This window comes from Allobosea sp. P2_B12 (assembly GCF_056404835.1).
This window is the reverse complement of record NZ_JBFUDG010000016.1, coordinates 1-54,514: the sequence shown is the minus strand read 5'-3', so window position 1 is coordinate 54,514 and position 54,514 is coordinate 1. Positions and strand designations below refer to the sequence as shown.

Annotated in this window: 57 protein-coding genes and 1 riboswitch (1 of these 58 cut by a window edge); of the genes, 24 read left to right on the top strand and 33 right to left on the bottom strand. The window is 68.3% G+C overall.

From position 1 onward, the window contains the following. The 3 genes in view from AC1DYU_RS24665 to AC1DYU_RS24655 are tightly spaced (at most 35 nt apart) and all read right to left on the bottom strand, a layout consistent with a single transcriptional unit that may run on beyond the window. Positions 1–172, bottom strand: the 5' end (the start) of a protein-coding gene (locus AC1DYU_RS24665; protein ID WP_476793928.1) for a hypothetical protein. It extends 275 nt beyond the left edge of the window; the window shows 172 of its 447 coding nt (coding positions 1–172); its start codon is at positions 170–172; the stop codon falls past the left edge of the window. A 35-nt stretch (positions 173–207) separates the two neighbouring features. Continuing rightward, positions 208–663, bottom strand: a complete 456-nt coding sequence (locus tag AC1DYU_RS24660; protein ID WP_158485164.1) for a hypothetical protein — start codon at positions 661–663, stop codon at positions 208–210. Continuing rightward, complete coding sequence (locus AC1DYU_RS24655; protein WP_476793927.1) at positions 647–1,417, bottom strand: hypothetical protein; 771 nt, start codon at positions 1,415–1,417, stop codon at positions 647–649. The genes AC1DYU_RS24660 and AC1DYU_RS24655 overlap by 17 nt, the downstream gene beginning before the upstream one ends. Positions 1,418–1,718: 301 nt before the next feature. On the opposite strand from AC1DYU_RS24655, the gene AC1DYU_RS24650 reads away from it, so the two are divergent. From AC1DYU_RS24650 to AC1DYU_RS24635, 4 genes are all read left to right on the top strand, one after another. Beyond that, the gene (locus AC1DYU_RS24650) at positions 1,719–2,705 is read left to right on the top strand and encodes a TRAP transporter substrate-binding protein (RefSeq protein WP_476793926.1); all 987 of its coding nucleotides are present in this window, start codon (positions 1,719–1,721) and stop codon (positions 2,703–2,705) included. Positions 2,706–2,749: 44 nt separating this feature from the next. Then, the gene (locus AC1DYU_RS24645) at positions 2,750–3,532 is read left to right on the top strand and encodes a VOC family protein (RefSeq protein ID WP_476793925.1); all 783 of its coding nucleotides are present in this window, start codon (positions 2,750–2,752) and stop codon (positions 3,530–3,532) included. Between the two features lie 98 nt (positions 3,533–3,630). Then, positions 3,631–4,386, top strand: a complete 756-nt coding sequence (cobF, locus tag AC1DYU_RS24640; protein ID WP_476793924.1) for a precorrin-6A synthase (deacetylating) — start codon at positions 3,631–3,633, stop codon at positions 4,384–4,386. Between the two features lie 204 nt (positions 4,387–4,590). Then, positions 4,591–5,109, top strand: a complete 519-nt coding sequence (locus AC1DYU_RS24635) for a MarR family winged helix-turn-helix transcriptional regulator (protein ID WP_476793923.1) — start codon at positions 4,591–4,593, stop codon at positions 5,107–5,109. 6 nt (positions 5,110–5,115) lie between these two features. On the opposite strand, the gene AC1DYU_RS24630 is transcribed toward AC1DYU_RS24635, so the two are convergent. The 3 genes from AC1DYU_RS24630 to AC1DYU_RS24620 form a co-directional block, all read right to left on the bottom strand. Beyond that, positions 5,116–5,367, bottom strand: a complete 252-nt coding sequence (locus AC1DYU_RS24630; protein WP_476793922.1) for a hypothetical protein — start codon at positions 5,365–5,367, stop codon at positions 5,116–5,118. A 73-nt stretch (positions 5,368–5,440) separates the two neighbouring features. Then, positions 5,441–6,775, bottom strand: coding sequence for an 8-oxoguanine deaminase (locus tag AC1DYU_RS24625; protein ID WP_476793921.1), 1,335 nt, complete (start codon positions 6,773–6,775; stop codon positions 5,441–5,443). Positions 6,776–6,820: 45 nt separating this feature from the next. Continuing rightward, a complete protein-coding gene (locus AC1DYU_RS24620; protein WP_476793920.1) occupies positions 6,821–7,105 on the bottom strand; it encodes a hypothetical protein in 285 nt (94 codons plus the stop codon). A 263-nt stretch (positions 7,106–7,368) separates the two neighbouring features. On the opposite strand from AC1DYU_RS24620, the gene dapD reads away from it, so the two are divergent. Then, a complete protein-coding gene (gene dapD, locus AC1DYU_RS24615) occupies positions 7,369–8,214 on the top strand; it encodes a 2,3,4,5-tetrahydropyridine-2,6-dicarboxylate N-succinyltransferase (RefSeq protein WP_158487578.1) in 846 nt (281 codons plus the stop codon). Positions 8,215–8,373: 159 nt separating this feature from the next. On the opposite strand, the gene AC1DYU_RS24610 is transcribed toward dapD, so the two are convergent. From AC1DYU_RS24610 to AC1DYU_RS24595, 4 genes are all read right to left on the bottom strand, one after another. Continuing rightward, positions 8,374–8,901 (bottom strand): DUF1269 domain-containing protein, encoded by a 528-nt coding sequence (locus AC1DYU_RS24610; protein ID WP_476793919.1) that lies wholly within the window; start codon positions 8,899–8,901, stop codon positions 8,374–8,376. Between the two features lie 112 nt (positions 8,902–9,013). Continuing rightward, positions 9,014–10,522 carry an MDR family MFS transporter gene (locus tag AC1DYU_RS24605; RefSeq protein WP_476793918.1) on the bottom strand — a complete coding sequence of 503 codons (1,509 nt, stop codon included), beginning with the start codon at positions 10,520–10,522 and terminating at the stop codon, positions 9,014–9,016. Positions 10,523–10,657: 135 nt separating this feature from the next. After that, positions 10,658–11,017 (bottom strand): Atu4866 domain-containing protein, encoded by a 360-nt coding sequence (locus AC1DYU_RS24600; RefSeq protein WP_476793917.1) that lies wholly within the window; start codon positions 11,015–11,017, stop codon positions 10,658–10,660. Continuing rightward, entirely contained in the window at positions 11,014–11,490 is a 477-nt protein-coding gene (locus tag AC1DYU_RS24595; RefSeq protein WP_476793916.1) for a carboxymuconolactone decarboxylase family protein, read from the bottom strand. Before AC1DYU_RS24595 ends, AC1DYU_RS24600 begins: the two co-directional genes overlap by 4 nt. 317 nt (positions 11,491–11,807) lie before the next feature. Between AC1DYU_RS24595 and AC1DYU_RS24590 the strand changes: the two genes are divergently transcribed. Further along, positions 11,808–12,083 carry a DUF1488 family protein gene (locus AC1DYU_RS24590; RefSeq protein WP_158487574.1) on the top strand — a complete coding sequence of 92 codons (276 nt, stop codon included), beginning with the start codon at positions 11,808–11,810 and terminating at the stop codon, positions 12,081–12,083. Positions 12,084–12,087: 4 nt separating this feature from the next. Next, positions 12,088–12,306: a hypothetical protein gene (locus tag AC1DYU_RS24585; protein ID WP_158487573.1), complete on the top strand. Its 219-nt coding sequence runs from the start codon at positions 12,088–12,090 to the stop codon at positions 12,304–12,306. Between the two features lie 653 nt (positions 12,307–12,959). Here AC1DYU_RS24585 and AC1DYU_RS24580 read toward each other — a convergent pair. From AC1DYU_RS24580 to AC1DYU_RS24560, 5 genes are all read right to left on the bottom strand, one after another. After that, positions 12,960–13,952 (bottom strand): branched-chain amino acid ABC transporter permease, encoded by a 993-nt coding sequence (locus tag AC1DYU_RS24580; protein WP_476793915.1) that lies wholly within the window; start codon positions 13,950–13,952, stop codon positions 12,960–12,962. 34 nt (positions 13,953–13,986) lie between these two features. Beyond that, a complete protein-coding gene (locus tag AC1DYU_RS24575; protein ID WP_476793914.1) occupies positions 13,987–14,874 on the bottom strand; it encodes a branched-chain amino acid ABC transporter permease in 888 nt (295 codons plus the stop codon). Between the two features lie 200 nt (positions 14,875–15,074). Then, a complete protein-coding gene (locus tag AC1DYU_RS24570) occupies positions 15,075–16,280 on the bottom strand; it encodes an ABC transporter substrate-binding protein (protein ID WP_158485337.1) in 1,206 nt (401 codons plus the stop codon). Positions 16,281–16,365: 85 nt separating this feature from the next. Next, positions 16,366–17,109, bottom strand: a complete 744-nt coding sequence (locus AC1DYU_RS24565) for an ABC transporter ATP-binding protein (protein WP_476793913.1) — start codon at positions 17,107–17,109, stop codon at positions 16,366–16,368. Continuing rightward, complete coding sequence (locus tag AC1DYU_RS24560; RefSeq protein WP_476793912.1) at positions 17,099–17,863, bottom strand: ABC transporter ATP-binding protein; 765 nt, start codon at positions 17,861–17,863, stop codon at positions 17,099–17,101. Before AC1DYU_RS24560 ends, AC1DYU_RS24565 begins: the two co-directional genes overlap by 11 nt. A 479-nt stretch (positions 17,864–18,342) precedes the next feature. Between AC1DYU_RS24560 and AC1DYU_RS24555 the strand changes: the two genes are divergently transcribed. The 3 genes from AC1DYU_RS24555 (at position 18,343) to AC1DYU_RS24545 (ending at position 21,528) form a co-directional block, all read left to right on the top strand. Continuing rightward, positions 18,343–20,001, top strand: a complete 1,659-nt coding sequence (locus AC1DYU_RS24555) for a caspase family protein (protein WP_476793911.1) — start codon at positions 18,343–18,345, stop codon at positions 19,999–20,001. A gap of 157 nt (positions 20,002–20,158) precedes the next feature. Next, entirely contained in the window at positions 20,159–20,863 is a 705-nt protein-coding gene (locus AC1DYU_RS24550; RefSeq protein WP_476793910.1) for a CoA transferase subunit A, read from the top strand. A gap of 11 nt (positions 20,864–20,874) precedes the next feature. Then, positions 20,875–21,528 (top strand): 3-oxoacid CoA-transferase subunit B, encoded by a 654-nt coding sequence (locus tag AC1DYU_RS24545; RefSeq protein WP_158485332.1) that lies wholly within the window; start codon positions 20,875–20,877, stop codon positions 21,526–21,528. A 192-nt stretch (positions 21,529–21,720) separates the two neighbouring features. Here the strand turns inward: AC1DYU_RS24545 and bluB are convergent, their stop codons facing one another. From bluB to cbiE, 5 genes are read right to left on the bottom strand one after another with little or no spacing between them, the layout of a single operon-like run. Then, positions 21,721–22,341: a 5,6-dimethylbenzimidazole synthase gene (bluB, locus tag AC1DYU_RS24540; RefSeq protein ID WP_476793909.1), complete on the bottom strand. Its 621-nt coding sequence runs from the start codon at positions 22,339–22,341 to the stop codon at positions 21,721–21,723. After that, the gene (locus AC1DYU_RS24535) at positions 22,338–23,657 is read right to left on the bottom strand and encodes a cobyrinate a,c-diamide synthase (RefSeq protein ID WP_476793908.1); all 1,320 of its coding nucleotides are present in this window, start codon (positions 23,655–23,657) and stop codon (positions 22,338–22,340) included. The genes bluB and AC1DYU_RS24535 overlap by 4 nt, the downstream gene beginning before the upstream one ends. Beyond that, positions 23,654–24,418, bottom strand: coding sequence for a precorrin-4 C(11)-methyltransferase (cobM, locus tag AC1DYU_RS24530; RefSeq protein ID WP_476793907.1), 765 nt, complete (start codon positions 24,416–24,418; stop codon positions 23,654–23,656). Before cobM ends, AC1DYU_RS24535 begins: the two co-directional genes overlap by 4 nt. Continuing rightward, positions 24,415–24,804: a cobalamin biosynthesis protein gene (locus AC1DYU_RS24525; protein ID WP_476793906.1), complete on the bottom strand. Its 390-nt coding sequence runs from the start codon at positions 24,802–24,804 to the stop codon at positions 24,415–24,417. Before AC1DYU_RS24525 ends, cobM begins: the two co-directional genes overlap by 4 nt. After that, complete coding sequence (cbiE, locus tag AC1DYU_RS24520) at positions 24,801–26,057, bottom strand: precorrin-6y C5,15-methyltransferase (decarboxylating) subunit CbiE (RefSeq protein ID WP_476793905.1); 1,257 nt, start codon at positions 26,055–26,057, stop codon at positions 24,801–24,803. The genes AC1DYU_RS24525 and cbiE overlap by 4 nt, the downstream gene beginning before the upstream one ends. Between cbiE and AC1DYU_RS24515 the strand changes: the two genes are divergently transcribed. After that, positions 26,056–26,820 (top strand): cobalt-precorrin-6A reductase, encoded by a 765-nt coding sequence (locus AC1DYU_RS24515; protein WP_476793904.1) that lies wholly within the window; start codon positions 26,056–26,058, stop codon positions 26,818–26,820. The two genes, cbiE and AC1DYU_RS24515, sit on opposite strands and share 2 nt — an antisense overlap. Here AC1DYU_RS24515 and cobJ read toward each other — a convergent pair. From cobJ to AC1DYU_RS24470, 9 genes are all read right to left on the bottom strand, one after another. After that, positions 26,763–27,542 (bottom strand): precorrin-3B C(17)-methyltransferase, encoded by a 780-nt coding sequence (gene cobJ / locus AC1DYU_RS24510; RefSeq protein WP_476793958.1) that lies wholly within the window; start codon positions 27,540–27,542, stop codon positions 26,763–26,765. The genes AC1DYU_RS24515 and cobJ overlap by 58 nt on opposite strands. Positions 27,543–27,736: 194 nt before the next feature. Continuing rightward, positions 27,737–28,456, bottom strand: a complete 720-nt coding sequence (locus AC1DYU_RS24505) for a precorrin-2 C(20)-methyltransferase (RefSeq protein ID WP_158485358.1) — start codon at positions 28,454–28,456, stop codon at positions 27,737–27,739. A gap of 28 nt (positions 28,457–28,484) precedes the next feature. Further along, a complete protein-coding gene (locus tag AC1DYU_RS24500) occupies positions 28,485–29,117 on the bottom strand; it encodes a precorrin-8X methylmutase (protein ID WP_158485324.1) in 633 nt (210 codons plus the stop codon). After that, positions 29,114–30,403, bottom strand: a complete 1,290-nt coding sequence (cobG, locus tag AC1DYU_RS24495) for a precorrin-3B synthase (protein WP_476793903.1) — start codon at positions 30,401–30,403, stop codon at positions 29,114–29,116. Before cobG ends, AC1DYU_RS24500 begins: the two co-directional genes overlap by 4 nt. After that, on the bottom strand, positions 30,400–34,263 hold the full coding sequence (locus tag AC1DYU_RS24490; RefSeq protein ID WP_476793902.1) for a cobaltochelatase subunit CobN: 3,864 nt from the start codon (positions 34,261–34,263) through the stop codon (positions 30,400–30,402). The genes cobG and AC1DYU_RS24490 overlap by 4 nt, the downstream gene beginning before the upstream one ends. Before the next feature lie 35 nt (positions 34,264–34,298). After that, a complete protein-coding gene (gene cobW / locus AC1DYU_RS24485; RefSeq protein WP_476793901.1) occupies positions 34,299–35,351 on the bottom strand; it encodes a cobalamin biosynthesis protein CobW in 1,053 nt (350 codons plus the stop codon). Between the two features lie 4 nt (positions 35,352–35,355). Continuing rightward, positions 35,356–35,745 carry a DUF1636 family protein gene (locus AC1DYU_RS24480; protein WP_476793900.1) on the bottom strand — a complete coding sequence of 130 codons (390 nt, stop codon included), beginning with the start codon at positions 35,743–35,745 and terminating at the stop codon, positions 35,356–35,358. Between the two features lie 2 nt (positions 35,746–35,747). Then, on the bottom strand, positions 35,748–36,497 hold the full coding sequence (locus AC1DYU_RS24475) for a CbtA family protein (protein ID WP_476793899.1): 750 nt from the start codon (positions 36,495–36,497) through the stop codon (positions 35,748–35,750). A gap of 12 nt (positions 36,498–36,509) precedes the next feature. Beyond that, positions 36,510–36,686, bottom strand: a complete 177-nt coding sequence (locus AC1DYU_RS24470) for a CbtB domain-containing protein (RefSeq protein WP_158485318.1) — start codon at positions 36,684–36,686, stop codon at positions 36,510–36,512. A gap of 38 nt (positions 36,687–36,724) precedes the next feature. Then, positions 36,725–36,910: riboswitch (cobalamin riboswitch) on the bottom strand. A gap of 171 nt (positions 36,911–37,081) precedes the next feature. Between AC1DYU_RS24470 and cobU the strand changes: the two genes are divergently transcribed. Beyond that, entirely contained in the window at positions 37,082–37,600 is a 519-nt protein-coding gene (cobU, locus tag AC1DYU_RS24465) for a bifunctional adenosylcobinamide kinase/adenosylcobinamide-phosphate guanylyltransferase (protein ID WP_476793898.1), read from the top strand. A 10-nt stretch (positions 37,601–37,610) separates the two neighbouring features. Beyond that, positions 37,611–38,222, top strand: a complete 612-nt coding sequence (gene cobO, locus AC1DYU_RS24460) for a cob(I)yrinic acid a,c-diamide adenosyltransferase (protein ID WP_476793897.1) — start codon at positions 37,611–37,613, stop codon at positions 38,220–38,222. Between the two features lie 103 nt (positions 38,223–38,325). Here cobO and cbiB read toward each other — a convergent pair whose 3' ends face one another. Then, a complete protein-coding gene (gene cbiB / locus AC1DYU_RS24455; RefSeq protein WP_476793896.1) occupies positions 38,326–39,303 on the bottom strand; it encodes an adenosylcobinamide-phosphate synthase CbiB in 978 nt (325 codons plus the stop codon). 34 nt (positions 39,304–39,337) lie between these two features. Between cbiB and cobD the strand changes: the two genes are divergently transcribed. Next, on the top strand, positions 39,338–40,363 hold the full coding sequence (gene cobD / locus AC1DYU_RS24450; protein ID WP_476793895.1) for a threonine-phosphate decarboxylase CobD: 1,026 nt from the start codon (positions 39,338–39,340) through the stop codon (positions 40,361–40,363). Between the two features lie 96 nt (positions 40,364–40,459). Continuing rightward, a complete protein-coding gene (locus tag AC1DYU_RS24445) occupies positions 40,460–41,431 on the top strand; it encodes a D-2-hydroxyacid dehydrogenase (protein ID WP_476793894.1) in 972 nt (323 codons plus the stop codon). 166 nt (positions 41,432–41,597) lie between these two features. On the opposite strand, the gene AC1DYU_RS24440 is transcribed toward AC1DYU_RS24445, so the two are convergent. Together AC1DYU_RS24440 and AC1DYU_RS24435 are read right to left on the bottom strand one after the other, a co-directional pair. Then, positions 41,598–42,119: a hypothetical protein gene (locus tag AC1DYU_RS24440; RefSeq protein ID WP_476793893.1), complete on the bottom strand. Its 522-nt coding sequence runs from the start codon at positions 42,117–42,119 to the stop codon at positions 41,598–41,600. A gap of 251 nt (positions 42,120–42,370) precedes the next feature. Continuing rightward, the gene (locus AC1DYU_RS24435) at positions 42,371–44,020 is read right to left on the bottom strand and encodes a GMC family oxidoreductase (protein ID WP_476793892.1); all 1,650 of its coding nucleotides are present in this window, start codon (positions 44,018–44,020) and stop codon (positions 42,371–42,373) included. Positions 44,021–44,219: 199 nt separating this feature from the next. Here AC1DYU_RS24435 and AC1DYU_RS24430 point away from each other — a divergent pair, with 199 nt between their 5' ends. Further along, on the top strand, positions 44,220–45,608 hold the full coding sequence (locus AC1DYU_RS24430; RefSeq protein ID WP_476793891.1) for an ethanolamine ammonia-lyase subunit EutB: 1,389 nt from the start codon (positions 44,220–44,222) through the stop codon (positions 45,606–45,608). 184 nt (positions 45,609–45,792) lie between these two features. Continuing rightward, entirely contained in the window at positions 45,793–46,587 is a 795-nt protein-coding gene (gene eutC, locus AC1DYU_RS24425) for an ethanolamine ammonia-lyase subunit EutC (protein WP_476793890.1), read from the top strand. A 3-nt stretch (positions 46,588–46,590) separates the two neighbouring features. On the opposite strand, the gene AC1DYU_RS24420 is transcribed toward eutC, so the two are convergent. Beyond that, positions 46,591–47,163: a DUF924 family protein gene (locus AC1DYU_RS24420; RefSeq protein WP_476793889.1), complete on the bottom strand. Its 573-nt coding sequence runs from the start codon at positions 47,161–47,163 to the stop codon at positions 46,591–46,593. 200 nt (positions 47,164–47,363) lie between these two features. Here AC1DYU_RS24420 and hemC point away from each other — a divergent pair, with 200 nt between their 5' ends. From hemC to AC1DYU_RS24385, 7 genes are all read left to right on the top strand, one after another. Then, entirely contained in the window at positions 47,364–48,308 is a 945-nt protein-coding gene (gene hemC / locus AC1DYU_RS24415; RefSeq protein ID WP_476793888.1) for a hydroxymethylbilane synthase, read from the top strand. A 56-nt stretch (positions 48,309–48,364) separates the two neighbouring features. Continuing rightward, a complete protein-coding gene (locus tag AC1DYU_RS24410) occupies positions 48,365–49,387 on the top strand; it encodes an AraC family transcriptional regulator (RefSeq protein WP_476793887.1) in 1,023 nt (340 codons plus the stop codon). A 244-nt stretch (positions 49,388–49,631) separates the two neighbouring features. Beyond that, positions 49,632–49,943: an STAS domain-containing protein gene (locus AC1DYU_RS24405; protein WP_476793886.1), complete on the top strand. Its 312-nt coding sequence runs from the start codon at positions 49,632–49,634 to the stop codon at positions 49,941–49,943. A 2-nt stretch (positions 49,944–49,945) separates the two neighbouring features. Continuing rightward, positions 49,946–50,311, top strand: a complete 366-nt coding sequence (locus AC1DYU_RS24400) for a response regulator (RefSeq protein ID WP_476793885.1) — start codon at positions 49,946–49,948, stop codon at positions 50,309–50,311. After that, entirely contained in the window at positions 50,308–52,368 is a 2,061-nt protein-coding gene (locus AC1DYU_RS24395) for a chemotaxis protein CheA (RefSeq protein WP_476793957.1), read from the top strand. Before AC1DYU_RS24400 ends, AC1DYU_RS24395 begins: the two co-directional genes overlap by 4 nt. Then, positions 52,368–52,850, top strand: a complete 483-nt coding sequence (locus AC1DYU_RS24390; protein ID WP_476793884.1) for a chemotaxis protein CheW — start codon at positions 52,368–52,370, stop codon at positions 52,848–52,850. The genes AC1DYU_RS24395 and AC1DYU_RS24390 overlap by 1 nt, the downstream gene beginning before the upstream one ends. Before the next feature lie 29 nt (positions 52,851–52,879). Then, a partial coding sequence (locus tag AC1DYU_RS24385) for a HAMP domain-containing methyl-accepting chemotaxis protein (RefSeq protein WP_476793883.1) occupies positions 52,880–54,514 on the top strand: 1,635 nt, incomplete at its 3' end.

The window sequence follows — 54,514 nt, the reverse complement described above, 5'->3', positions numbered from 1 at the left end:
GCAATTGCAGTTGCAGCGTCTCGTAGGCTTCGCCGGCCCCCTCGACCAGGGCCAGCGTCTCCTGCGGGTTCGGCCGATTGGCCGCGCGGCCCGCGAACGGGCGCTTTGGCGCCGGTGCGGGTGTCGTCCCACTCCTGTCCGGCGCGCCGTTCCGGCCCGGAGACCGAAGCATGGCGCGGCTCAGGCTGGGCATCTCCTGTGTCACGGTCAGCCGCGCGACTGCGGGCGATTGGCCGGCGAGAACGAGGTGGTGACGGCGTCGTGGAGGCGGGCGAGCCAGGCTTCGGCCTCGACGGCGCGAGCCTCGGCCTGGCGGGCCCGCTCCTCGGAGCGCCAGAGCAATTCATTGGCGGTCGCGACCTGGGCTTCCAATTCGCGCATGTTGACGGCGGCCTGCGCGATCGTCTGCTGCAGGCGCTCTTCGAGCTGGGCGTAGCGAAGGTCGCTGATCCGGATGGCTTCGCTGGTTTCCTCGATCAGCGCCAGCGCGGACGGCCAGTCGCGCTGCGGGCCTGCCGTCGCGGCGGGGCCGGGCGCGGCAGCGAGGGAGGCCGAGGGAAACGCCGCGATCTTGTCCGAGGCGTTCAGAAACTGCTCCGAGGTCGATGCGCTCTGGCGCGGCAGGGTCGTGATGGTCGCGAGATCGCTAATTGCAGGCTGCATGACGTTCTCCGTTCGAGCTGAGCAAGATCGCCGTATCGGCCGAGGCTTGTCCGAGGGATTGAGAGGCTGGCGGGATGGTTGGAGCCGAGGGAGTCGCAGCGAGCTCGGCCGATGGCCGCATGTGCTGCTGGAGCATGTGCTGCTCGATATGCTCCTGCAGCGCGCGCCGGTTGACCCGTGCGAGATCGAGTGCGCGTTGCAGGAGAGCCTTGTCACGGCGCTCGCTCTGCACGGCCTCTTCGAGGCGCTGGCACTCCCGGTGCAGCACATCCGTCGCCGAGTTCTGCCTGGCCCTGACCGCCCGCAGATCGGCCTCGACGGCAGCGCTCGCATCTCTGAGGCGTTCGATCTCGGCGGTCCTGCTGGCCAGCGCCGCCGTCAGCCCGGCGATCTGATGGTCCTGCCTGATCTTGTCGAGGGTCGCCTCGTGCAGGCTCTGCTTCAGCCGCTCGACCTCGGTGGCGACCGCCCGATGGCGCTGGTCGGAGGAGGCCGTCGCCTCGCGCTGCTGTTGGAGAGCCCGCTCGCTCAGGCTGAGCGTGGCCTGCGCCTCGCGCCCGTGCAGCCGCTCCGCCGCGAGCAGGGTTTCGGTCGCGGCCAAGCGGCCGAGCGCGGCTTCGAGCCGCAAGGCGAGGAAGCCGTCCTGTGCCAGCGAAAGCCTATGGATAGCGCCGGGGTCAGCCGCAAATTCGCCCGCTTCCGGGGGCGCAGCGCCAAACGCCGCCGACCCGCCGGGCCGTCCCTCTTGTTGCAAGGACGCTCCCAGCCAGTCATTGGGGCAGGCAACCGGAAGGGCGTTCAAGTGATGGCCTCGAAGATAGCGCCTGTGGAGCTTTGGGAACGCCAACACGAATCAATCACTCATCTTATCTACTCTTAAGGAATCGTATCAATCTGGATTTCGCGCTGTTGTCGTTACGGCGCCTCGCCGGCCGCTTTTTCTGGGGATGGCGGCGTCAAGCCGCCCCCTCAGACATCCCCCCATGCACGCCCACATCTTGCGGAGGACATCGTTCCAGCCGAGTCATGAGATCGTCGCCCATGGAGGTCCGCCGATGATCTTGAGCCGCCGCAAGATTGCTGCCGGCCTGCTGGCCGCGCCCGCGCTGCTGACGGCCTGCCCCGGCCTCGCCGCCGGCCGGCCGGTGACGGTCGCCTCGCTCTTCGGCGAGGACAAGCCGGAGACGATGGTCTGGCGCCGCATCGCGCAGACGCTGGAGCGAACCGCGCCCGGCCGCTTCGATCTCCGCATCGTCGGCAATGCCGCGCTCGGCGGCGAGAAGGAGGTCGCCGAGGGCCTGCGGCTCGGCTCGGTGCAGGCCTCGCTCTCCACCATCTCGGCGCTGTCGGGCTGGGTGCCGGAGGGCCAGATCCTCGACCTGCCTTTCCTGTTCCGCGACCGCGGCCATCTGCGGCGCGTGCTCGACGGGCCGCTCGGTGCCGAACTCAAGGGCAAATACGAGGCGCAGGGCTTCGTCGTACTCGGCTTCATCAATTACGGCGCGCGCCACCTCCTGGCGAAGGAGCCGATCACGACGCCCGCCGCGATCAGGGGCAAGCGCATCCGGGTCATCCAGAGCCCGCTCCACACCGAGCTCTGGTCCGGCCTTGGCGCCTATCCGACGCCGATCCCGATCCCCGAGACCTATAACGCCCTGAAGACCGGCGTGGTCGATTGCATGGACCTGACCAAATCGGCCTATGTCGGCTTCCGCCTGCATGAGGTCGTGCCCTGGCTGATCGAGACCGGCCATATCTGGGCGAGCGGCGTCATCATGGTCTCGGCCGCCTTCTGGAAGAGCCTGTCGGCCGACGACAGGACGGCGCTTGCCGCCGCCGCCGCCGAGGGCACGGCCTATTTCGACGAGTTGATCGTCGCCGACGAGGCGGCCTCGATGGCAAAGGCGGCAGCCGAGGGCGGCAAGGTCGCGGCAGCAGAGGACCGGCCCGCCTGGGAGGCGGGCGCGCGCAAGGTCTGGACCGCCTTTGCGCCCAGACTCGGCGGGCTAGATCGGATCGAGGCCATCGCCAGAACGGCGTGATCGAGCGCGCCCCTCCCATTCGCCCAATCTTTCAAGGAGCCCTCATGCCGCAGTCCATCGACCACATCGTCATCGCCGTCGCTGATCTCGACCAGGCGGTGCGCGACTACGAGACGCTGGGCTTCACCGTGCTTGAGGGCGGCGAGCATCCGCGTGGCTCGCGCAATGCGCTCGTGGTGCTGGCCGATGGCGCCTATCTCGAGATCATCGCCTTCTCGCGGCCGGTGCCGGGCTTCCGCTGGTGGCAGGTGCTGGAGGGGGCCGGCAGCGGGCTGGTCGACTACGCCCTGCTTCCCGCCGATACGCTTGATGTCGATCTGGCGCGGACCCGCGCTGCCGGTATCGAGATCGACGGGCCGATCGATGGCGAGCGCCTGCAGCCGGACGGCACGCGGATCGCCTGGCGCTCGGCCCGCCCGCCCGAGCCCGACATCCCCTTCATCTGCGAGGACGTCACGCCGCGTGCGCTGCGCGTGCCCGAGGGCAAGCCGCGCAAGCACGCCAATGGCGTCACCGGCGTCGCCGGCGTCACCGTCGCGGTGAGCGATCTCGCAGCCTCCGTGGCGCGCTACCGCGCCCTGACCGGGCTGGAGCCGCTCGCCAGCGGCGGCGTGCCGGGCCTCGGCTTCGGGCTGGTCCAGTTCAGGATCGGGCGCCAGATGCTCTCGCTGACGCAGCCCCGCGGCGATTCCTGCGAGGGCCTGACACGCCATCTCGGCCGGCGCGGGCAGGGCGCCTATGCGATCTCCTTCTACGGCCCAGCCGATCGCTGCCTCGACCGCGCGCTCGCCCATGGTGCGAGGCTGGAGATCGTGAAGGCGTTGTGAGAGGCAACGTCGACACGGCCCCTCGCACAGCTGAGCGCTATCCCTTCGCGCGGGCCGGCATGCTATGGCGCCCGCACCAAGGGGATCGCGAGGCGGGGATGCGCAAACTTCTGATCATCGGCATCGGCGCCGGCGACCCGGACCATATGACGGTGCAGGCGATCAAGGCGCTGAACCGGGCCGATGTCGTCTTCCTGCCGGACAAGGGCCAGGAGAAGGCGGCTCTGCGCCATCTGCGCGAGCAGATCTGCGCCCGCTTCATCGAGAAGCCCTATCGGACGGTGACGGTCGAGACGCCGCAACGCGCTGAGGCCGGCACCGATTATCGCGGCGTCGTCGACGACTGGCATGCGCGCATCGCCGCGAATTACGAGCGCCTGTTCCGCGAGGAGTTGAGCGAAGGTCAGTCCGGCGCGCTCCTCGTCTGGGGCGATCCGGCGCTCTATGACAGCACGCTGCGCATCGTCGAGCGCGTCCGCGCCGGTGGTCTCGCGCTCGACTGGGAGGTCGTTCCCGGCATCAGCAGCGTTCAAGTGCTCGCCGCTCGCCACAGGATCGCGCTCAACCGCATCGGTGAGCCGATCCTGATCACCACGGGCCGCAAGCTCGCGGCCGGCTTTCCGGCCGGGCAGGACAGCGTCGTCGTCATGCTCGACGGCGAACAGGCTTTTGCGCAGATCGCGCCCGAGGATCTCGAGATCTACTGGGGCGCCTATCTCGGCACGGCCGACGAGATCCTGATCGCGGGTCGTCTTGCGGATGTCGCCGACGAGATCGAACGCGTCCGCGCCGAAGCCCGCGAAAAGCATGGCTGGATCATGGACACCTATCTGCTGCGGTGCACGCAACAGTAACGGGGTTCGTGGGGGACCACGCCGTCATCCCGGACAAGCGGCGCAGCCGCGCCGATCCGGGATCCATGCCTGAACCGTTCCGGAATGGATCCCGGATATCCGCTTCGCTGCGTCCGGGATGACGGCGAGGCGTTGGATATCCCCACCGCTTGCCCCCCGCCACGACCGCATGTGAGATGCGCGTCACGGAACGCAGGACGAGCCATGCCTTCGACCAAGCGCCACAGGATCGCCGAAGAAGGCGGCGTCGAGCGGGATGTCCTCGATCTCGGCGGATATGTCCCGTATTTCCTGACCGCGATCTCCAACACCTGGTCGCGCAGCTCCTCGCGGTTGTATCTGGAGCGCTTCGGCGTCGGCGTCACCGAATGGCGCGTGATCTCGCAGCTTGCCATCGAGCCCCGCATCGCGGCGCAGCGCATCTGCGAGGTCATCGGCCTCGACAAGGGCGCTGTCAGCCGCAGCGTCGCGGCGCTGGTGGCGGCCGGCCATGTCGCTGAGAGCGCCGACGGCCGCGACGCCCGCCGCCAGTTGCTTGAGCTGACGCCGAGTGGCTATGCCCTGCATGATAGCCTGATCGCACTGGCCACAGCCCGCGAGCAGATGATGCTGGAGGGCTTCACGCCGGAGGAGCGCGCCCAGTTTACCGGATTCCTGCGCCGGCTCCATGCCAGGCTGCCGGAGCTGCGCGAGTTCAGGCCGAACGGAGAGGGCGAGAGATAGCGCCCGTCACCAGCGCCGGTAGCTGTAGCCGAACCCGTAGCCGCCATAGGGGCCGCCGAAGTCGTGATAGGCATAGGCCCGGCGGCTGTCGGCGCGGTCGCGGTCGATCTCCTGCAGGCATTGTGCGAAGGCGTCGGTTCCGGTGCGGAAGCCATAGCCGCGGCATTGCTCGACATCGAGCGCGCGACGCTCGTCCAGGGTCATGCAGCCGCCGGCCGTGAGTGTCAGGGCCAGCGCTGCCAACAGCGCGATCTTCATCTCCGTCATCCCTTGGCTTGCAGTCGCGATGCCTGAATCAAGGCCGTAAATGCGTCGAGATTGCGGGCGCGTCTCAGGCATAGCGCCTCGCCGCCTCACCATGCGCCCGCCTCAACGCCGCGAGATCGAGCCCTGGTACCGCCCCGTCGATGACGCGCCAGCGCCCTGCGACCATCACCCGGTCGGCGCGGCTGGCGCCGCAAAGAACCAGCGCCGCGACCGGATCATGCGCGCCCGAGAAGCGCAATTCGTCGAGCCGGTAGAGCGCGAGATCGGCCTGCATGCCGACGGCGATCGCGCCGATATCGGAGCGTCCGAGGCAGCGCGCCGAGCCTTGCGTCGCCCAGCGGATCACGTCGCGCGCCGTCACCGCCGTCGCGCTCTCATAGCGCAGCCGGTTGATCAGAAGCGCGTGGCGCAGTTCCTCCATCAGGTTGGAGCCGTCATTGCTGGCCGAGCCATCGACGCCCAGACCCAGCGGTGCGCCGGCGGCTTCCAGCTCGCGCGTTCGGCAGAAGCCCGAGGCCAGCACGCCGTTTGAGGTCGGGCAATGGCACACGCCGACGCCGGCCTTGCCCAGCCTGTCGCATTCCTCGCAGGAGAAATGCACGCCATGCGCCAGCCAGGTTTTCGGCCGCATCCAGCCGGTCTCCTCCAGCAGATCGAGCGGGCGCTTGCCATAGACGTCAAGGCAATAGGCGTCCTCATCCCGGGTCTCGGCGAGATGGGTGTGCAGCGGCGCATCGAACTTCGCCGCGAGCTCCGCACTTTTCGCCATCAGTGACGGCGTCACCGAGAAGGGCGAGCAGGGTGCGAGCGCGATCTGGATCATGCTGCCCGGTGCGGGATCATGGAACAGCTTGAGCACGCGCTCGCTGTCCTCAAGGATCGTGTCCTCGTCCTGCACGACGGAGTCGGGCGGCAACCCGCCGTCCTTCTGCGACAGGTTCATCGAACCGCGCGAGATTGTCGCGCGGATGCCGAGCGCCTGCGCCTCATCCACCGCAATGTCGACCGCGTTCTCCAGCCCCTTGGGATAGAGATAATGATGGTCGGCCGCCGTGGTGCAGCCCGACAGCAAAAGCTCCGTCAGCGCGACCCGCACCGCCAGCCGCAGATCATCCGGCGTCAGCCGCGCCCAGAGCGGATAGAGCGCGGTGAGCCAGGGAAACAGCTCGCGGTCGATCGCCGCCGGATGGGCCCGCGTCAGCGTCTGGTAGAAATGATGATGCGTGTTGATCAGGCCGGGCAGCACGACATGGTTCGAGGCGTCGAAGACCTCGTCGACCGGCAGGGCAGGGGCGCCTCCGGCCGCGACCAGCTCGACGATACCGGCGCCATCGACGACGACCCCGCCGCCGGCCTTGTCCGCGACGATCCCGAGCGGGTTCCTGATCCAGAGGCGCATGAAGTATTCCGATGATCGTCGCGAATGGTCAGGGCGAAGCGCGCCTCAATCCCAGGGCAGGTCGATCTTGCAGCGGAAGCCGACGAAGCACTGCGGCACATCGCGGCTCGGCACGAAGGCGGGCTCCAGGAATTCGCCATGCGCGCAGAAGCCGGGGTCGCGCACGAAGCGGTCATAGGTGAAGCCGCCGGTGCCGAGCACGATCGCGCCGTTGGCATCGACGCTCTGCTTGTTGGCGGCGCAGGTCCGGGTGACCGTCGAGGGACGCGACTGGGCCAGCGCGGACCCGGCCGCCAGCACCAGCATCAGGAACAGGGTGAAACGCTTCATGACGGCCTCCAAGATGCTCCGGCTGCGATAAGACGCTCAGGCTGTGATGCCATCCTAACACGGCGGCAGGCGCTGTCGTTCCCCCGGGAAGCATGGCGCGCATCAGCTCGTCCCGCCTGCCATGCTTGACGAGGCGCCGCTCATCCGCCATCGCTCCGCCCGTCATGCTCGGGCTTGTCCCGAGCATCCACGTCTATCCACCTGTCCACGTCGCAAGACGTGGATGGTCGGCACAGGGCCGACCATGACGAGAGAGCCCCGCCATGACGAACCTCACCGATCTCGCCGCCACCATCGATGCCGCCTGGGAGGCCCGCTCCGAGATCGGCATCACCACCAAGGGCGCGGTGCGCGAAGCGGTCGAGCAGGCGATCGAGATGCTCGATGCAGGCACCGCCCGCGTCGCCGAGAAAATCGGCACGGACTGGGTTGTGCATCAGTGGCTGAAGAAGGCGGTGCTGCTCTCCTTCCGCCTGACCGACAACATGATCATCGCCAATGGCCCCGGCGAAGGCGTGTTCTGGGATAAGGTGCCCTCCAAGTTCGAAGGCTGGGGCGAGAACCGCTTCCGCGCCGCGGGCTTCCGCGTCGTGCCCCCGGCCGCCGCGCGCAAGGGCTCGTTCCTGGCGCCCAACGTCGTGCTGATGCCGTCCTTCGTCAACATCGGCGCCTATGTCGACAGCGGCACGATGGTCGACACCTGGGCGACGGTCGGCTCCTGCGCCCAGATCGGCAAGAACGTCCATCTCTCGGGCGGCGTCGGCATCGGCGGCGTGCTTGAGCCGCTGCAGGCCAACCCGACCATCATCGAGGACAACTGCTTCATCGGCGCGCGCTCCGAGGTCGTCGAGGGCGTTATCGTCGGCGAGGGCTCGGTGCTCTCGATGGGCGTCTTTATCTCGGCCTCGACCAAGATCGTCGATCGGGCCACCGGCGTCGTCCATGTCGGCAAGGTGCCGCCCTATTCGGTGGTCGTGCCGGGCGCCCTGCCGGGCAAGCCCTTCCCGGATGGCACGCCCGGCCCCTCGCTCTCCTGCGCCGTCATCGTCAAGACGGTCGATGCCCAGACCCGCTCCAAGACCGGCATCAACGAGTTGCTGCGCGATTGATCGCGCGTCGTTCCCGGTAGGCACGTCGTCCCCTTAAGGCACGTCATTCTCGGGCGGAGCGCAGCGCAGACCCGAGAATCTTCGGCCGAATGAGGCGCCGGAGTTCTCTGGTCACGAGATGCTCGGGTCAAGCCCGAGCATGACGTTCTAGGTCGATCCTCACCCCACCGGCGTCGACGCGCCCGCCTCCGGCGCGGTGCTGCTCGTGCCCGCCAGCGCATCGCGCAGGGCCTGTTCCCGCGTGTGGTCGAGCGAGGTCTTCAGCACCGTGCCGCCGGTTCCCTTGAGGGCTTCGAGAACCTTGTCGCCGGTCATCTTGCTGACCAGCACGAACAGCGCGGCATGGCCCGGCTGGAGGCTTCCCGCCAGCTCCTTCATGAAGCCGTCATTGACGCCGTAGTCGGTCAGCGCTCCGCCGAGCGCGCCCGATGCGGCGCCGAGCGCCGCGCCGAAGACCGGCATCAGGAAGATCGCCCCGATCAGCAGGCCCCAGAACGAGCCCGAGGCCGCGCCCAGCGCCGTGGTGTTGAGGAGCTGGTTCAGCTTCACCTTGCCGTCCTCGTGCATCACCGCGATGGTGGCGTCGCCGATCTCGATCAGATACTCCTTCTGCAGCGAGATGATCTTTTGCCGCATCTCCTCGGCCCGGGCTTCGGTCGGATAGACGATGACGATGAGATCGGACATGGGGCTCTCCTGCCACAGCGAGGGATCGAGACTTGGACCTGATATTTGACGGCCCTGTGGCAATGGTAAGCAACTGGAGGACAGAGATTTAGATCTGCATCAATCCAGGAGATCAATCGCCCGACGCCGCCTTCGCCGCCTCCACCGCGCGGCCCCGCAGCGGCAGCTCCTCCATGCGCAGCAGGAAGAACAGCGCGCAGGCGAAGCCGATGAAGGTCGCCGCGAAGACGTAACTGAACAGCCGCACCATCGTCTCGCGGTCGACGGCGCCGAGCTTGAGCGTCTCATGCGAGCCGCCAGTTCCCGCGACACCGATGCCGCCGAGCACGATCGCCCCGAACACGGCGACGATCAGCGCCCCGCCGATCTGCCGGAAGAAATTCGCCGTCCCCGTCGCCGTGCCGAGCTGATGCGGCAGGACGGCGTTCTGGATCGAGACGGTGGCGACGGGCAGCATCGTGCCCAGACCCAGGCTGACCACGCCGAGCAGCAGGCAAAACGGCGCCAGCGGCATCGTGCCCGCATAGACCGTCAGCAGCGCCATGCCGACAAGCGCGACGCTCAGGCCCGTGACCGGCACGCGGCGATAATGCGTCAGCCGCGTCATCGCCCAGCCCGACGAGGTGGCGCCCAGCACCGTGCCGCAGGTCAGCGGCAGCAGGCCGAGGCCCGAATAGGTCGCGCTCAGGCCCGCCACGGTCTCGAAATAAACCGGCAGGTAGATCGTCAGCCCGATGAAGGTGCCCATGCCGAAGCCGGCCGCGATCGTGCCCATCCGCACCACCGGATTGGCCAGCACGTCGAGCGGGATCAGCGGCTCGCCTGCCGTCCGCAGCCGCCAGGCGAAGCCTAGCCAGAGCACGAGCGACAGGCCGACCAGCCCTCCGATCGGCGCCGACATCCAGGGATAGTGCGTGCCGCCCCAGGACAAGGCCAGCAGCAGCGTCATCGTCGCGGCGGTGATCAGGCTGGCGCCGAGCACGTCGAGCTTGTGCGGCCGCTCGTGGCGCGGCAGCCGCTTCAGCGCCGAACTCGTCATCCAGTAGGCGGCAAGACCGAGCGGCAGGTTGATCCAGAAGATCACCGACCAGTGCAGCGCCTCGGCAATCACGCCGCCGAGCACCGGCCCGAGCAGGGAGGAGGCCATGAAGACGCTGGCGATATAGACCTGATAGCGCCCGCGCTCCTTGGGTGGCACCATGTCGGCGATGATGGTCTGGGCCAGCGCGATCAGCCCGCCGCCGCCGAGCCCCTGAACGAAGCGCGCCACCACCAGAAACCACAGCGAGGGCGCCAGCGCGCAGGCGGCGGAGCCGATCACGAAGACGACGATGCCCGAGAGCAGCACCACCCGCCGGCCATGGATGTCGGCGAGCTTGCCGTAGAGCGGCGTCACGGCGGTCGAAGCCAGGAGATAGGAGGTCACGACCCAGGAGAGATGCGTGACGTCGCCGAGTTCGCGCCCGATCGTTGGCATCGCGGTGGCGACGATGGTCTGATCCAGCGCCGCCAGGAACATCGCCAGCATGATGCCGAACAGGATGCTGCGGATGTCCTCATGGCTCAGCGGCGCAGCCGCGGTCGGCGCCTGATGCGCGTGCGTCTCGACCGGCTTGTCCATGGATTCAGTGCTGTCCGTGCGTCTTTGTATGTCCTCAGTCTAGAAGCCCCCCAAGCCATGCGCCAGAGGCAGGGCGAGCCATCACGGTCTGGCGGCTATGCTTTGCCCGATGGAACCTGCGGGCCGGGACGCCGTTCAGCGCTCCCGCCGCAGCACCATGCCGCCATGGTGGAGCACGTCGTCGATGAAATCGCCATCGGCGGTGAAGCCGGTGTCATCGACATAGTCGATGTGGGTGCCGGTGACCGTGTAGCGCCCCTGATAGGCGCTTTTGCGGTTGCCCCTGGCCTCGTCATAGCGGCCATTCGGCAGCAATTCATGCCGGACATGACCGTCGGCCGTGACCCACATCCCGACATAAGGGTGGGCCGGGGCGCGCTGGTTCTGTGCTGTCATGGTGCGTTCCTGTGAAAGGGCGTGTCGTGTCGCCAGCGCGCCGGCCGCGACCGCCAGCAGGCGGCCGAGGCTGCGCCGGGTCGGTGAGGTCGGCATCATGGCTTTCGCCCCGCTGCGCCGCGCCGCTCGTTGAACAGCTCGATCAGCGTCTGCGCCGCTGCGATGGCACGCGGAAACCCCGCGGGGACCGTCGTCAGATAGACGATCTCCTTCAGATCGGCCTCGCTGACGCCGAGATTGAGCGCGTAGCCGGCATGGATCTTCAGGAAGGGCTGATTGCCGAGCGCGGCGAAGGCCGCGACGGCGACAAGCTGACGCGTCCGGTGGTCGAGTTCGCTGCGGCTCCAGACATCGCCGAGCGCATAGTCGGTCAGCGCGTCTGCGAGGAACGGGAATTCGCGGCGCAGTCCTTCGAGCGTCGGCTGGGTACCGCCGGAATTCAGCGTCCGGATCGTGTCCTCGCCGCGCTTGCGCCGTTCTGCGGCGCTCTGTTCGGCGAAGGCCGGCCTGGCATCGGCGGCGAATATCGTGGCCGCGATCACCGCCGTCGCCATCATGGCTGTGCTGCTCATCGTGCTCTCCCTGCATCGTTTCGACGAGGGCGATGGTGCGGCGGCCGGGTCCGCGATCGGTAGACCTATCCTCCCTGAAGCTTGCCCGATCCTCCAGACGCGGAGGTTTCCCGGGCGGCACCGGTTGCGGCCACGGACTTATTCCGGCAGGGGCCTTATAATCGGGGGTGGTCTTCCCCATGTCCAAATCAGGGTCGTCGAGAGCAAGCCGCCATTGCGGTTGATCTGCTCCGGGACGATCAACCTCGAGACAATATCGGTACTGCTGACGCTCCTCCCGGAGCGATGGCGCGTGCGCGCAGGACCGGCAGGACATCATGGCACTCAACTTCCCAAATCCGGTCCGCAGCTTCGATGCCGGCCGCTCCTGCGTCAGCTTCTGGGGCTCGGACGCTTCGCTGGAGATCGCCTTCCAGATCGAGATCGACGCGCTGCGCAAGCTCGGGGCGAATATCGGCGATGGCGAGGCGCAGATGCTCGCGACCTTCGACAGCCATCGCGATGCCATCCTGAACGCGGCCGCGACGGCTTATAACCGTCGCAAGGCGAGCTATCACCGCATCACGGCGGCCGACATGCCCGGGAAGGGATGAAGAGATGGCACGCCCACCCTATAAGATCGGCGACATGGTCAACCTGACCGCCGGCTTCCACAATCAGGTCCGGCCCGGCCCCTTCGAGATCACGCGGCTGATGCCGCCGCGCGACAACAAGGAAGAACAGTACCGCGTGCGTGGCCCCGACGGCCTCGAACGCGCCGTCGGCCATCACGAGATCGAGGAAGAGATCCCGCTTCCGGGCGGGGCGCCGGGCTGAACGGAGGAGGCGTTCCTCAGCCTTCATCCTGAGGAGGCCCGCAGTTTCGGCGAAGGGCGCAGGGAACCCTTCTCCTGTAAGGAGAAGGGCAGGGATGAGGTGTCGCCCCTCGCCAGCGAAACGCCGAGCCAACCGCAGCGTGCGGTGAGGGCTCGGCCTCATGCGGATGACGGCCGACCCCTCACCCTACCCTCTCCCTCCGGGAGAGGGTTCCCCGCGCTTGATGCCGTCTGGCGTGGCTTCTTCTGAAAACTTATCCCCGCCCCACAAACCCAACCCTATCCTACACTCGCTCCGCCCGACCAAGGGGGCTGTCGCGAGGCGTCGTGCGGCCGGGTGGAGTGCGGTGTTCATGGAGGAGGGCCGTCGCGCGCTTTCGACCATGGAGGTGCCGTCGATCGTCAGGGCCGAAACTGGGCAGGCTCGAGCCCGTGCCGGGACGTAGGGACGACGAGGGACCCCCAGACAACCGCGTGCGGGACGGGGCGGCGGCTGTTGGCGCTGCTTCGACACGACATTCGACATCGACACGCAGCCGTCGACTGCGGCGCCGCCTCGTCCCGCGCATCCCCTTGGATACGCATTCGCAGAACCCGAGAACCCCGCGGCGATCAGCCGGCCGGGGCGCTCAGTGCGGCGCGGGCCGTCAGCCGCTACAGCGGTTTCCTGATCCACTTGGCGATGACACCGACGATGCCCTCGCGGAAGGTCATCACGCAGATCACGAAGATCACGCCTTGCACCACCGTGACCCAGGCGCCAAGCGAGGCGAGATAGTTCTGCATCGAGACGATGACAAGCGCGCCGGCAATCGGGCCGAACACGGTGCCGAGACCCCCGACCAGCGTCATCAGCACGACCTCGCCCGACATCGACCAGTGCACATCGGTGAGCGACGCCAACTGGAACACGATCGCCTTGGTCGAGCCGGCCAGCCCCGCCAGCATCGCAGACAGCACGAAGACCGCGAGCTTGTACTGGTTGGCGCGGTAGCCGAGCGAGATCGCCCGGGGCTCGTTGTCGCGGATCGCCTTGCAGACCTGGCCGAAGGGCGAGTGGATGATGCGGTAGATCGCGAGCAACCCGCCCATGAAGATCGCCGCCACCAGCCAGTACAGCGCCCGGTCGTCGGAAAGGTCGATCAGGCCCAAGAGCTTGCCGCGCGGCACCGCCTGGATGCCATCCTCGCCGCCGGTGAAGCGCGGCGTCTGCAGCGAGAAGAAGAACACCATCTGCGCCAGCGCCAGCGTGATCATGGCGAAATAGATGCCCTGCCGCCGGATCGCGAGCGCGCCGAAGACGAAGCCGAGCGCCGCCGAGACGGCCGTGCCGAGCAGGATCGCCAGTTCCGGGGTCAGGCCCCAGTTCTTGGCGGTGAAGGCACAGACATAGCTCGCCATGCCGAAATAGGCGGCATGGCCGAAGGAGAGCAGCCCGCCATAGCCAAGCAGCAGGTTGAAGGCGAGCGCGAACAGCGCAAAGCACAGAACCTTCATGACGAAGACCGGATAGGCGACGAAAGGCGCGATCACGAGCGCGACCGCGATCCCGATCATGATGGCGCGATGCAGGCGCTGCGTGCCCTTGTCGATCTCGCCCGGGATCAGCGCGGCGGCGGGAGTATCGATGGTGGCGATATCGGCCATGGTCAGATCCTTATCTCGTCGCGACGCATGGCCATCACGCCGCCCGTCCGAACAGGCCGGCAGGCCGCACGAGCAGCACCAGCACCATGATGATGAAGATCACCGTCGCCGAGCCCTCCGGGTAGAACACCTTGGTCAGGCCCTCGATCAGTCCCAGCGAGAAGCCGGTGACGATGGCGCCCAGGATCGAGCCCATGCCGCCGATCACCACGACGGCGAAGACGACGATGATCAGGTCCGCGCCCATGTTCGGGTTGACCGAGTAGATCGGCGCGGCCAGCACGCCGGCAAAGCCCGCCAGCGCGACACCGAAGCCGTAGGTCAGCGTCACCAGCAGGGGCACGTTGATGCCGAAGGCCTGGGTCAGGGTCGGGTTCTCGGTCGCGGCCCGCAGATAGGCGCCGAGCCTGGTCTTCTCGATCAGGAACCAGGTCGCAAGGCAGACCACCAGCGAGGCGACGACGACCCAGCCGCGGTACCAGGGCAGGAACATGAAGCCGAGATTCACGCCCCCGCGCAGTTCCGCCGGGATCTGGTAGGGCAGGCCCGAGGAGCCGTAACTGTTGCGGAACAGCCCCTGGATGATCAGCGCCAGGCCGAAGGTCAGGAGCAGCCCGTAGAGATGGTCGACATGCGCGATGCGCTTGAGCAGCAATCGCTCGATCGCGACGCCGGTCACGCCCACGATCAGCGGCGCCAGCAGCAACGCCGCCCAATAGTTGATGCCGAGATAGTTCAGGCACATCCAGGCGACGAAGGCGCCCATCATGTACTGCGCGCCATGGCTGAAATTGATGATGTTGAGCAGCCCGAAGATCACCGCCAGCCCGAGGCTGAGGATGGCATAAAACGAGCCATTGATCAGGCCGAGCAGGACCTGGCCGAACAGGGCTTGCGGGGGAATGCCGAGGAGTTCGAACATGCGGGGCTCAGATCATCTGGATTGGATCAGTAGTCAGTCTTGCCGGCATCCTAGCCGCGTCATGGTCGGGCTTGACCCGACCATCTCGAAAACCAGAAATCTCTGGTCATGAGATTCTCAGGGGGCAAGCCCGAGAATGACGCGCCTTGGACGGTCGCAAGACACGCCGCGCGAAACCCATCGCGCGGCGTGTCGATGGCTCACTTCTTGACGAGCGGGCATTCGCTTTCGGCGAGCGGGCGGAAGGCCTGCTCGGCCGGCAGCACCGAGATCTGCTTGTAGTAGTCCCACGGGCCCTTCGACTCGGCCGGCTTCTTGACCTCGAACAGATACATGTCGTGCATCTTGCGGCCGTCGGCGCGCAGCGAGCCCTTGCCGAACAGCGGGTCGTCGGTCGGCAGTTCCTTCATCTTGGCCATCACGACGGCCGAGTCCTTGCTCTTGGCCGCCTCGACCGCCTTGAGGTAATGCAGCATTCCGGAATAGACGCCCGCCTGCACCATGGTCGGCTTGTTGCCCTTGTTGAGCTTGGCGAAACGGTCCGACCAGGCCCGGGTCTGGTCGTTGGTGTCCCAGTAGAAGGCCTCCGTCAGCACCAGCCCCTGCGCGGTCGCGAGCCCGAGCGCATGCACGTCGGAGGCGAAGACGAGCAGGCCCGCGAGCTTCTGCCCGCCCGCGACGATGCCGAACTCTCCGGCCTGCTTGATCGCGTTGATCGTGTCGCCGCCGGCATTCGCCAGCCCGATGACCTTGGCCTTGGAGGCCTGCGCCTGCAGCAGGAAGGAGGAGAAGTCCGTACCCGGGAAAGGCGTGCGCACGGCGCCAAGCACCTTGCCGCCGTTCTTGGTCACGATCGCCGCGGTGTCGCGCTCCAGCGCATGGCCGAAGGCGTAGTCGGCGGTCATGAAGAACCAGGTGTCGCCGCCGGCCTTCACCATGGCGCCGCCGGTGCCCTGCGCCAGTGCATAGGTGTCGTAGGTCCAGTGTGCCGTGTTGGGCGAGCAGGCCTTGCCGGTCAGGTCGGACGAGGCGGCGCCCGAATTGATCAGGATCTTGTTCTTCTCCCGAGTGATCTGGTTGACCGCGAGCGCGACCGAGGAGGTCGGAACGTCGAGGATCAGGTCGACGCCGTCCTGGTCGTACCAGGTGCGGGCGATGGTCGAGCCGACATCGGGCTTGTTCTGGTGGTCGGCCGAGACGATCTCGACCTTGATGCCCTTCTCGGCGGCCTTGAAGTCCTCGACCGCCAGGCGCGCGGCAATCACCGAGCCCTCGCCGGAGAGGTCGGCATAGAGGCCGGAGCGGTCGTTGAGGACGCCGGCCTTGACGCTGATCTGCTGGGCGAGCGCGGGGCCTGTCATCAGCGCGCAGAGCGCTGTCGTCGTCAGAAACGTCTTGATCGTCATGTCGTCTCTCCCTGGAATGGCGTCGTTTTCGACGTGTTGTCCGATATGGATCGGATTGCGGGGCTTATTCAGTCAGATTTCTGGTTCAGACCCCGAGATAGCCGTGCAGCTTGCCGATATTGGCGTCGAGCTGGTCGTTCTCGATCATGTCGATGACCCGGCCCTGCTCGACGACATAGTGCCGGTCGGCGACGGTCGCAGCGAAGCGGAAGTTCTGCTCGACGAGGATGATCGTGTAGCCGTCCTGCTTCAACTTGCGGATCGTCGCGCCGATCTGGTCGATGATCACCGGAGCGAGCCCTTCGGTCGGCTCGTCGAGCAGCAGGAAATGCGCGCCGGTGCGCAGGATGCGGCCGATCGCCAGCATCTGCTGTTCGCCGCCCGAGAGCTTGGTGCCCTGGCTCTTCAGCCGCTCCTTGATGTTGGGAAACAGCGTGAAGATCTCGTCAAGCGAAAGCCCGCCCGGCCGCACCCGCGGCGGCAGCATCAGGTTCTCTTCGACGCTGAGCGAGGCATAGATGCCGCGCTCCTCGGGGACATAGCCGATGCCGAGCCGGGCGATGGCGCGCGAGGGCAGCCCGATCGTCTCCGCGCCCTCCAGCACCACCGAGCCCTTGCGCTTGGCCATGACGCCCATGATCGATTTGAGCGTCGTGGTCTTGCCGGCGCCGTTGCGGCCGAGCAGCGTCACGACCTCGCCCGGCGCGACATCGAAATCGATGCCGTGCAGCACATGCGATTCGCCGTACCAGGCTTCCAGCCCGCGCACCTTGAGCATGGGCGCGGCGGTGGTGGCTTTCGCCGGAGACGGCGCGGCCTCAGTGAGCATGGCCCACTCCCGAACCGATATAGGCTTCGATCACGCGCGGGTCCTTCGAGACATGGGCATAGTCGCCCTCGGCCAGCACCTGCCCGCGCGCCAGCACGGTAATGTGGTCGCAGAGCGAGGCGACGACGGAGAGGTTGTGCTCGACCATCAGGATGGTGCGGTTCTGCGAGACCTTGCGGATCAGCGCCTCGATGCGCTCGACATCCTCGCGCCCCATGCCGGCCATCGGCTCGTCGAGCAGCATCATCTCGGGATCGAGCGCCAGCGTCGTGGCGATCTCGAGCGCGCGCTTGCGGCCGTAGGAGAGCTCGACCGCCGGCAGTTCGGCGAAGGCGGAGAGGCCGACGGCCTCGACCAGCCGCAGCGCCTCCTCGTCGAGCGGCTTCAGGACCTCTTCCGAGCGCCAGAAATCGAAGGAGTCGCCGCGTTTGCGCTGCAGCGCGATCCGGACATTGGTCTTGACGCTGAGCTGCGGGAACACCGCCGAGATCTGGAACGAACGCACCAGCCCGAGCCTGGCGATCTCGGCCGGCTTCTGGCGGGTGATGTCCCGGCCATTATAGATGATCGCGCCCTTCGTGGGTGCAAGGAACTTGGTCAGGAGGTTGAAGCAGGTCGTCTTCCCCGCGCCGTTGGGGCCGATCAGCGCATGAATCGTCCCGCGCCTCACCTTCAGGTCAACGCCGTTGACGGCCGTGAAGCCGCCGAAGTCCTTGGTTAATCCCGAGGTCGATAAAATAACGTCCTCAGCCATGCGTATCGCTTGCGATCGTCATCTTGTTCTTTCTTGGTTTTGCTCGTCTCCCTTGTATGGCATGCTGCACCGCGCTCACGGCATGAGTCAACGCTGCAACAGCGCCAAACGGCCTTGTGAAGACGCGCTTATCCCTTTGTCGTAGGGACGGCCCACGAAGGGTTCAGACAACCGAACTGTTCTATGCGCCTGCCGCCGCGGCCGGCCGATCGGAGCGGACAACTCCTCCAAATAGAGGATGCGCGACGGGCGGTAAGGAATAAATCGGTATGCGGGAGTGAACCAGGATCGCGCGGGGAGCGACAACAGGTCGATGATCCGAGAAAACCGGCTTTGCTCATATGGCATTTGCGAGTAATGTTTCGGTCTGTTTCCTGGCGATCCTGCGGCCGTCCTGTGGCGGCGTCTTCTGGTTCCGTGCTCCCGCCGGCACGCGATCGGGTTCATTTTGGACTGGCGGACCGATCAGGGAGGGTGCCTTGAGCTTCGCTTTGGGTTTGAACATTCGCGCCGGCTTCGCAAGCGTCCGCACGCTCACGCGACGCGCTGTCGTTGTAGGCCTGCTGGGGATCGCCGCAGTCTCGCTGGGACTGCCCGCGCAGGCGGCCCCAGATCGCCGCGTCGCTCTGGTGATCGGCAACAGCGCCTATACCTCCGTTCCGCCGCTGGCGAATCCGCAGCGCGATGCGGCGGCGATCTCAGCCTCGCTGAAGCGCCTCGGCTTCGAGGTCGTCGAGGGCTACGACCTGAAGATGGATCAGATGACCGGCATCGTCCGGGAATTCGCCCAGAAGCTCGACGGTTCCAAGGCCGGCGTCGTCTATTACGCCGGCCATGGCATCGCGGTCGGCGACGAGAACTATCTCATCCCGGTCGACGCCTCGCTCAAGTCGGAGGCCGATCTCGACTTCCGCGCTGTCAACGTCCAGCTCATCCTGCGCCAGATGCAGCGCGACGAGCGCGTCAACATCCTCATCCTCGACGCCTGCCGCGACAATCCCTTCACGACGCAGCTCGCCGCCAAGTCCCGCTCCGTGGCGCGCGGCCTGACCGCGATCGAGACCCAGTCCGCCTCGGGCATCCTGATCGCGTTTGCGACCGACCCGCGCTCGACCGCGCTCGACGGCGAGAAGGACGGCAACAGCCCCTTCACCTCGGCGTTGCTGAAGCATATCGAGACCCCCGAGGTGTCGATCACCACCGTGATGGACCGGGTCCGCGCCGACGTTTGGGAATCGACCGGCAAGAAGCAGAAGCCCTGGACCAACTCCTCGATCATCGGCGAGTTCAAGCTGAACCCGACGCTGAAGCTCGCCGCCGTCGATCCGTCGATGACGATCAAGGCGATCGACGGAGCCGTTCAGGTTCCGGCCACCCCCACCCCGGTCAATCTCGACCGCGCCCAGATGGACGTGCGGATGTGGGAGACGGCCGAGCGCGGCAATTCGCCGGGCGACTACAAGGCCTATCTCGAAGCCTTCCCGACCGGCCAGTTCGCCTCCTTCGCCAAGAACCGCCTGGCGCGGCTTGAGCCCGTCGCTGTCGCTGCCCTGCCTGCCGCCGCAGGCGCGGCCGCTGTGGCCGGTGGCGCCGCCATGGCCGCTCTGCCGTCGTCGCGCGACACCGGCCAGGCGATCGCCGACGAGGCGATGAAGACCGAGATCGGCAGTGCCGAGACCGAGAACGCCCTCAAGCTCTCGGCCCAGCAGCGCCGCGAACTGCAGAGGCGGCTCAGCCTCACCGGCTTCAAGCCGGGCAAGCCAAGCGCCAATTTCGGGCCGAGCCAGCGCGCCGCCATCAAGGAGTGGCAGACCACGCGCGGCGTTGCCTCGACCGGCTTCCTGGCGCCGATGCAGGTCAAGGCGCTGCGCGCCCAGAGCGAGCCCGCCTATCAGCGCGCGCTCGCCGAGGAGGCCAGGCCCGCTCCCGCGACCCGCACCCGCACGGTCCGCGAGCCTGTCGAGCCCCGCACGCGCGGCGGTGTCGCCTATGAGCGTGATCCGGTGATCCGTCGCGATCTGGAGCGCGAGCGTGCCGGCAGGGGCAACAGCTCCCAGGATGCGGCCGGCGCGGCCGTGTTCGGCGGCGTCGTCGGCGGCGTCCTTGGCGGCGTCCTCGGCGGTCGCTTCCGCCGCTGACGCCAGCCTCGAAACGCCTCTCGTCACATCATGAGCCGGCCCCGATCGGGGCCGGCTTTTTCGTTTGCCGCAACTGGCTGTTGCCACCGCGCCGCTCGCTCGGCTAGTGCTGTAGCGAGCCGTCCGGCGACATCACTCAGCGGCAAAAGGCGATGCGATGAAGAAGGTTTTTCCTGACGCCAGCGCGGCTCTTGCCGGCGCCATCAAGGACGGCATGACGATCATGGCCGGCGGCTTCGGCCTCTGCGGCATCCCCGATGTGCTGATCGAGGCGGTGCGCGAGAGCGGCGCCAAGGACCTGACCTTCGTTTCCAACAATGCCGGCATCGACGGCGCCGGCCTCGGCATCCTGCTCGAGACCCGCCAGATCAAGAAGATGATCTCGTCTTATGTCGGCGAGAACAAGCTCTTCGCCGAACTCTATCTCAGCGGCCAGCTCGAGCTCGAATTCACCCCGCAGGGCACGCTGGCCGAGCGCATCCGCGCCGGCGGTGCCGGCATCCCGGCCTTCTTCACCAAGACCGGCGTCGGCACGCTGGTCGCCGAGGGCAAGGAGGAGCGCGAGTTCGACGGCGAGCGCTACATCATGGAGCGCGGCATCTTCGCCGACATCTCGCTGGTCCATGCCTGGAAGGGCGATACCGAAGGCAACCTCGTCTACCGGAAGACGGCGCGCAACTTCAATCCGATGATGGCCTCGGCCTCGCGCATGACCATCGCCCAGGTCGAGAACCTGGTCGACGCCGGCGAGATCGACCCCGACCAGATGCACACGCCGGGCATCTTCGTGAAGCGCCTCGTGCACACGCCCCAGAGCGTCAAGCGCATCGAGCAGCGCACCGTCCGCAAGCGCGCGGCTTAAGGAGACATTAGATGCCCTGGACCCGTGAACAGATGGCGGCCCGCGCCGCCAAGGAACTCAAGGACGGCTTCTACGTCAATCTCGGCATCGGCATCCCGACGCTGGTCTCGAACTACATCCCCGACGGCATCTCGGTGCAGCTCCAGTCGGAGAACGGCATGCTCGGCATGGGCCCGTTCCCCTATGAGGGCGACGAGGACCCGGACCTGATCAACGCCGGCAAGCAGACCATCACCGCTTTGCCGACGACGAGCTATTTCTCCTCGGCCGATTCCTTCGGCATGATCCGCGGCGGCCATATCGACCTCTCCATCCTCGGCGCCATGCAGGTCGCCCAGAACGGCGACCTCGCCAACTGGATGATCCCCGGCAAGATGGTGAAAGGCATGGGCGGCGCGATGGATCTCGTCGCCGGCGTCAAGAAGGTCGTCGTGGTGATGGAGCATGTCGCCAAGAACAAGGACGGCACCGAATCGGCCAAGCTGCTCAAGGCCTGCGATCTGCCGCTGACCGGCGCCGCCGTGGTCGACATGGTGATCACCGATCTCGGCGTCTTCTCGATCGACGAGAACGGCGGCGGCATGACCCTGATCGAGCTCGCCGACGGCGTCACCCTCGACGAGATCAGGGGCAAGACGGAAGCCGAGTTCAAGGTCGCGGTCTGACGACAGGGGCGCGGGGAACCCCTCTCCTGTAAGGAGAGGGGCAGTGGTGAGGTGTAGGCCCTTTGACGTCGTGGCCGTGACCTGACCGCTGCAATCCCTCGCCGGACTGGTATTCTGGCCGACCCCTCACCCTGCCCTCTCCCCACGGGAGAGGGTTCCCCGCGCTTCGCTGGTTGAGAATGACGGCAGGCGTCAGCGACCGCTCTCCCAACCCGCGCGCACCAGATCCGGCACCTCGCTCTCGGCTTCAGGCCAGCCGACGCAGAGCCAGGCGATCAGCTTCCACTTCGCCGGCACGCCCAGCGCCTCGCTGACGATCTCCGGCTCGACGATCGAGACCCAGCCGACGCCGACGCCCCTGGTGCGCGCCGCGAGCCAGAACTGCGTGATCGCCGCGACAACCGAATAGTCGAGCATCTCCGGCATCGTCCGGCGGCCCAGCCCATGCCCCTGTGCCGTGCCATGATCGCAGAACACCGCGATCTGCTCGGGCGCCTCGCGCATCCCTTCCAGCTTCAGGCTGGCATAGAGCCGCGCCCGCTCGCCCTCATAGTCCCCCAGCGCATCCGCATTGCAGCGCGCGAAGCTCGCCCGGACCGCCTCGCGTTGAGCCGCATCGGTCACCCGCACCCAGCGCCAGGGCTGCGAATGCCCGACCGAGGGCGAGAGCTCCGCCTGCGCCAGCAGCGCCTCGACCAGCCCATCCGGCAGCGCCGTGCGACGGAAGCGCCGGACATCGCGACGCCAGGCCAGCAGCTCCGCGAACTGCGTGGCGAAGGCCTGATCGAAGATGGGAGGAGGGGACTCGCTCACCCCGCCACCGCGATCGCGTGGAAGAACGAACCTGTGACATGCCCCCGTTGGCTGCCGGCAGGCGCCGGGGCCGAGCCATGCGGATCGGTCACCATGGCGAGCGGCGGGTCCTCGCCCTGCGCGACGATCGTGGCGTAGTGGAATTCATGGCCGGTCAGCCCCGCGCCGGCAGGCCCAAGCGGGCCATCGGCCTGCAGGATCGCCCGGCGATAGCCGAGGTTCATCTTCCGCTTGGCGAAGGAGGTCTCGACCGAGAGCAGGCCCGCCATCGCATGCGAAACGCCATCCGCATCAGTCAGCGCCCGGCCCAGAACCATGTAGCCGCCGCACTCGCCATGCACCGGCCGGCTTTCGGCGAAGGCGCGCAGGCCGCCCATGAAGTGCGCCGCCGCCGCCAGCGTCCCGGCATGGAGTTCGGGATAGCCGCCGGGCAGCCAGCAGGCGTCGCAATCGACAGGCGGCGCCTCATCGGCCAATGGCGAGAACGGCACGAGTTCGGCGCCTGCCGACAGCCAGCCGGCCTCGACATGCGGATAGACGAAGCTGAACGCGGGATCACGGGCGATCGCGATCCGCCGTCCCGGCGCGGGCAGGGGGGCCGCAAGCTCGCCCGCACCCGGCAGATGCGTGGCGCCCGCCGCCGCGACCAGCGCATCGAGATCGACGGCCGCTGCCACGGCATCGGCCAGCGCATCGAGCCTTGCCTGCAGATCGGCGGTCTCGCCGGCCTGCACGAGGCCGAGATGGCGCTCGGGCAGGATCAGGCCGGCCTCGCGCGGCAGGGCGCCGAGCACAGGCAGGCCGATGCGCTCCATGCCCTGCCCGACCAGCCGCCGATGCCGCTCGCTCGCGACCTTGTTGAGGATGGCGCCGGCGATGCGGATGCGCGGGTCGTAGAGCTTGCAGCCGAGCGCGATCGCCGCCGCCGACTGCGCCTGCCCGGAAACATCGATCACCAGCACGACCGGCCAGCCCAGCAGGGCCGCGATGTCGGCGCTCGCCCCCGTATGCCCCTCCGGACCCGGCACGGCATCGAACAGCCCCATCGAGCCCTCGGCGATGACGAGATCGGCGTCGCGCGCGGCCTCCCGCGCGATCTGCCCGAGCAGGGCATCGGGCATGGCGAAGGAATCGAGATTGGCGCTGGGCGCGCCGGTCGCCGCGGCATGGAAAGCGGGGTCGATATAGTCCGGCCCGCATTTCAGCCCGCGCACGACAAGCCCGCGCCGGCTCAGCGCGCGCTGCAGACCCAGCGTGATCGTGGTCTTGCCCGAACCGGAACGCGGCGCGGCGATCAGCAACCCGCGCGCCGTCATACCCCGCCCCCCGGCCGGAAGCGGCGGTCATACCCCGTCGAGTAAAGCGCGCTCTCGCCGAAATCCCCGGTCGCGAGCGCCGGCCCTACCAAAATCAGCGCCGTGCGCTCCAGCCCGGACTCCCGCACCTGCGCGGCGATCGTGGGCAACGTCCCGCGCAGCACCCGCTCGTCGGGCCAGGAGGCGCGGAAGACGATCGCGACCGGGCACTCCGCGCCATAAAACGGCGTCAACTCGGCCACGACCTGGTCGATCACATGGATCGAGAGATGCACAGCCAGCGTCGCCCCCGAGGCGGCGAAGGTCGCCAGCGTCTCCTTCGGTGGCATCGCCGAGGCTCGCCCCGAGGTCCGCGTCAGCACCAGCGATTGCGCGATGCCCGGCAGGGTCAATTCGCGCTTCAACGTAGCAGAGGCGGCCGCGAAGGCCGGCACGCCCGGCGTCACGCTATAGGGAATGCCGAGCGCATCGAGCCGGCGCATCTGCTCGCCGGTCGCGCTCCAGATCGAGAGATCGCCGGAATGCAGCCGGGCGACGTCCTCTCCGGATTCATGGGCCGCCCTCATTTCGGCGATGATCGCGTCGAGATCGAGCGGGGCGGTATCGATGATGCGCGCACCCGCCGGGCACCAGTCGAGCATCGTCTTCGGGATCAGCGAACCGGCATAGAGGCAGACCGGACAGGCGCCGATCAGGTCGCGCCCGCGCAAAGTGATCAGATCGGGCGCCCCCGGCCCGGCGCCGATGAAATGGACGGTCACGATACGCTCCGCGCCAGCGCGCAGGTGACGCGGGCCGTCGCGATGCGCGGCTGCACCAGCGTCCCACCCGGTCCGGCAGCCGCAAGCGCCGCGGCCTCGGCCACCGAGCCGACGCCATAGAGCGAGGCGATCCGGGTCGAGCGCGTCGCGCAGGCGGCCTCGAACCCCTTCAGCGCTTCGTCGGGCACCGCGATGAGCTCGGCATGGCGGCTGGCGGCGGCGGCGTTCAGCCCCGGCTCGCCCATCCGGCTCGACATCGTCGCCAGGCGCGGCGTGTCGGCGCCCGAAAGCCCGGCGATCGCCAGCGCCTCGTCGAGGCAGGCCAGGATGTCGGCTTCGCTGGTGCCGGGACGCAGGCCCAGCCCGGCGACGAGACGGCCGGTCACGGCTTCTCCACCCGCCACTGCGTTACCGGCATGGCCGGGCGCCAGCCATGCATGTTGCCGACAGGCGCGAGCCGGTCGATCGAGATGCGCCGCAGCGAGCCGCCATGCAGCGCATGAAGCGCGACGAGCTTCGCCTCGCCCTCGATCGTCACGACATTGGCGACGAGCCGGCCGCCCGGCTTGAGCGCAGCCCAGGCGCCCTCGAACAGCCCCTCGACCGTCAAGCCACCGCCGATGAAGACCGCGTCCGGCGCCGGCCGTCCTGCAAAGCCCTCCGGCGCAGCGCCGACGACCTCGACCGAGAGCCCGCCGAGCTCGACCTTGTTGCGGGTGATGCGGTGCGCCCGCTCCGGCTTGGCCTCGAAGGCGACGGCCCGGTTGCGGAGATGGCGCTGGCACCACTCGATGCCGACCGAGCCCGATCCGGCGCCGACATCCCAGAGCAACTCGCCGCCGCGCGGCGCGAGCGCGGACAGCGTGATCGCCCGGATTTCCGATTTGGTGATCTGCCCGTCGTGGGCGAACCAGGCCTCGTCCAGCCCCGGCGCCAGCGGCAGGATGCGCGAATCGCGCCCGGCCGCGACATCGACGGCGATCATGTTGAGCGGCACGATGTCGCCGAAGGCGAAGGCGTCGGCGCGGGTCTCGCGCACGCGCTCCTGCGGTCCGCCGAGCGCTTCCATCACGACGATACGGCTGGCGCCGAGGCCCCGCGCGCTCATGAGTTCGGCGACCGCACGCGGCGTCGTCTCGTCCCAGGACAAAGCGAGGATGCGCGCGCCCGGCTGCAGATGCGGCACGATCCGGTAGAGCGTGCGGCCATGCAGCGAGACCAGCGCGCATTCCTCCTGCGGCCAGCGCATCCGCGTGCAGGCCATGGCGAAGGAGGAGAGCTGCGGGATGATCCGCATCTCCTGCGCGGAGATCGCCTTGGTCAGCCCGGCGCCGATGCCGTAATGGAACGGATCGCTGGTCGCGAGCACGCAGACCTTGCGGCCGCGCTCGGCCAGGATCGCGGGCAGGGCGTTGCGGAAGGGCTGCGGCCAGGTCCGCGCCTCGCCGCGCACCGCGCCGATCAGCGCGATATGGCGCTCGCCGCCGAAGACGATCTCGGCCTCGTCGAGCGCCGCCAGCGCCTCGGGCGAGAGCCCGGCGCGGCCATCCTCGCCGAGCCCGACCAGAGCGAGCCAGGGGGAAGGCGCAGCATCGGCCCGGCTCGACAGGCCCAACGTTTCAAGCGTAACTGGTGACATGACCGTGCTCATCCTTGGTGGAACCAGCGAAGCTGCGGCACTCGACCAGCATCTGGCCGAGCAGGCTCCCGATATCCGCGCCATCATCTCGCTTGCGGGACATACAGTCGATCCCCGTCCGTCGAACCTGCCGGTTCGCGTCGGCGGCTTCGGCGGCATCGAGGGTCTCAGGCAGTATCTGCGCGACGAGAACATCATCGCCGTGATCGACGCGACGCATCCCTTCGCCGCGATCATGCCCTTCAACGCCGAGCATGCCTGCAAGGCGGAGGGTGTGCCGCTGCTCGCCATCCGCCGCGAGCCCTGGCATGAACAGCCTGGCGACCGCTGGCAGGAGGTGCGCGACATCGAGGCCGCGGCCGGCGTGCTCGGGCCGCAGCCGCGCCGCGTTTTCCTGACGATCGGCCGGCTCGATCTGCCGGCCTTCGCCGATGCGCCGCAGCATCATTATCTCGTCCGCGCCATCGAGCCGATCGGCGACCGCCTGCCGGTGCCCCATGTCACGGTGATCCAGCAGCGCGGACCCTTCCATGCCGATGACGAGGAGGATCTGATGCGCCGCGAAGGCATCGACATCCTGGTCAGCAAGAATTCCGGCGGCGACGCCACGGCCGGCAAGCTCGTCGCGGCGCGCCGCCTCGGCCTGCCCGTGGTGATGGTGGCGCGCCCGCCCAAGCCCGATGTCGAGACCGTCGCCCATGTCCATCAGGTCCTGCCCTGGCTGGTGGCGGAAGGGCTCTTCGTCACCGAGCGCGGCGTATAAACCCAAGGCCGCTCGCCCGGACGCGCGATCAGCCGCGTGCTCGATGCGCCGATCGTCACCAGCGTCGCCATGTCGGCGGATTCAGCCGCCTGGACCGCCTCAGCCAGCGTTAGGATGCGCAAGCCCTCATCGGCCCGCCCGACGGCGCGCGCGAAGATCACCGGCGTCTCGGCTGAGCGGATGCGGGCGGCCAGCGCCAGCGCTTCACCGAGCTGCCAGGGCCGCGCCTTCGAGATCGGATTGTACAGGCAGATCACGAAATCTGCCTTCAGCACCGCCTCGAGCCGCGCGGTCACGACATCCCAGGGCTTGAGATTGTCCGACAGCGAAATCGCGCAGAAATCCCCGCCGAGCGGCGCGCCGGCTTTTGCCGCCGAGGCCAGCATCGCGGTTATGCCGGGCTCGACCGTGATCGGCAGCGCGCGCCAGGCGGGATCGCCGGCCTCCAGCGCCTCGAACACGGCGGCCGCCATCGCAAACACGCCGGGGTCGCCGCCCGAGACCACCGCGACGGTCCTGCCCTCCGCAGCCAGCCGCAGCGCATGACCGGCCCGGTCGATCTCGACGCGGTTGTCGGAGGCGTGCTTGGTCTGGCCCTCTCGCGCGGCGATGCGGTCGAGATAGGGGCCGTAGCCGACGAGGTCGCTCGCAGCCTCGATCGCGGCCTGAGCGGCCGGCGTCAGCCAATGGGGCTCTCCGGGTCCCAGGCCGACGACGGTCAGCGACCCGCCGTGCCCACCTGCCGTAGTCTGTGCCTTCTCCCTCTCCGCGCCGTCATCCCGGACAAGCGGCGAAGCCGCGCCGCTCCGGGATCCATCGGAGGCCTCGCGCCCTACGATGGATCCCGGCGCTTCGCTGCGCTCCGGCCGGGATGACGGTGGAGGTTCGGGCGCTTGGGACGGGGAAGGACGCTCGCTCACAGCCGCCGGCCCTCGCCGGGGACCAGCACCATCGAGAAATACGGCGCCTCGTCGTCGCCCTTGTCGCTCAGCTTCGCCACGACCTGCTCCGCCATGGTGGCGCGCTCGACATAGATGGCGCGATGGATCAGACCGGCGGTCTTCAGCGCGCGGCGCACCTTCGGCAGGTTGCGGCCGAGCTTCATGATCACGGCCGCATCGGTGTCGACGAGGCGGCGGGTCAGTTCGGCCTCGGGCAGGGTGCCCGGCAGCACGGTCAGGATGTCGTCGCCCCAGGTGATCGGTGCATTGGCGCGCGTCCAGGCGCCGGCCATGCCCATCACGCCAGGCACCACCTCGGTCGCGAAGCGCGGCGAAAGCCGCCGCCACAGATGCATGAAGGAGCCGTAGAAGAACGGGTCGCCGTCGCAGAGCACGGCGATGGTCCGCCCCGCCTCCATCTCGGCGGCCAGCAGCGCGGCGGATTCATCGTAGAAGGCCGCGATCGGCAGGCTGTAGCCTTCGTCCTCGACAGGAACCTCGATCGTCACCGGGAAGGCGAGTTCGATCTCGCGCGCGGCATCGGGCGCGACGATGGCATCGGCGGTGACGCGGGCATTGCCGCGCCGGCCGCGCTTGCAGAAATGCACCAGCCGGTCGGCACGCAGGATGATGTCGCGGGCGCGGATCGTCATGTAGTCGGGATCGCCAGGCCCAAGGCCGACGCCGAACAGCATCACTTTCGCCGGTTCGATACTCACCGGCTCATTCCTTCTCTTGCGCCAGCGCGTTGACGGCAGCCGCCGCCATCGCCGAGCCGCCGCGCCGGCCATGCACGACAAGGAAGGGCACGCGCCCGTCCTGCGCCAGCGCCAGCTTCGATTCCGCCGCGCCGACGAAGCCGACGGGTATGCCGATCACGGCGGCGGGCAAGGGCGCGCCGGCATCGAGCATCTCCAGCAAACGGAACAGCGCGGTCGGCGCATTGCCGATGACCACCACGGACCCCGCCAGATGCGGCCGCCACAGCTCCATCGCGGCAGCCGAGCGCGTCGTGCCCATCTCGGCGGCGAGAGTGGGCGTGCGGGGATCGTCCAGCGTGCAGAGCACCGGGTTGCGGGCCGGCAGCCGCGAGGGCGTCACGCCATTGGCAACCATCTTGGCATCGCACAGAACAGGCGCGCCGGCCTTCAGCGCGGCCTCGGCGGCGCCTGCGAAATCCGGCGACATCGCCACATCGGCCGGCAGATCGGTCATGCCGCAGGCATGGATCATCCGCACCACGACATGGGCGGCCCGGCCCGAAAAGCGCGACAGATCGGCCTCGGCGCGGATGATCGCGAAGGAGCGCTCATAGATCGCCGCGCCGTCCTGGATGTAGTCGTAACCGCTCTTCAAACCCGTGGTCCCGCAAGCCGGCCCGCCGCAATGAGGCGGGCGTGAATCTCCTGTCCGGGCTGCAATCGCGTCATGATCCCGGAAAGGTCAAGCTCGGCGATGGCGCTGTCCCGCGCTGTCCCGCCGATGACGACGCCATAGCGTCCCTCGCGACCGACCAGCGTCAGGTCCGAAGCACCGGGTTGCGCGCAGGATTTGACGCAGCCCGAGACATGCAGCGTCAGTCCATCGGCCAGCAGCGGCGCAATGGCCCCGGCCAGTTGCGCGGCATCGGCCATGGCCGGGGTTTCGGCCCGCAGGCAGGCGGGAGCGCCGGCGCAGGCCTGCACCGAGAGGCGCGGATCGTCGTCGCCAACGATCAGTCCGAGCGCTTCGGCGAAGGCGAGGAGCGCCACCGCATCGACCTCCGCCATGCCGCGAAAGGCGATCCCGCGCCAGGGCGAGAGGCGGATATCGGCGCAACTGTGTGCTTCGGCGGCGGCCCCGATCCGGTCGAGCGTGACGGCATCGGCGCGGCCGAAGGGCAGGCCGACCAACGCCGCGAAGTCGCCTGCGCCGAGCGCGAACAGTCCGGCGCGTTGGGGCGCGGGGCGCGACGCTGGTGGTGCGGCTGGCGGCAGGTCGCAGAGTGCCGCGAGCACGTCCGGCATCAGGTCGCGCATCCGGCGGATCCCATCGGGCGCGGCCGCTCGCAACGCGGCGAAGCGGGTGAGCAGAGCCATGACGACATCGCCAGACCGCCCGACCGAAATCGGCGCAAACCACAGGCGGTCTGCCAAGCCCAGCGCGACCATCCCGGGCGCGGTTGCCACGAGACGCAGATCGCAGGCGAAACCGTCGAGAGACTGAGCCACGCCGCCGTCGACGACGATACAGAACTTGGCAGGCAGGCCAGCGATCATCCGCGCACGGGCCTCGACCTCTGGCGCAAGCTCACCGGTATCGATCATGTCGCTGGCTGCGCTGGCCAGCGGCGAGACCAGCGTCAGCCGCTGCGGCCCATCGCCGTCATGCTCGTCGACCAGCCGCTCCGCCAGCAGCGTCTCGACCAGCGCCGGATGCGTCTCCGCCGTCACTCCACGCATCTGCATGTTGCCGCGCGCCGAGATCTCGACCAGTCCGTTGCCATGCTTGCCCGCCAGCGCCGCGATGCGCCGGAGCTGTGCCGGCGTCAGCCGCGCCTCCGGCGGATGCAGCCGCACGAGCCAGCCATCGCCTGTTTGCATCGGCCGCAGCGTGCTCGGGCACCAGCCGCGCCGCAGCGAATCGGAGGACGGCGCGCTCATTCCGCGGCCTTCCAGTGAAAGCCGGTCGCAATCTCAGGCGCGGGCAACCCCTCCCCCTCGTGGGGAGGGGGAGGGGGAGGGGTGGGGGGCGAACGACCGAGCGAGCGCTCACCAGGTCGTTCGCCCCCCATCCCCATCCCTTCCCCACCAGGGGGAAGGGAGGAGTTTGCGCCGACCGGCGTGGGGTCATCGGCCTGCGCCAGGAACGCCCCGACCGAATTGCGTCGGCTCGTCCAGAGGCCCCGCCTTGCCACTTCCGCCAGCCGCGACCGGATCGAGGCCGCCGCCGGCGCATTGGCGGCTTCGATCGCGGTCCAGACGGCGGCGTCGGCGCACCAGGCCTGGAACACCGCATCGAACAGCCCGTCCGTGACGGCATCCGTGCTGGCGGCGAAGACGAACAGTGTATCGACTGCTTCCGCCAGTTCGGCCGCGCCGCGCCAGCCATGGGCGAGATGCGATTCGATCCAGCGCGGATGCGTCAGCCGGCCATGGACGATGCGGGCGATGTCCTCCGCGACCGTGCGCGCCCTGGGCACCTCGGGGTTGGAGCTGTCGAGGCTGTAGAGCGCGGGGTTCGCGCCCAGCGCCTGCGCCGCTGCCGCCAGCCCGCCGATGACGTCGGCGGCGCTCGATGCCTCCAGGATGTCGCGCCCGGCGGTGTCGCTGACATGCACGAAGGCATCCGCCGCCCTGATCCGGGCGGCGAAGCCGGCATCGGCGCTGGCCGCCCCCTCCGGCCCGCCATAGGCATGGCTGGAGGCGGCGAGATAGGCCGCACCAAGTTCGTCACGGTTCGCCCAGTCGCCGTCGAGCGCAAGATCTGCCATCGCCGCGCCATAGCGCCCCGGCGCGGCGCCGAAGATGCGCGCGCCCGTCTCGCCGCGCCGGCGTGCGGCGGCGGGCTCGTTGCAGTCCTCGGGCTCGTCGAGGGCGGCGACGGCGCGCGCGGCGGCATCGAGCAGCCCGACCTGTGCCGGAAAGGTGTCGCGGAAGGCGCCCGAGATGCGCACCGTCACGTCGATACGCGGATGGTCGAGCTTCGGCTGCGGCGTGATCGCAAACCCCGTCACGCGCGTTGAGGCCGGGTCCCAGAGGGGTACGACGCCCATCAGCGCCAGTGCATGGGCGATATCCTCGCCGCCTGAACGGAGCGTCGGTGAGGCCCAGAGATCCATCACGATCCGGCGCGGCGCCTCGCCATGGTCCTGCCGGTGGCGCGCCACCACGGCCTGCGCCGCGAGCGCTCCCAGCCGCGCCGCCGCTCGCGTCGGGATCGCGCGCGGATCGAGCGTCGAGAGGTTGCGGCCGGTCGGCAGCACATCGGGCCGGCCACGATGCGGCGAGCCGGCCGGGCCGGGCGGCACGAAGCGTCCGTCCAGAGCCCGCAGCAACCCGTCGCGCTCGGCCCACGCCGAGTCGGGATCGGCCTCGGAGCGTCCGAAGACATGCAGCCCCTCGCGGAAGGGCAGTTCGGCGATGTCGCAAAGATGCGCGTCGAGCCGCGTCAGCGCCTCGCTCATGGACAGGTCGGGTGTGACTCCGCAGGAATGCGCCAGACCGCTCGCCTCGGCCCGGTCGCGGATTTCGGCCGCGACGATGTCGGCGCGGCGCGGATCGAGCACCTGCGCCTGGCTGAACTCCTCGACGAGATCGCGCAGCAGCGCTGTCTCGGCCGCCGCGCCGGTCTGCGCCAGACCGCTCGCCTCGGCCCGGTCGCGGATTTCGGCCGCGACGATGTCGGCGCGGCGCGGATCGAGCACCTGCGCCTGGCTGAACTCCTCGACGAGATCGCGCAGCAGCGCTGTCTCGGCCGCCGCGCCGGTCTGCGCCAGCGGAGGCGGCAGATGGCCAAGCGTGATGGCTGAGAGCCGGCGCTTGGCCGGCGCGGCCTCGCCGGGATCGTCGACGACATAAGGGTAGACCACCGGCAGCCCCTGCGTGACGAGGCGCGGCCAGCAGGCGGCCGACAGCGCCACCGCCTTGCCGGGCAGCCATTCGGTCGTGCCATGGGTGCCGAGATGGATCAGTGCGTCGATGCCGGCCGTCTCGCGCAAGGCGCGGTAGAAGGCGAGGTAAGCATGGCCGGGCGGCGCGTCGGGGTCGTGATATCGCGCCTTGCGGTCCGGCGTCGCATCGCGCGGCGGCTGCAGCGCGATGGTCAGGTGGCCGTTGCGGACCGCGCGGAAACGGAAGGCGCCGTCGACGCAGGCGGTGTCCGAGACCGGGTCGCCATGCGTGGCGAGGAGTGTGTCGCGCGCCTCGGCGGGGATGGTCGCGAGCCAGGCGCGGTAGGCTTCGAGCGGCTGGGCAAGGTCGGCCGGGCCGGTGGTCAGCGCCTGCATCAACCTCCAGCCCTCATCCTGAGCAGCAGGCGAAGCCTCCGTCTCGAAGGATGCGCCAGTGGGCTCCGAGCTTCCTGAAGCATCCTTCGAGACGCCGCTGCGCGGCTCCTCAGGATGAGGGCTGAGGGTGTGAGGACGTGGGCTGAGATCGTACCCCGCCTCCGCCAGCAGCGTCTCGATCGCGCCCACGCTCGCCGGCGTGTCGAGCCCGACCGCGAAACCCGCCCGGCCGCCGCGCGTGGGATAATCCGACATCACCAGCGCCAGCCGGCGGCCCGAAGCGGGCTTGCTCGCGAGCGCGATCCAGCCGCTCGCCAGATCGGCCAGCGCCGCCACGCCCTCGGTGTCGGGCACGAGCCGGCGGGTGGTCAGCCCGGTCGCCGCATCCGGGACGTCAGCCTTGAAGGCGACGGGGATGGTCCCGAGCCGCCCGTCGAATTCCGGCAGAGCGACCTGCATGGCGATGTCGGCGGCCGAGAGCCCGCGCGGCGAGGCCGCCCAGGCCTCGCGCGCGCTGCCGACCGGCATCGCCTGCAGCACCGGGCAATCGGCGGCATCGAGCACGAAATCGGAGCCTTCGCGGGCCGAGAAGGCCGTGGTCGTGACGATCAGCGAAGGCCGCCGTGTCGCGATCAAAGCCGCAAGCTCGGTGGTGACGGCGGGGTCCTTCAGGCTGGTCAAAGCGAGGATCAGCGGCGCATGGCCGCGAGCGGTGAGCGCAGCAGCAAGCGCCTCGCCCATCGCCGTGTCGCCAGCGCTGACCGCCGAGCGGTAGACGAGGATGGGGACGAGCGCTTTGTCGGTAGGCAGTGCGGCCAAGGCCTGGCGCCAGGGGGCAGGCGCAGCGCCGTCGCCCAGCGCGAAGAGTGGTGGGAGGGGCAGAGGTGCAAGCTCGGAGGCGTCGCGCTGGCCCTCATCCGCCTGCCGGCACCTTCTCCCCCGAGGGGAGAAGGGACCAGTGGCGGCCGTTCCTTCCTTCTCCGCTCGAGGGAGAAGGTGGCCCGGCGCAGCCGGGTCGGATGAGGGCAGCGCCGCCTCGAGATATCCTGCCGCCACAGTCAGCAGCCGGCGCATATTCTCCGCCCCGCCACCTGCCTGGAAATAACCCAGCATCGCCTGCGCACAGCCTGCCGGCACCGTCCCGTACTCCGCCAGCCGGCCATCGACCCGGTCGTCGCCCGGCAGCACCGCCAGCGCGATGCCTTGCATCCGGCAAGCATCGCTGAGTTCCTCGATACCGTAGCGCCAGTAATCCAGCCCGCCGAGGCAGCGCACCAGCACGAAGCGGCTCTTCGCCACCGTCTTCTCGATCAGGAAGTCGATCGAGAGCGGGTGCTTCAGACGACGCAGCGAGGCGAGGCGGACGGAGAGCCCGCAACCGGCGGCAGCCGCCGCCAGCGCCGAGAGGTCGCTGTCAGCGAAGGACAGCACCAGCACATCTCCCGGCGGCAGGCCGAGATCGACGGCGTCTTCGCCGTCGTCGAGCCTGATCTCGCTGGTCGGGAGAAGATGCATGTCTTCGCAGACCTGTCCTCGAAAATCGCCGGCCGTCAGGCGCCGGCGAGCGCGGCCTCCACGGCCTTCACGTCGAAGCCCTTGAGCCCGATGACGGTCAGCCGGCCGTCGCGCGCCTCGCCTTCGGCCCAGGCGCGGTCGAAATGATGGCTGACGCGCCGGCCGACACCCTGCAGGACGAGCCGCATCGGCTTGCCGGGAACGCCCGCAAAACCCTTCAGCCGCAGCACGCCGTCGGCTTCGGCCGCCTTGGCCACACGCGCCGAGAGCGCTTCCGGCGAAAGGCCCTCGGGCAGCGCCAGCGCGACCGAATCGAAATCATCATGGTCGTGATCCTCGCCCTCGCCATGATGCGAGGGGCGCGCGGCGAGATCGGCTTCGGCCGCCGCGCCCAATCCGACGATCAGCGCCGGCTCGACCTTGCCATGGCTGGTCTCGACGATCTTGATCGCCTTGGGCAGGTGCTGCGCGATCTCGGCCCTGACCCGGGCCTTGGCCGCCTCGTCGATCAGGTCGCTCTTGTTGAGCAGGATCAGATCGGCGCATAGGATCTGGTCCTCGAACACCTCCTCCAGCGGGTTGTCGTGCTCGACCGAAGCGTCCTGCGCGGCTTGCGCGGCCACCGCCTCGGGATCGTCAGCGAACTGTCCCTCGGCGACGGCTGGCCCATCGACCACGGCGATGACGCCGTCGACCGTGACGCGGGCGCGGATCGCCGGCCAGTTGAAGGCCTTGACCAGCGGCTTGGGCAGGGCGAGCCCCGAGGTCTCGATCAGGATATGCTCGGGCGGGTTCGCGCGGTTCAAAAGCTTTTCCAGCGCCGGCACGAAATCATCTGCCACCGTGCAGCAGATGCAGCCATTGGGCAGTTCGACAACGTCCTCCTCGGTGCAGCCGGAAATGCCGCAGCCCTTGAGGAATTCGCCGTCGAAGCCGAGATCGCCGAATTCGTTGACCAGCACCGCGAGGCGCTTGCCTTGAGCGTTTTCAAGCAGGTGGCGCACCAGCGTCGTCTTTCCGGCGCCGAGGAAGCCGGTGATGATCGTGCAGGGAATCTTGCCGAGCGTGGGGTTCTGCGGGGCGTTCATGATGTCATCCTTGCTGGCGCGCCGGCATCGGCGGCACGCGTGCGACCACGCCCTTGCGGAAGCAAGGGGGGCGCTCTTTCCAGGGAACGATGCCGTTGGCGCTGGCGGCATAGGCTTCAGCCGCGCTGACGATATCGTCGAGATGGGTATCGGTTTCGAGGTCGCCGATCAGGTAGGTCCATTTGCCGTCGGCCGAGAGCGCGATGGTGCAGGGCCGCTTGCAGACGGCCAGGCACTCGGCCGTGACGACCGTGATGCCGTTCGCCGGCCCATTGAGGCGCCGCGTCAGCGCCTCGGCCAGGGCTGCGCCAGGCTGGTCGTAACCCTCCGGCAAATCCTCGCGGACACGCCTGCACACGGTGCAAACATGGATGGTGAGATCGCTGTCCGACATGGTCACGACGCGGCGGCGCGGCGCGTGAACCAGGGCCAGAGCCGGCCGACGGCACAGCCGGTGGCGAGCCAGAGCGCGGCCTGGATGGCGAGCGACAGCGCCGCGAAATGCGCCGCGATCTCGGCCGGCACCTTGCTCTCGGGCGCGGCCGGGTGCGGCGCGCCAAAGATATGCGGTGCCAGGATCGCTACGATGGCGAGGGCGCGCAGCCAAGGCGTCTCCATGCGCAGGAATACGAACAGCCCGCCGGCCGTGACCAATGCGGTGACGATCCACCAGAGCTGTCGCTGTTCGAGCGCCGCCGAGGCGGCGCCGGGCAGTTCGGGGGCCAGCCCCGTCGCCGGCACGAGGCCGAAGGCGAGGAAACCGCAGGCCGCCCAGATCAGGGCGCGGCGCTCGTCGATGGTCTCGTTGGCGGCGATCATGCCGGCCAGCAGCAGCGCGGCGAAGCCGATCGCGGTGGCGATCGTCACGACGCTGGTGAACAGCGTCCGCTGCAGGCCGCCCTGCGGCTTCCACTCGGCGTGGTCGCCATGCGCCTCGGTGCCGTGGGCCAGCAGAATCCTGGCTTCGCCGAAAACCCTGGCCTCACCGGAGAAGGCAGCCTGTGACGGCGCGACAGCGCGCAAAGCCGCCTCATAGGTTTCCGCCTTGAGGATCAGCGGCGTGGTGGTGACATGCTGGAGCGCGGCGACGATGAGCCCAGCCAGAAGCCCGGCCAGAAGACTGACCGCGAGAACACGATTGATCATGTTGGCTTTCCCTCAGTGGCAGGGAAAGGCGAGGCCGTGGCGCGTGTCGTGCGCCGCGTTGTGCACGCTGGCCGAGGCCGCGAAGCCGACCGTGTAGACCAGCACGCTGCCGAGCAGGAGCGCCGCAGCGACCGCCTTGACGCGTTCTGAAACGCTGGCCTGCTGCGTGGAAACCGTAACCGTGTTCATCACTGTTCTCCTGGCCGCCCCGCCGGCGGCCTGTTGGAAATGCGGATCGGACGACGGCAGGTCTCCTGGCTCGCGGGTCTAGGCATCCTGCGCCGCCTTCCCGGGATCGCTCCCAGTGGCCGATGGCGCAGAACTCGCCGCTTACAGTTGCGGGGGCAGCCGCGGTATCGCACCGCGTTCCCTTTTCACCTCCTTGCGGAGGCACCGTCGGCTGAGATCATTAGCCATGTGGGCGGTGCTGTGCAATGCAGTTGCCTCGCTTCAACCCGAGCCCTCATCCTGAGGAGCCGCGAAGCGGCGTCTCGAAGGATGTTCCAGTGCGCTCTGGAGCATCCTTCGAGACGCGGACTTGCGTCCGCTCCTCAGGATGAGGGCTCGTTTCTTCGCGGGCCAGCGTGACCGACCAGATCCCCCATCTCACCCTCGTCCTCGGCGGCGCCCGCTCGGGCAAGAGTCGCCATGCCGAGGCGCTGATCGAGGCTTTGCCGCCGCCCTGGGCCTATATCGCGACGGCGCAGGCCTGGGACGACGAGATGGCCGCGCGCATTGCCGAGCACCGGGCGCGGCGCTCCGGCGACTGGATCACGCTCGACGCTGCCCTCGACCTGCCCGACGCGATTCGCGGGCTTCCGGCCGGGCGGCCGGTGCTGGTCGATTGTCTGACGCTCTGGCTGACCAATCTCATGCTCGCCGAGCACGATACGGCTGCGGCGGGCGCGGCCCTGATCGAGGCCTGCGCCCAGGCCTCCGCCCCGGTCGTGCTGGTCTCCAACGAGGTCGGGCTCGGCATCGTGCCCGACAATGCGCTGGCGCGGCGCTTCCGCGACGAGGCCGGCCGGCTGCATCAGGCGGTTGCGGCTCGCGCCGGCCGCGTGGTCTTCATGGTCGCCGGACTGCCGATGCAGGTGAAGTGAGAGACTGAATATGACCGCAGAAACCGACGAAGCCGCCCGCCACAAGGCCAAGATGGAGAAGCGCAAGGCGGTGCAGGATGCCGAGGTCGCCGCCAAGACGGTCGAGAAGGGTCTGCTCATCGTCAACAGCGGTCCCGGCAAGGGCAAGTCGACGGCCGCTTTCGGTCTCGCGCTGCGCGCGCTCGGCCATGGCTGGCGCATCGGGGTGGTGCAGTTCATCAAGGGCGCCTGGGAAACCGGCGAGCGCAAGGCGCTGGAGGCTTTCGGCGACCAGGTCTCGTGGCACACCATGGGCGAGGGCTTCACCTGGGAGACGCAGGACAAGGCCCGCGACATCGCCGCCGCGACCCGCGCCTTCGACAAGGCCAAGGAATTGATGGCGGATGAGACGATCCGCCTGATCGTGCTCGACGAACTCAACATCGCCTTGCGCTACGATTACCTGCCGCTGGCCGAGGTCGTCGCGACGCTGACCGCGCGCCGCAGCGACCTCCACATCATCGTCACCGGCCGCAACGCCAAGCCTGAGCTGATCGAAGCCGCCGACCTCGTGACGGAGATGACGCTGGTGAAGCACCATTTCGCCGCAGGGGTGAAGGCGCAGGAGGGGATTGAGTTCTAGGCGAAGCACGTCATTCTCGGGCTTGATCCGAGAATCTCAGCCCGGAACGGGCGCCAAAGCCTCTCTCGGCACGAGATGCTCGGGTCAAGCCCGAGCATGACGGCTAGACGAGCGCAGCCGCCCCGCCCACCGCCGCCACCCCCCACAACAGCCCGCAAGCCCGCCGGTACAGCCGCAGCGCCCGCCTGACGTCTGCGGCGGTCGCCTCGGCGCGGCCGTCGCCCATCCAGCCATCGTCCACCACGACCTCGCCATAGATGCGCGGTCCCGCCAGCCGTAATCCCAGTGCGCCGGCCATCGCGGCTTCCGGCCAACCCGCATTCGGCGAGCGGTGATGGCGCGCATCGCGGCGGACTGACCTCCACGCCCCGGCCGCATCGGCCTCGCGGTCGAGCGCGGCGGCTGCAATCAGCAGCAGGGCGGTGAGCCGCGAGGCCGGCAGGTTGACGAGGTCGTCGAGCCGCGCCGAAGCCCAGCCGAAGGTGAGATGGCGCGGTGTCTTGTGCCCGATCATCGAATCGGCGGTGTTGATCGCCTTGTAGAGCGCGATGCCCGGCAGCCCGGCGACGCCGAGCCAGAAGGCGGGCGCGACCACGCCGTCGGAGAAATTCTCCGACAGGCTCTCGATCGCGGCGCGCGACACTCCGGCCTCGTCGAGACTGTCGGGATTGCGCCCGACGATCATCGACACGGCCTTTCGGCCCTCCACGAGGCCGCCGCGCTCCAGCCCGTCGGCGACGGCAGCGACATGCTCGTGCAGGCTGCGCTGCGCCAGCAGGGTCGAGGCAAAGAGCGCGAGCGGCAGCAGGCCGGCGGGTCCGAGCGGCCGGCAGAGCCATGTCAAACCGAGCGCGACAGCAAGCGTCACCGCCAGAAGGATAAGAAGCGCCGCGATCCCCGCCGCCTTGCGGGCAGCAAACCCTGCATCCTCCCGGTTCAGCCAACGGTCGAGCCGCGCGATCAGCGCGCCGAGCCAGGTGACGGGATGGCCGATCAGCGCATACAAGCGCTCCGGATAGCCGAGCGCCGCTTCGACGAGGAGCGCCGCGAGCAGCAGAAGCAGGGTCTCGGCGGGGTTCATGCGACAGGACGATTCATGCGGAACGGGAGCGATCGTGGCTGAGGACGGCATCTGGCATGGCGGCGATCTCGCCCAGGCGCGGACGCTGTTTCCCGATGCGCCGCAACCCTGGATCGATCTCTCCACCGGGATCAATCCCATCCCCTATCCGCTTCCCGCGCTGCCGTTAAGCCTCTGGCAGCGCCTGCCCGGCGCCGACGGCGAGGCGGCCTTGCTCGCGGCGGCGCGAACCGCCTATCGCGTTCCTCCCGGCGCCCACATCGTCGCCGCGCCGGGCACGCAGATCCTGATCGACCTGCTGCCGCGCGTGCTGCCGTCGCTGGTCCATGCGGGTCCGGTCGCGGTGCTGGGGCCGACCTATGCCGAGCACGCACAGGCATGGCGCAAGGTGGGTGCTGACGTGACCGAGGCGACTACGCCGGCCGAAACGGCTGACGCCGCTAGCGTCGTGGTGGTCAATCCGAACAATCCCGATGGCCGCAGTCTTCCGGTCGCAGACCTTGCCGCTCTCGCCGCGCGCTGCGCCATGCGCGGCGGCATGCTGATCCTCGACGAGGCCTTTGCCGATTTCACGCCGGAGAACAGCCTGCTGCCGGCCCTGCCGCCCGCGACGATCGTGCTGCGCTCCTTCGGCAAGACCTATGGGCTGGCGGGTGTCCGGCTCGGCTTCGCGATCGGCGAGGCAGGCCCGATGGCCGTGCTGCGCGCCGCGATGGGTCCTTGGGCGGTCGCCGGCCCGGCGCTGGAGATCGGGGCACAGGCCCTGGCCGACTCCGAATGGCTCGCGGCGGCCGGCGCGGCGCGCGCCGCCGATGCAACCCGGCTCGATGCCCTGCTCTCGCCGCTTGGCCGGATCGTCGGCGGCACGGCGCTGTTTCGCCTGCTGGCGACGCCCGATGCGCCGGCGCTCTTTGCGCATCTCGGCCGCCACGGCCTCTATGTCCGCCGCTTCCAGAACGATGCGACATGGCTGCGCTTTGGCCTGCCAGGCGATACCGCAGCCTGGCGACGGCTGGAGGCGGCGGTTGCGTCCTTCGCGCCGCGTGCGGTTTCAGCGTAAGTCTTGCATGCGCCCCACGCCGGGGCAGAGCCGAAACCGCCCGCTAGCTTGCCCGCCGACCTTGCCTGAACACGCCTTGCCTCAAGAGGAATTCACATGCCCGCACTGCCGCCATCAGGCGACCTGACCATCTGCTTCGCTCACGCCGCCTATCAATTGCGGGCCGAGTTCGCGACACGCGGACATGCCGCGAAGAGCTTCGAGGTGCGCTCGCTCGACGAGTTCAAAGCCCGCGCGCATGAGGCCGATGTGGTGGTGGTCTCGGGCCTCTGGCGCAACGAACTGATCGCGACGAGCCCGAAGCTGCGTTTCGTCCAGTCGGTCAGCGCCGGCACGGACCAGTACGACAAGGCGGCCTTCGCCACCGCCGGCATCCGGCTTGCGAGCGCTCAGGGAGCCAATGAGCGGGCGGTTTCCGAGCACGCAATGGCGCTGATCCTCGGCCTGACTCGCCAGATCCACCTCGCCCGCGACAACCAGACGGCCAAGACCTGGCGCCCGATGATCGGCGACCGCGCCCGCCGCGAGGACGAGCTTGCCGGCAAGACGCTGGTGATCGTCGGTCTCGGCCGCATCGGCCTGCGACTGGCGACGCTGGCGGCCGCCTTCGGCCTGCGTGTCATCGGCGTGCGCCGCAGTCCGGAGCCGCAGCCCGGCATCGAGGCGATCGTGCGGCCCGACCAGTTGCACGAGGTCATGGCGCAGGCCGACATCGTCGCGCTGACCTGCCCGCTGACGCCCGAGACGGAAAACCTGATCGACGCCGCCGCGCTGGCCGCGATGAAGCCGACCGCGCTGCTGATCAACGTGGCGCGCGGCAAGGTCGTCGACGAGCGGGCGCTGATCGCGGCCCTGAGCGAAGGGCGCATCGCCGGCGCAGGTCTCGACACCTTCGTCGAGGAGCCGCTGGCCGCGACGTCGCCGCTCTGGGCGATGACGCAGGTCATCGTCACCCCGCACAGCGCCGGCGAGACGCGCGCCTATGAGGGCAATGTCGTCGACCTGCTGATCGAAAACCTCGGCCGGCTGACGCGCGGCGAGAGCGCCCTGCGCAATCAGGTCGTCTAAAGCACAGCCTAGCTACCCACAGCCCTCATCCTGAGGAGCGGCCGAAGGCCGCGTCTCGAAGGATGCTCCAGATTGCACCGGAGCCTCCTGAAGCATCCTTCGAGACGCCGCTACGCGGCTCCTCAGGATGAGGGCTGTGGTGAAACCGAGCAGTCTTGCTGCTCATTCACGCCCGCAATCCGCGCCACCATTGCCGTGCCGCGTCGCGGCTGCGCAGCGCGATCGCATAGGCCGCGCTGCTGCGGACCCCGTCCATGACGCGGCCACGGAGCCTGGTGAGCAGCGCCATGACCCAGGCGAGCCAGCCATAGGTCAGGAGCTTTTCGTGCCCGGCATGGTAGATGCGCTCGACGAGCAGGAAGCTCACCAGATGGGCGAAGCCGAAGATGATCAGGCCGCTTCGGGCGCGGCCATCGGCCATCATCACGAGGCCGAGCAGCTTCAGCGGCTCGGCGACGGCAAAAGGCACGGCGAGCAGGGCCAGGACCGCGAGGCGCGGCTGTCGCGCGATCCAGCGCTCCATCCGCGCGACGATTTCCAGCGACGCGACCCAGGCGATCAGCGGCCGATAGAGCGGCCGGGCGATCTCGTCGATCAGGATCAGGATGGTCAGGATCGTCCGCAGCACGGCGAAGAGGACGCGGGCAAGCGGGCCACGTTCGGGGGATGGCGGTGGCAGCTGCGTCATCGGTGGTCGTCCTTGCGCCGGGCTCATTCTGCGGGCGCTCTTATGCTCGGTGTCGGAACGAACCCAGCAATTCTGAGGCCGTTTCAACAACAATGCCGTCGTCCCGGGCGGAGCAAAGCGTAGACCCGGGACCCATTCCAGAACGTGTCCAAATAAGGTTCAGGAATGGGTCCCGGGTCTCCCTCCGGTCGCCCGGGACGACCGCGCATCTCTGCGCTGAAAGGGGTGTTAGAAGGGCTCCGCGGCGGCCTTCACCCCGCCCGAGCATCGTCGATCATCATCGCGGCGCCCTTCTCGGCGATCATCATCGTCGGATTGGCGGTGTTGCCCGAGGTGATTGCCGGCATCGCGGAGGCATCGATCACGCGCAGGCCCCTGATGCCGCGCACCCGCAACCGTTCGTCGAGCACCGCGCGAGGATCGCCATCGCTGCCCATCTTGGCCGTGCCGACAGGGTGGAAGATCGTCGTGCCCAGGGCCGCGGCAGCGGCAAGCAGGTCCTCGTCGCTCGCGGCAGCGGCGCCGGGCAGATGCTCCTGCGGCCGGAAGCGGGCGAGCGGTGCCTGCTCCACGATCCGGCGGGTCAGCTTCATGGCGTCGACCGCGACCTGCCGGTCGGCTTCCGTATCGAGATAGTTCGGCGAGATCGCCGGGGCGTCCTCGGCATGCGGCGTCTTGATGTGGACATGGCCGCGGCTCGTCGGCCGCAGATTGCAGACGCTGGCCGTGAAGGCATCGAAGGGATGCAGCCCCGAACCCCATGAATCCAGCGAGAGCGGCTGGAAATGATATTGCAGATTGGCCGTGGCGTATTCGGCCGAGGACTTGGCGAAGGCGCCGACCTGCGAGGGCGCCATGGTCAGCGGCCCGCTGCGCAGCGCCGCATATTGCAGCGCCATCAATGGCCGGCGCCAGAGCTTGGCATAGTCGCTGTTGAGCGTGCGCACGCCCTCGACCCTGTAGACCGGCCGGATCTGCAGATGGTCCTGCAAATTCTCGCCGACGCCGGGCAGGTTGGCGACGGTATCGATGCCGAGCCCCTGCAGGCGGGCGCCGTCGCCGATGCCGGAGCGTTCGAGCAAGGCGGGCGAGCCGACGGCGCCGGCGCTGAGCACGACCTCAGCCGTCACCTCGACGCGCAGCTTCTCGCCGCCATGGGTGAACTCGACGGATGTGACCCGGCCCTCCTCGATCACGACGCGCTCAACCAGCACGCCTATTTCGAGCCGGAGATTGCTCTCGCGGTCGTCCAGCACCGGCCGCATGAAGGCATTGAAGCTGCTGAGCCGCCGTCCGCGACGCTGGTTCACCTGGAAATAGGACGAGCCCTCGTTGTCGCCGGTGTTGAAATCGTCGATCTTGGCGATGCCCGCTGCTGCCGCCGCCTCGCGGATCGCATCGAGAATGGCCCAGCGCACGCGCGGATGCTCGACGCGCCATTCCCCGCCGGATTTGTGCATGCCGCCTGTGCCCGGGCCGGCATGGTCTTCATGCGCCAGGAAATAGGGCAGCACATCGTCCCAGCCCCAGCCGGAAAGCCCGAGCTGGCGCCAGCCATCGTAATCGGCGGCCTGCCCGCGCATATAGACCATGGCGTTGATCGCGGACGATCCGCCGAGCACCTTGCCGCGCGGATAGGCCAGGGCACGGCCACCCAGCCCCGCCTGCGGCTCGGTCTTGAACAGCCAGTCGGCGCGCGGATTGCCGATGGCGAAGAGATAGCCGACGGGGATGTGGAACCAGATCCAGTCGTCCCGCCCGCCTGCCTCCAGCACGAGCACCCGTGTCTTGGGATTGCGCGAGAGCCGGTTGGCGAGCACGCAGCCGGCCGAGCCGGCGCCGATCACGACATAATCGTAAGTGCCGACCGTGCGGCGTCCGGCATCATCTCGATCGGCCATGGCGTTTCCTGCTCGCGATGGCGGGTGTCGCCCCGCTCTCGTCAGGCGAGGGATACGGTGCATGGGGCGGCGGGGCAATGCGTGCGCGCTCGCAATGCGGATGTGCCGCAGCGCCCGGTCTCGGCCCGCGCCTTGCTAGGGTCGTGGTGAGCGGTTGATATGGCGTCGGGGCCTCTTGGCCGCGTCCGGGAGACGGTTGATGGGGTATCGCGTCGCGGTCGGCAGGCAGTCTTATGCCTTCGCCGATCTCAGGGAGTTGATGGCGAAGGCGACGCCGCTGCGCTCGGGCGACGTGCTGGCGGGTCTGGCGGCCGGCAGCATGGAGGAGATGATGGCGGCCCGGATCGCGCTGGCCGATCTGCCGCTGCGGACCTTCGTGCACGAGGCGCTGGTTCCCTACGAAATCGACGAGGTCACCCGCCTGATCGTCGACAGCCACGATGCGGCAGCCTTTGCGCCGGTTGCCACGCTGACGGTCGGCGAATTCCGCGACTGGCTCTGCTCGGAGGCCGCGACGACCGACGCGCTCGCCCGGCTCGCGCCCGGCATCACGCCGGAGATGGCGGCTGCCGTCTCCAAGCTGATGCGCAACCAGGATCTGATCCTCGTCGCGCGCAAATGCAGCGTCGTCACGCGCTTCCGTAACACGCTCGGTCTGCCCGGCCGGCTGGCCGTGCGCATCCAGCCCAATCATCCGACCGACGATGCCGCCGGCATCCTCGCCTCGACCATCGACGGCCTCAGCTATGGCTGCGGCGATGCCGTCATCGGCATCAACCCGGCCTCCGACAGCACGGCCCGGATCGGCGAACTCCTGCGCCTGCTCGACGGCGTCATCGCGCGCTTCGACATCCCGACCCAGGCCTGCATCCTGACCCACGTCACCTCCTCGATCGCGCTGATCGAGCAGGGCGCGCCGGTCGATCTGGTCTTCCAGTCGGTCGCCGGCACGCAAGCCGCCAATGCCTCCTTCGGCGTGACGCTTGCGCTGCTGCAGGAGGGGCTGGAGGCCGGCCGTTCGCAGAAGCGCGGCACAGTCGGCGACAACGTCATGTATTTCGAGACCGGGCAGGGCGCGGCGCTCTCGGCCAATGCCCATCACGGTGTCGACCAGCAGACGCTGGAAGCCCGCGCCTATGCCGTCTGCCGGGCCTATCAGCCGCTGCTGGTCAACACCGTCGTCGGCTTCATCGGTCCGGAATATCTCTATGACGGCAAGCAGATCATCCGGGCCGGGCTGGAGGACCATTTCTGCGGCAAACTGCTCGGCGTGCCGATGGGCTGCGACATCTGCTACACCAACCATGCCGAGGCCGATCAGGACGACATGGACACGCTGCTGACCCTGCTGGGCACGGCCGGCGTCAACTTCATCATGGGGGTGCCCGGCGCCGACGACATCATGCTGAATTACCAGTCGACCTCCTTCCACGACCAGCTCTACATCCGCGAGGTTCTCGGACTGAGGCGCGCGCCCGAGTTCGAGGACTGGCTGCGGCGGATGGACATCATCGACCCCACCGGGCGGCTGAGCGCGGGGCAGGGCGGGCAGGCGCTGTTATCGGCGCTGCATGGGCGGGCAGCATGACCGGCGACGGCAATTTTCCGAGCGGCGGTATTTTCGCGCTGTCATCCTGGGCGACCGAAGGTCGTCCCGGGATCCATCGGAGGGCTCCGGCGCGCTACGATGGATCCCGGAGCTGCGCCGCTGCGCGGCTTGTCCAGGATGACGGTGGAGCCTTGCCGTTCGACTGTGCCACAGGCTCAGGCGCATGAACGAGCCGGATGAGCCACCCCGGCCCGCGACCCGCTTCGCCGATCTTGCCCGGCTGACCTCGGCGCGGATCGCGCTTGGCCGCACCGGCGCCTCGCTGCCGATGCGCGAGGTGCTGCGCTTCGGCCTCGCCCATGCCCAGGCGCGCGACGCGGTTCATACGCCCTTCCGTCCCGACGAGGTCGCGGTGGAATTGGCCGGGCTCGGCCTCGAGATGCTGATGGCGCAAAGCGAGGCGCGTTCCCGCACGGACTATCTGCGAAGGCCCGATCTCGGCCGCAGTCTGTCGCCGGAGAGTGAGGTGGCGCTTGCGGCGCGCCATGGCGCCTTCGACCTCGCCATCGTCGTCGCCGACGGACTGTCCTCGACCGCCGTGCATCAGAACGCCGTGCCGTTCATCGCCGCGCTGCTGCCTATCCTGCAACGCCAGAAACTGACGCTGGCGCCTGTCGTCATCGCGGCTCAGGCCCGCGTCGCGCTCGGAGACGAAGCGGGCCTCGCGCTGGGCGCGCGGATGGTGGCGGTGCTGATCGGTGAGCGTCCCGGCCTGTCCTCGCCGGATTCGCTCGGCGCCTATCTCACCTTCGGCCCGCGGCGCGGACTGACCGACGCCGTGCGCAACTGCATCTCGAACATCCGCCCCGGCGGGTTGAGTTTCGGGGATGCCGCCTTCAAGCTCGCCTGGTTGATCGACCAGGGCTTGCGTCGCGCGCTCACCGGCGTCGACCTCAAGGACGACAGCGACGCGGCGTTGGAGGCGGGTGTGGCGCCCGTGGCGCTTCCGGAGCGCTGAACTTCAGCCGGGAAAGCCGCCCTCGCTGAGAAAGGCCTGCTCCTCCGGCGTGGTCTCGCGTCCGAGCAGGGCGTTGCGATGTGGGAAGCGGCCGAAGCGCCGAATGATCTCGCGATGGCCCTCGGCATACTCCCGAGCATCCCCACCCAGCGGGGTGCTGAGCTGCACCGAGAGATCCTGGTCCGCGAGATCCTCGGAATGGCAGAAGGGCAGATGCAGGAACAGCCGCAGCTCCGCCGCGATGGCCTCGCCATGGCCGGACTCATGCGCCCGTCCCGCGAAAAGCCGCGCCAGCGGATCGGTGGCGTACATATGCGCCGTGTCGCGGAAGCTGTTGCGCGGGAACTGGTCGAGCAGGATCGCGAGCGCGAGCGACCCCTGCGCCGTGCCCGCCCAATGGTCGAGCTCCCGCCGTGCCGCCGCGAAGTGGAGTGGCATGAAGCGCTCGCGGAACAGGATGTCGAAGGCGGCATCCTTCGTGAACCAGCGCTCCGGCCCGGCATCGCGCCAGAAATCGACCACCGTTTCCGCTTCGGCGGCGGCGGCCCGCGACCTGTCGGCGCTGCTGCACTCCATATCCGTTCCTCCATGCTCGCCTGTCGCTCAATCGCGCGGGACGGCGTTGGTTCATGCCGGCTTCGGGCCTTGTCGTTGATCCATGCCAAGGCGTCCGGTCGGGGTGGTGGTACGCCGCACTCGCGGCGATGGCGATCCGCTGATATAGACCGGTTCCAATGACGGAGGCTGGCACGGCCTCCACGCTAGGTAGTTCTTCCATGCTCCTGAAAATCGGCACGCGCCGCAGCCCGCTGGCGATCGCGCAGACCAACTACATTACCGGGCTGATCAAGGTGAAGCATCCCGAGACCGAGTTCTCGCTGCATCCGATCAAGACGATCGCCGACAAGGACCGCGTCTCCGAATTCCACCAGTTCGGCATCATCGGCGTGTTCTCGACCGAGCACGAGGAACAGCTCGTCTCGGGCGAGGTCGATATCGTCGTCCACTCGCTGAAGGATTTACCGACGACCCTGCGCGAGGGCCTCGTGCTGGCCGCCGTGCCAGAGCGCGTCGATCCGCGCGACGTGCTCTGCGGCGCGACGCTTGCGGATTTGCGGCAGGGCGCCCGCGTCGGCACGGGCTCGCTGCGCCGGCGTTCGCAGATGCTCAGCCTGCGGCCTGATGTCGAGATCGTGCCGATTCGCGGCAATGTCGGGCCGCGCCTGGCTAAGATCAACGGCGATGACGGGCTCGATGCGGTGATACTGGCGCAGGCCGGGCTGCAGCGCCTCGGACTTGAGGGCGCGACCTCGGAACTGCTCGACCCCGTGCTGTTCCCCTATGCGATCGGACAGGGCGCGCTCGGTGTCCAGGCCCGCGCCGCCGATACCGCGATTCTCGCCATCCTCAAGGACATCGAGAACCCGAAGGCACGCGCCGAGGTCGATGGCGAGCGCGCGATGCTGCACGCGCTCGGGGCCGGCTGCAGCCTGCCCGTGGGCGCCAGCGCGACCTGGCGCGACGACCGGCTCCACCTTCACGCGCAGATCACCTCTTATGATGGCGGCAAGCGCATCACCGCCAGCCTCGACCGCCCCGGCAGCGAAGCCGTCGAACTGGGTCTCGCCGTGGCTGAAACGCTACGGCTGGCTGGCGGCGTTGATGTCCTCGAAGCGTCCTATCGCAGCGTCGGCGCCCATTTCAAATATGTCGGGGCCTGACCAGCGGCGCGCGACGGCCTCTTGATCGGGCAGGCCGCCCGGCCTCAGATGGCGGAATGAAGAGGCCGACGCTGTCCGAGTCGCGCAAGGCGGGCTCCATCTCGGGCGAGCCCGGCCCGGACGATGACCGCCATGATTTCGTCAGCCGCGACGTCGGCGAGACGCAAGCCTGGCTGGTCGATTTGCTGCGCCGCGACCTCGTGCTCGCGCCCTTGCGTCCCGATGGCTTCGAGGCGCGCCTGACCGGTCGCAGCCTCGCCTCCGCCAACCTCGTCCGGGCCGAATATTCCGGCGGCATGCGGCTGCGACGCGGCACGCCGCACGACAATTTGACCGTCCGCATCGTCGCTGCCGGCGGGACCCTCTATTCGGTCGGCCAGGAGACGCTGGCAGCCGTGCCTGGGCAGGGGCTGATCCTCAACACGGCCTTGGCCGAAAGTGGAGAATATGCCGAGGGCAGCGTGCATTCGACCTTCACGCTGCATGGCGAGGAGGTCGCGCGGACACTGCAATCCGCCTTCGAGCGCCCTGTGACGAAGCGGCTGGATTTCGCTGTGCCGTTCGATGTCCACACCGCCACCGGGGCGACGCTAGCGGGCATCATGGCGGCCATCGCGGCGGGCTTCCGAGGCGACGCCCCGCTCGCGAGCGCGCCGCATGCGGCGCGGCGGCTGCGAGATGCCCTGATCATGCTGATCCTGGAAACCTTCCCACACCCCTATTCGTCCTGGTTCGAACGGCAGGCGCCGGCGCCGGCGCCATGGCTGATCCGGCGGGCGATCGAATTCATCGACGCGCATACCTCCGGCCCGCTGACGGTCCAGGATGTCACCGAGGCCATCGGCATCGGCCTGCGCTCGCTGCAGGAAGGCTTTCGCCGCCACAAGCAGATGTCCCCGCACGACTACCTCAAGCAGGCGAGGCTTGCCGGCGTCAGGGCGGAACTGCTCGACCCGCTCTCGACCCGCTCGATCGAGGAGATCGCGCGGCATTGGGGCTTCGTCAACCGCGGGCATTTCGCGCTCGACTACCGCCGGACCTTCGGCGAACGGCCCTCGCAGACCCGCCATACCCGCTGAGCGAGCGCCGTTCCTGCGGCACGACCAAACAATAACGGCATCGGCGCGGCATGGTTAGCGAAGTGCTGACATCGGCGGCCGGACTGACTCGGGCGGCGCAAGCCCGACTCCAGGCGCGCATGATAGTCAACAACACATCAAGATAATCGGTTGGTTCGTTAAGTGAATTATAAGTGAATAAGCTTATAAATCGCAGTGACCATATTGTGAATATTGGTCATATCTCAGAATTGGTGTGTTCGGCATGAGCAAAAAAGGCGCCGGGAGTGTGGTTCGGATCGAGTTAGGATCCGATATTACCATACGTAATTCAAGATCGACGGCGACTTCGCTCGTTGGCTTGGTTAATTCGGGCTCCGGCGTCGAGATCGACTGTGCTGCCGTCGAGCAGGCCGACATCACATTCGTCCAGATGATGGTCAGCGCGGAGAAGACCTTCGCTGCGCACGGCCTGCCTTTCGCGATTCTGGCGGAAACGGAGAGCGTCCGCTCCGCCTTCGAGCGCGCCGGGGTGCCGTTGCCCGGCATGCGGCACGCCGACCTATCCAGGAATTGACCATGGCCAGCATTCTCACCGTCGATGATTCGCCGAGCGTCCGGCAGATGATCAAGCTCGTGCTCGGGCCGGCCGGTCACACTGTCGTCGAGGCCGGCGACGGCTCGGAAGGCCTCGCCAAGGCCCAGGCGCAAAGCTTCGATCTCGTCATCACCGACCTCAACATGCCGGTGATGAACGGCATGCAGATGATCAAGGCCCTGCGCGCGCTGCCGGCCTTCATGGGCGTGCCGATCGTCTTCCTCACCACGGAATCCGACGACGCCGTCAAGCAGGAGGCCAAGGCCGCCGGCGCGACGGGCTGGATCACCAAGCCGTTCAAGCCCGAGCAGTTGCTCGCCGTGGTCGCAAAGCTGGTGAGGACCTGATGGAACTCGATCCCGCAGAAACCTTCCGCCAGGAAGCTGCCGAGCTGCTCGATTCGCTTGAGACGGTGCTGCTCGACCTCGGCCAGACCCCGCAGGACCGGGACCTGATCGACGCCGCCTTCCGGGCGCTGCACACGATCAAGGGCTCGGGCGCGATGTTCGGCTTCGACAAGGTCGCGGCCTTCACCCATGATTTCGAGACGGCCTTCGATCTGATCCGCAAGGGCAAGATCGATGCGAACCACGACATCGTCACGGTCTCGCTCTCGGCCCGCGACTATATCCGCACGCTGATCGACGATCCCGATTCCACCGATCCGATCATCGGCGAGGCCATCGTCGAGGAACTGCAGCGCCTGATTGGCGGCGGCCCGAGTGCATCGCATGGCGTCGCGCCGACCGAAGCGGCGGACACTGCCGCGGTGGCTGCGCCGGCCGAACCGGCCCAGGCCGGGTGGACGATCGAGATCGCCTTTGAGCCGGACATCCTGCGCAACGGCACCAATCCGCTGGTGCTGCTCGACGATCTGCGGGCGCTCGGTCCCTGCGTCGTCGAGGCCGATCTGGAAAAGGTGCCGGAGCTCGACGCGCTCGATCCGGAAAGCTGCCTGATCGCCTGGACGGTGACGCTGCAGAGCGCCTGCTCGAAGGACGAGATCGAGGACGTCTTCATGTTCGTCCGCGACGAGATGAAGCTCGTCATCTCCGCGCTCGACGAGCCGGGCGCGTTGCTCCTTCCGGCGCTGGACATGTCGATGCCCGACGACGTGCCGGAGCTCGCCGCCGTCGCATCCCCGCCGCGAGCCGCCGCTCCGCTCCCGGCTGCTGCTGCGCCCACGGCCGAGAAGGCCGAGTTCAACCGTCGCGCCGACGACAAGACCTCCACCGTCCGGGTCCAGGCCGAGCGCCTGGATGAGCTAATGGACCGGGTCGGCGAACTCGTCATCGCTCAGGCCCGTCTCAGCCAGATCGCCCATTCCGGCACCGATCTCGCGATCAAGGCGATCGCCGAGGAAATCGAGCGCCTGGCGTCGGGCCTGCGCGACTCGACCATGGGCGTGCGCATGGTGCCGATGGGCTCGCTCTTCGGCCGCTTCCGCCGCCTCGTCCACGACCTCTCGCGCGATCTCGGCAAGCCGGTCGACTTCGTCACGGTCGGCGAGGACACCGAGATGGACAAGACCATGATCGAGCGCCTCGCCGATCCGCTGGTGCATCTCATCCGCAACGCCATCGACCACGGCATCGAAAGCGCCGAACAGCGCAGCCAGACGAACAAGTCGGGCACCGGCCGCATCGAGCTCGCCGCCCGCTATGTCGGCGCCCAGGTGCTGGTCACCGTGCAGGATGACGGCGCCGGGCTCGACACCGCCCGCATCCGCGCCAAGGCCGAGGAGAACGGCTTGATCCAGCCGGGCGCAAGCCTGAGCGAGCACGAGATCCACCAGTTCCTGTTCCACCCCGGCTTCTCGACGGCCAAGACGATTTCGGCGCTGTCGGGCCGCGGCGTCGGCATGGACGTGGTCAAGCGCACCATCGAGGCGATGCGCGGGACCATCGACCTGACCACGATCCCCGGCCACGGCTCCTCGGTGACGCTGCGCCTGCCGCTGACGCTGGCCATCATCGACGGGCTGCTGATCCGCGTCGGCGAGGGCCGCTACATCATCCCGCTTTCGGCGGTCGAGGAATGCATCGAGCTGACGGCGGAAGCGGAGGCCCGCGCCAAGGGCCGCAGCTTCCTCAATGTGCGCGGCGAGCTCGTGCCCTTCCTGCGCCTGCGCGACGTCTTCGATGCCGAGGGCCAGCCCGATCCCCATCAGAAGGTCATCGTGTCCTCGATCGGCGACACCCGCGTCGGTCTCGTCGTCGACCAGATCATCGGCAGCCACCAGACGGTGATCAAGTCGCTGTCCAAGCTCCACTCCGACGTCACCATGTTCTCCGGCGCGACCATCCTCGGCGATGGCTCGGCGGCGCTGATCATGGATGTCGCCCAGCTCGTCACGCTCGGCCAGGCCCGGGCTGAGAGCGACAGAACGCCGGAGGCCGCGTGATGAACCACCTCCAGATCCAAGAGGCTGCCAGGGGCGCGCCGCCGGTGATCGAGACCCGCCTGCAGGTGCTGATGGTCGGCCTCGGCAACGAGATCTTCGCCATCGAGACCGACATGGTCCGCGAGATCATCGATCCCGTTCCGGTGACGCGCGTCGCCGGCGCCCGCTCCTTCCTGCCCGCGCTGATCAATGTGCGTGGCAACGTTATTCCGCTCGCCGATCTGCGCATCCGCTTCGGCATGCAGAAGACATCCCAGACGCCCGACACCCGCATCGTCGTCGTCGAGGTCGAGATCGACGGCGACCCGGTCACGCTCGGGCTGCTTGCCGACAAGGTCTACGAGGTGACCGAAGTCTCGACGAAACACGCCCAGCAGACGCCGCGCCTCGGCAGCCATTGGCGGCCGGACTTCATCCGCTTCATCACCAAGTGGAACGACGAATTCGTCATCGTTCCCGACATGGCCCGCATCCTGGGCTGAGCACTGTTTTCCATTCGGGGGCTTCCAAGATGCGCTTCACGATCAAGGCCAAGCTCGCCACAACGTTCGGGCTTGTCATCGCACTGGCGATGATCTCCGGTGGCGTCGCCTATTACGAACTGGGCGAGCTTGAAAGTTCGCAGCAGAGTGTCATCAGCCAGGGCCAGCGCGTCGCCAAGATCGGCGATCTGCAGATCGAGCTTCAGGCGCAGATTCGCGCCGAGAAGGATGCGATGCTGGCGACGACGGACAAGGCGATCGAGGCCGCCGCAGCGGAGATGCTGATCCATCGCGAGAACGCGGCGCGCATCACCGGTGAACTTTACAGCATCGATGGCGAGCAGGGCAGGCGGCTCATCGATCAGGCCAAGGCGAAGGGCAAGGTTCTCAACGATATCCAGGACGAAACGCTGCGGAACGCCAAGCACAACTCGTCCAACCGCGCCGAGGCGCTCTGGACTGCCGAGGGTCTGCCAGCGCTCGCCGCCCAGAATAGTGTCATCGAGCCGATTCTCGCGGAGCTCGAGAAGGCGACGGGGTCTCTCCAGCACGAACACGCCGTCCGGTTGGCCATCGTGGCCCGCTATGAGACGGCGCGCATGCTGCGCATGCTGATCGAGACCATGACCGCCTCGACGATGGCCGATCTCGACGCTCGCAGCCGTCTGGCGCTGGCGCAGATCGACGGTTTCAAGAAGGCGATGGCGGCGGCATCGGCTTCTCTGAAGGAGGTCGGCGTCGTGACACAGGCGCTCGAGGCGCGTGCCGAACAGGTCGGCGGGGTTGCATTCCGCGCGATCGAGATCGCCCGGGAAGGCGGGGTGATCAAGGCGATCGAACTCAGCAAGGGCGAGGGCCGCAAGGCGCTGACCGAGACGATCTCGGCGTTCGACGCCTATAGCGGATTCGCCGAGAAGCGCATGACCGAGATCGGTGCGACCGCGGCTGCGTCCGCCACCTTCGCGAAGATGCTGCTGATGGTGATCGTCGGCGCCTCGCTGGTCATTGCCCTCATCGCCGCGGTCTGGATTGCGCTCAGCATCAGCCGTGGCCTTGCCGGCGCCGTTGGCCTTGCCAATGCGGTCGCAGCCGGCGATCTGACACGGACCGTCGAGGCTCGCACCAACGACGAGGTCGGCGATCTCGTGACGGCGCTGAACGGCACCGTCGAAAAGCTGCGCCAGGTCGTCGGGGACGCCATCCAGGCTGCGGAGAACGTGTCGTCTGGTTCGCAGGAGCTGTCTGCGAGTGCCGAGCAGCTGTCGCAGGGCTCGACGGAGCAGGCCTCGTCGACGGAGGAGGCCTCGTCCTCGATGGAGGAGATGGCGGCGAATGTGAAGCAGAACGCCGAGAACGCGGCGACGACCGAGAAGATGGCCGGCCAGTCGGCCAAGGATGCGGAGGCTTCGGGCATCGCGGTCGGCAAGGCGGTCGAGGCGATGCAGACGATCGCGGCCAAGATCAACATCGTCCAGGAGATCGCCCGCCAGACCGACCTCCTGGCGCTGAACGCGGCGGTGGAAGCGGCGCGGGCCGGCGAGCACGGCAAGGGCTTTGCGGTGGTGGCCTCGGAGGTGCGCAAGCTGGCCGAGCGCAGCCAGGCGGCGGCTGCCGAGATCGGCACGCTCTCGGTCGATACGGTGAAGGTGGCGCAGGAGGCCGGC

What these genes read in the sequence shown, in the direction of transcription:
- AC1DYU_RS24390 (WP_476793884.1), top strand. Translation starts at nt 52,368, where the DNA reads ATGAACCACCTCCAGATCCAAGAGGCTGCCAGGGGCGCGCCGCCGGTG.
- AC1DYU_RS24475 (WP_476793899.1), bottom strand. Translation starts at nt 36,497, where the DNA reads ATGATCAATCGTGTTCTCGCGGTCAGTCTTCTGGCCGGGCTTCTGGCT.
- cbiB (WP_476793896.1), bottom strand. Translation starts at nt 39,303, where the DNA reads ATGAACCCCGCCGAGACCCTGCTTCTGCTGCTCGCGGCGCTCCTCGTC.
- AC1DYU_RS24635 (WP_476793923.1), top strand. Translation starts at nt 4,591, where the DNA reads ATGCCTTCGACCAAGCGCCACAGGATCGCCGAAGAAGGCGGCGTCGAG.
- AC1DYU_RS24535 (WP_476793908.1), bottom strand. Translation starts at nt 23,657, where the DNA reads ATGACGGCGCGCGGGTTGCTGATCGCCGCGCCGCGTTCCGGTTCGGGC.
- AC1DYU_RS24600 (WP_476793917.1), bottom strand. Translation starts at nt 11,017, where the DNA reads ATGATGCCGACCTCACCGACCCGGCGCAGCCTCGGCCGCCTGCTGGCG.
- AC1DYU_RS24585 (WP_158487573.1), top strand. Translation starts at nt 12,088, where the DNA reads ATGGCACGCCCACCCTATAAGATCGGCGACATGGTCAACCTGACCGCC.
- AC1DYU_RS24470 (WP_158485318.1), bottom strand. Translation starts at nt 36,686, where the DNA reads ATGAACACGGTTACGGTTTCCACGCAGCAGGCCAGCGTTTCAGAACGC.
- AC1DYU_RS24420 (WP_476793889.1), bottom strand. Translation starts at nt 47,163, where the DNA reads ATGGAGTGCAGCAGCGCCGACAGGTCGCGGGCCGCCGCCGCCGAAGCG.
- cobW (WP_476793901.1), bottom strand. Translation starts at nt 35,351, where the DNA reads ATGAACGCCCCGCAGAACCCCACGCTCGGCAAGATTCCCTGCACGATC.
- hemC (WP_476793888.1), top strand. Translation starts at nt 47,364, where the DNA reads ATGCTCCTGAAAATCGGCACGCGCCGCAGCCCGCTGGCGATCGCGCAG.
- AC1DYU_RS24400 (WP_476793885.1), top strand. Translation starts at nt 49,946, where the DNA reads ATGGCCAGCATTCTCACCGTCGATGATTCGCCGAGCGTCCGGCAGATG.
- AC1DYU_RS24605 (WP_476793918.1), bottom strand. Translation starts at nt 10,522, where the DNA reads ATGGACAAGCCGGTCGAGACGCACGCGCATCAGGCGCCGACCGCGGCT.
- AC1DYU_RS24515 (WP_476793904.1), top strand. Translation starts at nt 26,056, where the DNA reads ATGACCGTGCTCATCCTTGGTGGAACCAGCGAAGCTGCGGCACTCGAC.
- dapD (WP_158487578.1), top strand. Translation starts at nt 7,369, where the DNA reads ATGACGAACCTCACCGATCTCGCCGCCACCATCGATGCCGCCTGGGAG.
- AC1DYU_RS24490 (WP_476793902.1), bottom strand. Translation starts at nt 34,263, where the DNA reads ATGCATCTTCTCCCGACCAGCGAGATCAGGCTCGACGACGGCGAAGAC.
- cobO (WP_476793897.1), top strand. Translation starts at nt 37,611, where the DNA reads ATGACCGCAGAAACCGACGAAGCCGCCCGCCACAAGGCCAAGATGGAG.
- AC1DYU_RS24430 (WP_476793891.1), top strand. Translation starts at nt 44,220, where the DNA reads ATGGGGTATCGCGTCGCGGTCGGCAGGCAGTCTTATGCCTTCGCCGAT.
- AC1DYU_RS24565 (WP_476793913.1), bottom strand. Translation starts at nt 17,109, where the DNA reads ATGCTCACTGAGGCCGCGCCGTCTCCGGCGAAAGCCACCACCGCCGCG.
- cobF (WP_476793924.1), top strand. Translation starts at nt 3,631, where the DNA reads ATGCGCAAACTTCTGATCATCGGCATCGGCGCCGGCGACCCGGACCAT.
- AC1DYU_RS24505 (WP_158485358.1), bottom strand. Translation starts at nt 28,456, where the DNA reads ATGCTGTTCGGCGTCGGCCTTGGGCCTGGCGATCCCGACTACATGACG.
- AC1DYU_RS24560 (WP_476793912.1), bottom strand. Translation starts at nt 17,863, where the DNA reads ATGGCTGAGGACGTTATTTTATCGACCTCGGGATTAACCAAGGACTTC.
- AC1DYU_RS24620 (WP_476793920.1), bottom strand. Translation starts at nt 7,105, where the DNA reads ATGAAGCGTTTCACCCTGTTCCTGATGCTGGTGCTGGCGGCCGGGTCC.
- AC1DYU_RS24590 (WP_158487574.1), top strand. Translation starts at nt 11,808, where the DNA reads ATGGCACTCAACTTCCCAAATCCGGTCCGCAGCTTCGATGCCGGCCGC.
- AC1DYU_RS24625 (WP_476793921.1), bottom strand. Translation starts at nt 6,775, where the DNA reads ATGCGCCTCTGGATCAGGAACCCGCTCGGGATCGTCGCGGACAAGGCC.
- AC1DYU_RS24645 (WP_476793925.1), top strand. Translation starts at nt 2,750, where the DNA reads ATGCCGCAGTCCATCGACCACATCGTCATCGCCGTCGCTGATCTCGAC.
- AC1DYU_RS24595 (WP_476793916.1), bottom strand. Translation starts at nt 11,490, where the DNA reads ATGAGCAGCACAGCCATGATGGCGACGGCGGTGATCGCGGCCACGATA.
- AC1DYU_RS24405 (WP_476793886.1), top strand. Translation starts at nt 49,632, where the DNA reads ATGAGCAAAAAAGGCGCCGGGAGTGTGGTTCGGATCGAGTTAGGATCC.
- AC1DYU_RS24580 (WP_476793915.1), bottom strand. Translation starts at nt 13,952, where the DNA reads ATGGCCGATATCGCCACCATCGATACTCCCGCCGCCGCGCTGATCCCG.
- AC1DYU_RS24570 (WP_158485337.1), bottom strand. Translation starts at nt 16,280, where the DNA reads ATGACGATCAAGACGTTTCTGACGACGACAGCGCTCTGCGCGCTGATG.
- AC1DYU_RS24575 (WP_476793914.1), bottom strand. Translation starts at nt 14,874, where the DNA reads ATGTTCGAACTCCTCGGCATTCCCCCGCAAGCCCTGTTCGGCCAGGTC.
- eutC (WP_476793890.1), top strand. Translation starts at nt 45,793, where the DNA reads ATGAACGAGCCGGATGAGCCACCCCGGCCCGCGACCCGCTTCGCCGAT.
- cbiE (WP_476793905.1), bottom strand. Translation starts at nt 26,057, where the DNA reads ATGTCACCAGTTACGCTTGAAACGTTGGGCCTGTCGAGCCGGGCCGAT.
- AC1DYU_RS24660 (WP_158485164.1), bottom strand. Translation starts at nt 663, where the DNA reads ATGCAGCCTGCAATTAGCGATCTCGCGACCATCACGACCCTGCCGCGC.
- AC1DYU_RS24650 (WP_476793926.1), top strand. Translation starts at nt 1,719, where the DNA reads ATGATCTTGAGCCGCCGCAAGATTGCTGCCGGCCTGCTGGCCGCGCCC.
- AC1DYU_RS24610 (WP_476793919.1), bottom strand. Translation starts at nt 8,901, where the DNA reads ATGTCCGATCTCATCGTCATCGTCTATCCGACCGAAGCCCGGGCCGAG.
- AC1DYU_RS24630 (WP_476793922.1), bottom strand. Translation starts at nt 5,367, where the DNA reads ATGAAGATCGCGCTGTTGGCAGCGCTGGCCCTGACACTCACGGCCGGC.
- AC1DYU_RS24440 (WP_476793893.1), bottom strand. Translation starts at nt 42,119, where the DNA reads ATGACGCAGCTGCCACCGCCATCCCCCGAACGTGGCCCGCTTGCCCGC.
- AC1DYU_RS24545 (WP_158485332.1), top strand. Translation starts at nt 20,875, where the DNA reads ATGCCCTGGACCCGTGAACAGATGGCGGCCCGCGCCGCCAAGGAACTC.
- AC1DYU_RS24445 (WP_476793894.1), top strand. Translation starts at nt 40,460, where the DNA reads ATGCCCGCACTGCCGCCATCAGGCGACCTGACCATCTGCTTCGCTCAC.
- AC1DYU_RS24550 (WP_476793910.1), top strand. Translation starts at nt 20,159, where the DNA reads ATGAAGAAGGTTTTTCCTGACGCCAGCGCGGCTCTTGCCGGCGCCATC.
- AC1DYU_RS24410 (WP_476793887.1), top strand. Translation starts at nt 48,365, where the DNA reads ATGAAGAGGCCGACGCTGTCCGAGTCGCGCAAGGCGGGCTCCATCTCG.
- AC1DYU_RS24480 (WP_476793900.1), bottom strand. Translation starts at nt 35,745, where the DNA reads ATGTCGGACAGCGATCTCACCATCCATGTTTGCACCGTGTGCAGGCGT.
- cobG (WP_476793903.1), bottom strand. Translation starts at nt 30,403, where the DNA reads ATGAGCGCGCCGTCCTCCGATTCGCTGCGGCGCGGCTGGTGCCCGAGC.
- AC1DYU_RS24435 (WP_476793892.1), bottom strand. Translation starts at nt 44,020, where the DNA reads ATGGCCGATCGAGATGATGCCGGACGCCGCACGGTCGGCACTTACGAT.